This is a genomic window from Fictibacillus nanhaiensis (genome assembly GCF_023715445.1).
GTDB lineage: Bacteria > Bacillota > Bacilli > Bacillales > Fictibacillaceae > Fictibacillus > Fictibacillus nanhaiensis_D.
This window is the reverse complement of record NZ_JAMBOD010000009.1, coordinates 57672-114315: the sequence shown is the minus strand read 5'-3', so window position 1 is coordinate 114315 and position 56644 is coordinate 57672. Positions and strand designations below refer to the sequence as shown.

Below are 56644 nucleotides of genomic sequence, written 5' to 3'. Positions count from 1 at the left end.
AGGCAGAATTCAGTAAAAACACCCTGCTTTCTGCTCTTGATATAGACGTAATTAATTCTAGTCCTCTACTCCACTATTCAGAATCACAAAAAGTACTCTTTTGGCCAATACATCGTATTGAAACTTAAGCTTTAATTATGTATCCCATTGACCCAGTTAAACTCCTCTGCACTTCTTTCGTGAAATAATGGCCAGTTACGTTCTTTGTTTTTTGGACTTAAAAGCTGAATGTCTTTGATGATTGGCATAAAAGAATCTTCTTTTTTACCTACACTGCTTTCCTTTAATTCAATTAAAAAGAGCACTTCTCCTTCTTTGAGAAATGCGTCCTTTTCTGTAACAAAAGTTCGATTTTGCCGAGCCATCAATTTTCCCCATTTTCTTTACATAAAAAATCGGATCGCAGTTAAACACTAGTAAAGGCCACAATAATATGTTATGAGGTGATTGAATGAAAGTATGGTCTAAGTTTCTAATCTGTATATGTTTGTTTTTTACGTTTCATCTAACTGTTCAGGCGGATAATAATGTGATTCCAAAACAGACCGTAAATATAAAGCGTCTCGCAAATATTAAAGGTTTAGTAAACGGTTCAACATTAGTTGGTTATGGTTGGTTCGATACTTCTCATCAGAAACTGCCGTTAGAAAAATCTGTACAAGGCGGGAAACTCGTTAATTTTGTACAAAGCTTTCATGTTGAACAATATTTAAAGGGAACGAATGAACAGATCGTCTCCGTATTATCAACGGGAATTGAACCTCTTCCTGAACCCTCAAATCCTTTCAATAAAGTTTACCCGGGACCGATGGCTGAAGGCCGGTATGTTTGCTTTCTAAAACCCTTTCCCGGAACAAAACTTTATACGATTGTCGGGGGATGGCAAGGAGTCTATCCCATCTATGAAGGAAAAACGATTGCCCTGGAAGATGAAGGGTTTCCGGAGTTAGATCAATTAACGATCAAACAACTCGAAACAAAAATCAAATCGCACTAAATAATGTGCAGAAAAGCAATAAATCACAAAAAGCGGTGGAATTCACATACGAATTCGCACCGTTTTTTGTTTTACTCGAGATTAATTATGCAGTAACCCGCTAACCATTTTATCTCCATTAATCAGGTCTCTTTACATTTCTTTAAGATAGTTTTAACGCCAAGTTAATAATTAAGTTTTACAGTTAAAAAGCTTGATAAATTCACTTGGGGGTTAAAAAATATGTTGAAGAGAAAACTATTACCTATTGCTGTAATAACTACTATGGGGATTACTAGTTTAGCAAATCTCCATGAAGTAAGAGCGGAAGATAAAGATCAAAAGCAAATCAAAAGTAAAACTGAAGAGTTCGACTTGCAAGCACATCGTGGAGGACTCGGACTCACTGTCGAGTCCACAATCGCTTCGTTCTCACGGGCCCTTGAAATCGGAGTGAGAACACTTGAGCTCGACGTACAGATCACGGAAGATCACCAAGCTGTAGTCACACACGATCGAAAAATCTCAGGTGCCAAATGTCAGGACACGGGCGCTGCTTTCGAGAATGATCCTGAGTATCCTTACGTCGGCAAGTACATAAAGGATCTCACTCTTGCTCAGGTGCGCACGCTGGACTGTGGTTCGCAGACATTACCACAGTACCCAGAACAGCAAAAGAGCCCGGGCGCCAAGATGCCACTGCTGAGCGAGGTATTTGATCTCGTTAAACATTACCAAGCAGATAAGGTATGGATGAACATCGAGACAAAAGTGGAAGCCGGGGCACCTGAACAGACAGCTCCACGGGAAGAGTTCGTACAAATCGTCGCTCATGAAGTTCGAGAGGCGGGGATGCTTGACCGAGTGTCGGTCCAAAGCTTCGATTGGAGCGCCCTCATGCGCATGCGCGAGGTCGAACCACGCTTGCCCATTGTTGCTTTGACTAACGGTCCGCAGTTCCTTCAGCCTGGCCAGCCTGGGGCATCCCCGTGGCTAGGCGGGATCGATATCGACGACTTCGGAGGCGATCTTGTGGCTGCGGCAAGCTCGTTCGGTGCCGACGCCATTTCTCCTGTGCACGGTTTCCCGCAGAACGGAAAAATCACAGAGGAGAACTATGAGCCTTATGTGACAAAAAATATGGTTCGAGACGCTCACAAGGCTGGCATGAAGGTCATCCCGTGGACGGTCAATGACCAGCCTACCATGAACAAGCTCATGGATGATGGGGTTGACGGACTGATCACTGACTTCCCGGATCAGCTGCGTCAGGTTATGGAACAGCGTGGTCTCGAACTCCCTAGGAAGTACCCGGCTCCTGTCCAGTGAGAAACTAAAATAGGTATCCTTTCAATACATCCTTTAAGTAAAAAATATAGAAGAACCCTTTTTCACCTAACAGGTGCATTTCTGTAATTAGAAATGCACCCTTCTTTATTAATTGGCCAGATAGTGGAACAGCTACAAACATTTAATCATAAAGAAACGTGGAAAAACGATCATCATTTATTCTTGTTGTTTGTAATAAAATGATTGTAGCCCTTTAATTACTAATAGAGTAGAAGAGTAGAAGATTCATTTTTATTGAATAGATTGTAAATTTATCATCTAAAAGTACGCCCACATTAACCTATTTGTCCTAGAATGAACAACATTCATGTTAGTGGGAGGAAGAAGGATGTACAATAACGATCGGAAAAGAAAATGGAATAATACTTCCAAGTCGATTCCGTATTCTCTTTTAGATGTCAAACATGAATTAAAGAAAAAAAGTAAAGGCAAACAAGCCTCCATAACATTATTGGATTTAAAGAAAGATGAGGCAAAACTGATTCATGATATAAAAGAACATACAAGACAAAAAAACAGAAATAATGTAACACGGACAAATGCCTATTATCAGTTTTACCTTCGATACCCAGAAATCCACTGGGCACTGCTTGGACATATGGTATCGCGTAATGGTGGTTGGAACATGGCGGATTTAAAAGGGGAGTTATATACAAGACTATTGTCGGAAAAAGATCAGCTCACCTACTTTTCTTTTTTGGAGCGAGGAAACTGGTTAATCTTCCAGGATATATATCCACAATTTTTGTTGTATGAACAAAGTGTCAAAAGAACAAAAAAACTTTTTCATCTCCTACCTTTTTTCAATGTGTCAACGTTTATGGAAACGATGTGGAACCATTTTTGGAAAACCGGCGACCGCTATACGTTAGCCATTGCCACTGTTATCAATGAACAAAGCCATTTAGAAAAAAGTGTCATTCAAAATGTAGATTTTAAAAAGACTGTACTAAATAGCATTGGATTTAAACTTTATGATTTCTTTTCCTTAAATCATATTCTTTTCCCATTTTATAAAGATGAGACTAAACGAGAAACATTGTTAATCGGTGATACAATGAAGCACTTCACCTCGCTTCATGAACGGATATTGCTGGGCAAACGATTATATTCACTGTTGTTTTGTCGGGAGAACATTTTATCAGGAGTAGTCGATTGGGCACATGATAGTCCTCATACCGGTTCCAGAAAAGACTACTGGCCGCATTTGTTTTCGGATATAAACGAGTTGTTCTCCCGTGCCTTTTATAAACGGCGGACAAAAAAAGGCCAATTAAGAAAAGGCGCACATCGTTTATATAGTCCTCAATTAATATATGCATGGAAAGATGTTAATCACGAGGATCCAGAAAGCGAAGACTGGTTTAAGGACTGGTATATCATGGACTACTTAATCGATAAGGGAGAGCCTTCAGATGGGGAAATTTATGATGAATACTGCAAAACACTTGAAAAAATTGAACTTGCTATTCTGGCCAAAAAAAATGTGCTCCTCCGCGAAGATGCAGAAGAAATGTAACAATCAAAGAGCTGTTATAGCTACCATTATTTTCTCTTCTTTTATTGGAACATATTTGGACTTAATATTTGTCGGAAATCAAATGTATGCCTTTCCTGCAAGACAATTCCCGGATGTGTTTACCATCAATATCGCTTTTACATTAATCATATTACCCATCTTTACAGTTCTTTTTTTAAGGATCACAAAAACCTTGCCTCCACTTTTAAGAATTCTGTTATTTATTTTAATTGGGCTTTGTATAGGTATTTCCGAACAGTTTTTTGAGAAATTAGGATGGTTTACTCATAGCGAAGCATGGTATCATTCTTATTCCTTTTTCGGATACATCATCTTTATGTTCCTTATATGGAAATTTTATCGATGGTTGGCTAAATAAACACACTTTCCCTTGAATCCTCTTTCAAATATTTCTATAAGATGCTCATGCTCATTTTAACTGAAGATCTGAATTATTCAACGATCGGGTGCTTTAATGGAATAAGGGTATTAGAAAACGACCAGACATATCTGGTCGTTTTTGATGTTATTTACACATCCAATTAAGATGCGAATTCACCTGCTAAAAGGATTTCGAATTACGATTTTCTCTTCCAAATGAGAACCCGTTATTTTTCAACAGAGTTCTTTTTTATTGCTTTGGCAAAACATACTAGCGTTACTTTTCGTAATCATTTGTAATGTAGATGTTTTTAACAACGTATCCTTTTTTCGTAATTGCAGTTAATAGCATCTCTTCTGTTTCCTCTTTAATATTATTGTCATACCAGATGACAACTTCTATTTCTTTTCTGGCCATATCGATTATTTCCGCTCTAGCGTGTTGGTTGTCTGGTAAAAGTTTATTCGCGATTGATTTTATATCAGACGTAGCCGTTGCTCCATAAGATTCATATTCATATGCATCCGTGATCTCTTTGTTCTCTCCGCTTTGACCCACATGGAATACAACTTTAGGCTTTTCTTCGAAATAAGCATAACCATGGTACTCGTTATGGAACATTTCAAAACTAACATCTTTGATAATAACAGGCATATCGTACTTATATTCAAGGTAATCTTGAAATTCTTGTTTAATATACAGATAGTTCCAAAAAAGACCGTATCGAACATACCCGGCTGTCAGTAAAAAAATTATGAATACAGAAACCAGTAAAATCACTGGACGGTTTTTCAAGTTCTCCCTCCTGTTTTAAGGGGTACAAGTTAGTTTAATCTGGTTGTTTAATCAGTTAGACGCAATTCACATAAAATCTAGTATTCTTATATCAACCGAATCCATATCCCCCAGCTCTTCTTTCAAATCCCATAGCTTAATCTCCGTTGTTTCTTCGTTCTCCCTAAAGGGCTGTAGGATAGTAAGCCACATTATTAAGTTGCTGCACCTGTGCCTGCACTCGAATTCCTGCGTTTTTCAATCGCATTGACACCCATAACAACCGCGATCAGTTCTTCAGTAAGAAGAGTATCCGAAAGATTTTTTAACTCGAAAGCAGCTGATTCAAAAAAACCGTTCACTTTTTTGAATGTCGCTACTTCCGTATTATTTTCATCAAGTATGGTGTATTCTTTTGAAAAAGCCGGTGACTCAATTTCATATGTGGCATGAGTGGTGAGATAGTGATATCGCTTTGAGAAGAAAGCAAATGACGCCTTTACCTCGCCTAATTCGGTTCCGTCCGCCTGTTTAATACTCCATCTTCCAGACAAAAAAGGAAAACTGCCTTCGACCACGACCTCGCCTTTTTCATTCTCCACATTCAGACTTGAACCAAAAGCACTTTTTAAATCGAGATTTCCTAGCTTTTCTTGCGATACATTATAAATATCCGTTCTTCCCGACGAGAAAAAATTATCATTAAAATATACGCATTTTTCCATGTTCAACACTCCTTAGCCTTATTTCTAATACTCCATAGATTCGGCAGCCTCTAAGAGATCATCTATCATGAATTCGGAACCCATCAGCATCATGGCATAATAAAGGTCATCTTTTTTCCACCGGATTCCCTTTGTATTTTTTGTATCCACTTCTATGGTCACTTTTGTCCCATCTTTAAGCTTTGTGGTTTTAGGCTTGCCCTCATCATGAAAATTAGATTTTTTGTTATGAAACATGGTGACTTGGAAAAGCGTGCCTTCACCTTTTCCATAGATAAATTCCGTATGTTGAATGTCGCCATTTGGATCGCCAGGCGGGTCTCCCGCATAAATCAGTTCCACGTTTTTAGGTTTGAAAGGGAGTTTTTTAGGAACAGCTAAGTTTTCCTGCACACTTTCCGGCAGTTCTTCTGCTACTTTCTTTACATGTGGGTGGTCTTCTTTTAATTGTTCAACTGTGGCGTTATTGTTTTCGCTGCATGCGGTTAACAAAATAAGTAAAGTTACTACGATTATTTTTTTCATAGCTGCACCTCCTCCTCTCTATATTCTATCAACTGGAAGGATATTCCTTTCAATAATTAGCCAAGTATGATGTGAATGCATGTTTACAGGAGTAAAAGGTAATAACTTGGGATAATAAATAAGCGTATGGTAGCATGATCGTTATTGTTAATTAGGAGAATCGGGGTGATTTCGATGAGGCAATTAGATAGAATGCGTCACTGGCTTGGAAGATTGTTGGCTTCGGATCCCGGTCAAATCCGTTTTTATAAAGCTGGCCGTGCGACGATCAGCTTAATTGCATCAGTTTTTACAACGCTTTTGATTATGCGTGCAGCCGGAAATTCGGTGATTTCACCCGCCATTGTTTCTGGTATGGTCGGATTGTTGGGAATCATGGCCGTTATGGATGATGCCAAAGAAAAGATGAAGATCACCACCTTGCTGCTAGCTCCCTCTGCCATGTTCGGAATAACGGCTGGTTCCCTATCCGGTAATGCTTATTACATTGATGTGCTGATGATCGTCATTATTTTTTGCTCTTTCTATTTGACTCGCTTTGGGACACGGTATTTTTCTCTTTCTATGCTTGCGTTTATGACTATATATATTTCATCTGTGTTAAAGCTTCACAGCCATCAGCTGCCTTGGTTTTTTGCAGGTATCACGATCGGTGTTATCTATGCGTATGTAGTGAATTTTATTCTTTTTCAAGACACGGCTAAAAATCTGAGAAGAAGTATCCGTTCCTTTCATATTCAGAGCAATCTTACCTTTAATCTATTAATTAACGCGATGCATGATCCCGAAATCAGCCTTAAGCGTAAAAAAGAAATTCAGAAGAATGTACTTAAGCTTAAAGAGTACGCGGTGATCGTATCCGGATACATAAAAGCTGAAGATATAGAAGAGATGTGGCCAGGTCTAACCCAAGCGCAGCTGCGGCTGTATGTCTTTGATACCGGGATGCTCGTTGAAACATTGGCTGACTCGATCCGAAGCTTAAAAAATGCGGATGCTTTAGAGATTGAAGATATCAGGCTGCTGCTTATCCAGGCGACCAAGGCTCTTCGTGATGCAGAAGTGCTCGCAAAACTTCCTGAAGAACAGAATCTTGAGGAAGCAGAACGTGCGGTTCAAAGGCTCCGGCTTACGATTCTAGACCTGCTTAATCGAGAGCAGCCGCCAAAAGGATGGGTATTTTTGATTCGACGTATTGAATCAATCGCCAATCACGTAATTGAAGGTGCGACGACGATCCAGCAGTCTTTGCTTGCTAATACACGTGTACAAGCTGAACCAGAAGAAAATAGGAAAGATTCTAAGGAAGACGATACTCCAAAAGAAGAAACCGGTTTGAAAACTTCTACGAAAAAAGCGTATCAGGCATTAGTGGCGGGCGTTCTTTCGATCATTATCGGTCAGCTAATCTCACCTACCCAGCCGTACTGGGTGCTCCTTACCGCTTTTATCGTGCTGCTTGGAACGGAATCGATCGGTCGTATTTACACAAAAGGTTTTCAGCGGTCACTTGGTACTATTATTGGAGCAGTGATCGGCTTTTTAATGGCAAAACTGCTGTCTGGCCAGCCTGTCATTGAAGTTATCCTGCTATTTGCGGTCATCTTTTTAGCTTTTTATTTACTTACCGTTTCCTACACGATCATGAGTATGTTCATCACGATGCTGATCGCATTCATGTATGACATCTTGCTTGGCGGAATTACATTTGAGCTCATAAGGGCACGTGTAACCGACACGATTGCCGGCGCTTTGATTGCTCTTGTTGTATCCACTTTTGTTTTTCCGAAGAAAACGAAACAGAAAGTGGCCGAGTCCATCAATGAATTTTTTATAGAACTGAAACCTTATGTAACTGAGTACGTGAGGAGTTTTCATGAGGATGTGAACGTTAAAGAGCTTTCTGAAAAAGCCTTTACGCTTGATCAAAAGCTTCAAACAATTAAAGATGAAGCCAAATCGCTTCTTCAGCGGCCTGGATCTCCAACGTATACCGATATGACTCGGTGGTTTACAGCTTTGTCGGCAATCAACTATTATGCGAAACATCTTGTTGCTTCTTCTTACCGAAAAGGGTTTGACTACCCCGAGGAATTAGTGGAAGTGTTTGAAAAGACTGAGGAAAAGCTGAGTCACAATATAGTTACCTTGAATGCAATGCTGAAGGAATCTGAAATGGATGAAAAAGTAATGTACAGACTGGAAAATGAGCGTGAGCAAATTGAACGTCTCGCTCCTAGCAGAAAACAGACTCAGCGTGACCTGATCCATCATCTTTATTATGTATGGCGAATTAATCATTCCCTCGTGGAGCTTGGCACAGAGTTAGGTGCAAGGGAGAAGTAAAGTACTTCTTCCTTTTTTTATTGCATAAAAAACTGACATTTTCATGCAAAATAAGCACTTTCCTCCTTCTAGGAAGCGTCATTTTATTTTTTATTATCAAAAACCCCAACTCTTCGCATTGATTTTGGTTCCTTCGTCTTACATTTCCAGATTTTTCGAACAATAAAAGACTATTTTTCTATAAAAATAGGTCTCTAGCCCTTCATAAAAACCCCCTTTGTCAATCCAAACAAGTCACTATACAATTCATTGTAAATTAGTACTCCTCATCTAGAATCCTGTCACAGTTAATGTACCGCTTATTTATTCTTCATGAATAAGATCATTTCTTAATTCGGGGGTGTTTCATGAATAGATCCTAGTAAACTTATAATCTACATAGTTACCTTCGATATGTAACCTTATTTACTATTCTAAATACACTAGGAGGATATACCGTGAAAAAATGGAATATGAAGAGCATTTTTGCAGCCACGTTATCCACAGTTATGCTGGCATCACCATTAACAAGCGTAACCGCGTTTGATCATGCAGCAAAGGATGCGACTATTGAAAATGCGGCAAGTTCAGGTGAACAAACCATCACCCTGATCACAGGGGATATCGTGAAAATAACAACGATTGAAGGCGGAAAACAAATCATCAACGTGGAACCGGCCGACCGCAATAGTTCTGGTGCTCAAGTACTGACCATTGGAGATGAAACCTATGTTATTCCAACTTCCGCTATGCCTTATGTAGCAGCTGACAAATTGGACAAGGATCTTTTCAATGTCACGGAACTGATCAAAAATGGCTATGATGACAAAAAAATGTCTTCACTGCCCGTTATCGTGGAGTATGAAGAGACAAAAGCCAGATCTGTTCAACAGAATAAACCTGCACCTAAAGGGGCTAAGACCGTTCGCGTGTTAGAGAGCATCAATGGTGCTGCTCTTTCCACTTCTAAAAAGGAAGCGGATACATTCTGGGAAGATATTACACCTGAAGATGCTCCATCACAAAAAGAAGCGCCGAATTCTTTATTCGACCATGGCATCGAAAAAATTTGGCTGGATGGACGTGTAGAAGCGAGTTTAGAACAGAGTATACCTCAAATTGGTGCCAACACTGTATGGGATTCCGGTTTTACCGGCAAGGGAATTAAAGTAGCAGTACTTGACTCTGGAATTGATCCTAATCACCCTGATCTTTCCGGTCAAATTGAAGAATCGAAAAGTTTTGTACCTGGCGAAACAGTAGATGACAAGCACGGACATGGTACACATGTAGCATCAACTGTACTAGGGACAGGTGCAGCTTCTGAAGGAAAAAATAAAGGGGTTGCCCCTGAAGCGCGTTTGATCGTTGGTAAAGTGTTAAATGACGCAGGCAGCGGTTTAGATTCATGGATCATCGACGGTATGGAATGGGCTTCAGACAACGCCAAGATTGTAAGCATGAGTTTGGGAAGCAGCGAGCCTAGTGACGAAACGGATCCTATGGCTCAGGCCGTAAATAGACTGAGTGAAGAAAAAGGTGCGCTATTTGTTATTGCTGCCGGAAATTCAGGTTATGAAGGAGCCATCGGTTCACCTGGTGCTGCAGATGCTGCTTTAACGATCGGTGCAGTTGATAAGGCAGACAAAATTGCTTATTTTACATCAAAAGGACCTCGTTATGGAGATAAGGGATTGAAACCTGACCTATCTGCACCGGGAGTTGATATCGTTGCAGCCCGTTCTGGTCTTTCATCAGGAAGTGGTTCTTATAGAAGCATGAGTGGAACATCAATGGCTACTCCACACGTAGCAGGAGCAGCGGCACTTTTACTCCAGAAGAATCCAGACTGGACAGGCGCTCAACTAAAAGAAGCATTGATGAGTACGTCTAAAAAGTTAAATTATTCACCTTATCATATTGGTACTGGCCGACTGGATGTCCCAGCAGCTGCAAACAGCACAGTCCGAGCAACGGGTTCTCTATCGTTCGGTTTCTTCAAGTGGCCACACGATAATGCTCAGCCTGTACAAAAAACAGTCACGTACACGAACACAAGCGATTCTGCAGTATCGCTGAACCTCCAAGCTGATTTTAAAAATGCAGATGGTGAGGCTTCACCAAACGGGATGCTGAACGTATCTGACAGCCAGATCACTGTTCCGGCTAATGGAACGAAGAACGTAACGCTAACCTTAGATCCAAAGCTTGGTGAACTGGGTGCACGTTATGAAGGCCACCTGACAGCGACGGATGCTGACGGAAAACAAGTGGCTCATACGTCAATGGGTATGGTGAAGGAAGAAGAGAAGTATACACTGACGCTTAAGGCTACTGACCGTAACGGAAACCCTACACTTGCGTATGCAGCGCTTTTTAGCAAAGACATGGATCCTGAGATCGTAGCTGTAAATGGCACAACAGAACTACGTTTACGCCCTGGTACGTATTCCGCAATGGCTATGATGGAAGTGGATACAAATACAGATCACCGCGGTATCGCATTAGTCGGTAATCCAGAGATTATATTAGACGGACAGCAAACCGTAGAACTTGATGCACGAAAAGCAAAAGAAATTAAAGTCGAAGTGCCAAAGAACACGGAACCAAGCTATCAGCGTATGGAGTACTACCGTTCTATTGAGGGCAAAACGATGAGCCATATCAATTTATTGCCGGTATGGATCGATAAGATGTATGCTGCTCCAACGAATGAAGTGGAAGACGGAGAGTTCGAATATTTAACTCGCTGGCGTTTAATCAAACCTTACCTTGAGATCAATTTTAAAGGGAAAGTATTGGATGATATTCCTTTAGCAGGCAGCACACCTCTTGATGGCAAATACAACTTATCAACTGTATACGCCGGAAACGGAACGGCGGCTGATTATGAAAGACTAAATGCAAAAGGTAAAGCAGTTATTGTTGATCGAAACAGTGAAGTTACACCTTCTGAGCAATCTGTTGCCGCACATGCAGCGGGCGCGAAGCTGTTGATCATCGTCAATAATGAAGATAAGGAATTCAGTGTTTTTGCAGGAAATCCAGATTATACAGACATCCCTCTTGCTGTAGCTGGAATCAGTAAAAGCGAAGGCGATCAAGTGATTAAAGCAGCACGCTCTGGCAGCCTAAAGCTGTTTGTTGAAGGTGAAGTGAACACGCCATATGTTTATGATCTGATGGATGTTCACCAAGATCAGATTCCAAAAGATTTAAAATATGCACCATCCAACGATGAACTCGTCAAGATCGATACGCGCTATAAATCAGACCGTGAAGCGCCTGGCGGAGAGTTCCGTTACGATCTGCGTCCTCATACAAGAGGAGCGGTTGGGTTCTTATACAAATTGCAGCTGCCTTCTGTTCGAACAGAGTGGGTTTCTGCAGTAAAAGATACACGCTGGTATCACCATGCAGAAGTACTAGACAGCCAATGGGAAGTCCGCCAGCCGTCTGTCACATATGAAAAAGGCGGAAAATTGGATGAAGACTGGTTCTCCCCAGTAGTTCGTCCACGCTTAGGTGAAGGCTATTGGACGCCTAACCGCCAAGGGAACTCGTTCCAGTTCAACATTCCGGCTTGGGCAGATTCAACAAAAGGCTCTACAGGCGGTACCGGTTATGATGAATCGGTGAAAAATCAGACACATAAGCTATACCAGGGAGATACGCTTATTAAAGAAGGAAAAAGCCAAGCCCTCAATGTATTCAGCGGTATTTCTGAAGAGAGGAAACAATATCGCCTAGTAACGGATGCAAAACGTGATCAAAATCGCTGGTCAACTTCTGTAAGCACTCATACAGAATGGACATTCTGGTCTGGAAAAGGGGAGGATTTCCGTACGCTGCTTCCGTTCTATTCTCTTGATTACAAAGTAGATACAGACATGGAAGGAAATGCACTCGCAGCTCCATCTACTACACTCGTGCTATCTGCTGCTAAGTTGGATGGTGTTGCCGGATACGGTAATCTGGAAGGAGCAACGCTGGACGTTTCCTTTAATGAAGGCGAGTCCTGGAAATCTGTAAAGCTTGAGCGAACAGCAGATGATCGATGGGTTGCTAAAATCAATAACCCTAAGAAAAGTAAGTCTGTTTCCCTCCTAGCATCAGCTTGGGATGATGAAGGGAATAAAATTTCTCAAGAAATCATCAAGGCATACGGTTTAAAGTAATTCTAATGAATAAGCTGTTTAAAAACAGCCTGTTAAAACACTTCGTTTTAGCAGGCTGTTCTTTTTAACTATTTTCATAAAAAATACGATAACTTCACAACCTATAGGAGAACGATAATTTTCATGAGAGGAAGTTATGTAGCATGAGACACCACCATCATAAGGGAAACAAAGATAAGAATCTCACTTCCCTGCCGCAAGTTCCAAAGAATCAAATCTCGGATTCAAACAGCGAGGAATACGAATTTGCAAAAGAATTAAATGTTGAATATGAATTCGAACAGAAGCCTGGTTTCGATACAACAGGCGTAAAACGGAAAGACGAAGAAGAATAACGACAAGGGAGAAGCGATCTGCTTCTTCTTTTTTATTTTACGGTACGTGTTCTTAAATTTATTACACGTTCGCTCAACATCTTGCTCTGTTCGCCCCAACTGCTCTGCCTTTCGCCCAATATCCCTCAAGTTTCGCTCCAATCCCCCTTCGTTTCACTCCGAACTCCTCTCGTTTTGCTCAGAACGCTCCTAACTAAGTTACGTGATAGCTTTAAAAGGCCTTTAGTGGTAATATATTTCTTTGTTGCGATGAACTTTTTTATGGTTTTATTAAGTGTTTAGATGTTTTGCCTTGTTTTAAGGAGGATTCTAATGAAAAAACAAATTATGACTGCGTTGCTGCTCGTGACTGTCCTTGCTGCGATGGAAGGCACAATAGTCAGTACAGCCGTCCCCCGGATCACGAGTGATCTTTCCGGGATTGAGCTCGTCAGCTGGGTGTATGCGGTCTACATGCTAGCTACCGCGGTATCCACTCCGATCTACGGGAAACTCGCTGATCTTTTCGGACGGAAGAAAGTGATACTGTCAGGGATCGTTCTCTTCTTGGTCGGATCAGCGCTTTGCGGGATTGCTATGTCGATGGAACAGCTGATTTTTTATCGTGCTATTCAAGGTCTTGGTGCCGGGGCTGTTATGCCGATTACGATGACGATTATTGGCGACCTCTATTCCGAGGCAAAGGACAGAGCGAAAGCACAAGGTTGGATCTCTGCTGTTTGGGGTGTAGCTGGCGTTATAGGTCCATTAATGGGAGGCTTCTTAGTGGACACTCTCTCATGGCGCTATATCTTTTTCTTAAACATTCCGTTCGGTCTTTTCGCATTCTTCATGCTCGTCGTGAATTATAAGGAAAATCTCACAAAAGGAAAACCGTATATTGATTACAAGGGTGCCGTTACGTTCTCACTTGGGACGATCGCCTTCCTTTATGCCCTTCTAACAGGAAGCCAGACACAGGAATGGGCGAGCCCGATGATTATCGGACTTTTCATCTTTGCATTTATCACGTTTATCGCTTTTGTTCGGATTGAATTAAAGTCACCTGAACCGCTTATTCCGCTTAATCTGTTTAAGAACCGCAGTGTATTGATCGTAAATAGTTTAACGTTGATCGTTGGAGCTATTGTGATCTGTATCACGATTTATCTGCCGATCTGGAGTCAAGGTGTGATGGGAAAAACGGCGACACAAGCTGGTCTCGTGCTTATGCCTCTTCCTGTGTGCTGGACGCTTGGATCACTTGTTGCAGGCCATCTCGTTGGGCGCTTAAGAGATAATTGGATCATTACGTCAGGATTGGCTATTGTGAGTGGGGCTTCGTTCATATTTTTCGCCCTTACTGCTCATTCTTCAACGTTTCTTATCTATGTTGCTTCCGGCACATTGGGACTTGGAATGGGGCTCATGATGCCGATTTTCATGCTGATCATCCAGTCCTCTGTACCCACAAGTAAAAGAGGTGTTGCAGTAGCATCGAACACGTTCACGAATACGTTCAGCCAGACGCTTGGATCTGCTGTATTCGGAACGATTTTTAACATTATCACCCTCTCGAAAGCAAAAAAAGCCGGTCAAGACGATCTCGATTTGAATGCTTCCTTTGAGCACGGAAATCTGCCGACTGAAAAACTTGTTCAGCTTCAAGAAATCTTGGCTTCTGGCGTTCATGTGATCTATGGTGTAATGTTGTTGCTGGTAATCATTGGCTTTGGAATCTCTTTATTACTTATCAAGGAAAGAGAACGATCTGTTGAGGAGAGCTCAGTTTGATCATTCATTAAAACGTTTGGGGGATTGAACAGATCCTCAAGTTCTCATTATTTTTAGTCTTATATTTAATGAATTAACCCTATTAGGAGACAATACGAACTAGGAAGGTGAGATTATGGGATACGAATTGGATGAAATTTTAATAACCGGAGAACAATTGAAGCAAAAAGTAAAAGAAATCGGTGCACAGATTAAACAGGATTTCCAAGATGAACCCCTTGTGTTTATAATTGTTTTAAAAGGTGCATTTGTCTTTGCGTCAGATTTGATCCGCGAGCTAGACGGAAAAGTTAATGTTGATTTTGTAGTAGCTTCAAGTTACGGCAATCAAACTGTAACTACTGGAAAAGTCCGACTGTTAAAGGATATCGATGTAAACATAACAGGTAAAAATGTCGTGGTTGTGGAAGATATCATTGACTCAGGTTTAACGCTCAGCTTTTTAAGAGAGCATTTCCAGCTTCATAAACCAAAATCCATGAAGATCTGTACCTTGCTGGATAAACCAGAGCGCCGAAAAGTAGATTTAAAAGCAGATTATGCAGGATTTGTTATTCCAGATAAGTTCATTATTGGTTATGGGATCGATTATGCAGAGATGTACCGAAACCTGCCATACATAGCTACATTAAAGGAAGTCTAAAACCGCCTTAACATATTTTCCCGCTTTGTATTGAATTCATTATAATTACATAGAGGGTATGAATAATCTATTCACTCAAAAATGAATAAATGGCTCATGAGGCACATACTTATGATAAAAGCTTGGGGACAAACTAATCCCCCAAGCTTTTTATGATTATGAAATGCCCTCTGATCTTAAAGAATTTTTCTTAAGAAGGTGAGTACATTCATGAAATGTATAGAAAAAACAATAATCCTTATTCTCTTTTAAAATTGTAACTTAGGCTATATTTATGAATACACGTCTATACCTGCCCTTGTACTCTCTCATATACTATTACATCTAGTATTCTGACGGGAGTGGTGCTAATGAGTAAAGACAAAAAAGTCTATGGTTATGATGGCCATCTGGCTATGTTTTTGGCCGTCATGTGTTATCAGGCTTATCAAATGAGTGAAGACAAAACTTTCACACTCCCAAAGGGATATTCCCTAAAGTCTCCAATCCCTTCCGTCTCAGGTGAGATTTTCGGATTTATCGCAGAGTCTGCCGAGCACGTTGTGGTCGTTTTTCGCGGTACAGCAACACTTAAAAATGTAACCTCTTATCTGGACATCCCCCAAATTACGTACCCCTTCGTAAAGAACAGCGGCAAGACACATCGTGGGATCACTCGCATTTATTCGGCAGCCCGGGGCATCATTTTAACCGTACTAAAACGGATTTCTTCTGAAAAAAAACTGCTCGTGACCGGTCATAGCCTGGGTGCTTGTCTGGCAACACTTTTCACACTGGATGCAGCCGCAAACACTAAATTCCGAAACCCTATTCTCTATACGTTTGCTACCTTGCCGATCGGCAACACAGAGTTCGTTCGCCGATTTTTTAAAGAAGTAAAAAACAGCGTACGCATTGTAAATGTCTACGATTCTGTTACGAACCATGTAACGCCTCTATTATTTCGAAAGGAACCTCTAATGAACATGCCAGCTGGAAAAGAAGTCCAATTGAAATTTGAAAATTGCAGCGTCAGGCTGAATCATAAAATCACTTGCTACTTCTATCAATTAAGCAAGCTTTATCCGAAGTTCGCGAAAGAAATGTGCAAAAAGAATCCGGCATTCTGCCCGGATCCGTCGATTTGTTTCTAAAACTTCCGGAAAAATAAAAAACCACAATGAGATATTCCACTGTGGTTGATACATATTGTGTATTCACTTATTTGTAGTGTGCTTCTTATTGGGCAGTTTTTGGTGAGGATTACCTTTTCCCTGCTTCTTATTCTTTTCAGCTTTCTCCTGATCGTCATGCAATTTTTCTACAAAATCACTCGTATTTTCCATCATTCTGCCTCCTAAGGATTATTCATTGTTACTATATCCTTTCGGAAGCAAATTACTCATATTATATAAAAATTGTTATTTTGCAGACTTCAGCCAATGTTCTGGAATGTATAATCTAGCCGGTATATGGTTTTGCTGTTTCCTCTGGCTGCATTTACTTGTGCTTGAGTGAGAAAGATACTGTCTCTGAGATCTGCTCCGCTCAGATCAGCGTCTCTAAGATCTGCACCAATCAGGTCCCTATATGTAATCTCCCGAAAGAATAAATTCCTAATTTACCCTATGTTTTCTAAACGAAACGCTAATTATGAAAAGTTGGTAGGATAGTATAGGAATTTGTCATAACTTCCTACTTTTTGGTGAGTTTTTCAATAATAAAAAATAGAACAACCGCTTCATGTCCTTGCTTTTATTAACTGATAAAATATAGAAAAAAGTGGAGAAAGGAGCCAATAATGAAAAATTTTATAAGTAAATGTATCCTCTTATTAATTACTGCAGCGGTGCTTTTTGTACCTTCAAAAGCAGAGGCGCACAGTCTTTTAAAGATGGGGAGTCAAGGATATGAGGTTTCAGAGCTTCAGAGAGATTTAAAAGAAATGGGTTTCTTCTATGGTCCTGTAACAGGATATTATGGTCCGATTACAGAGAAAGCTGTCATGGATTTTCAGTATAAGACCAACCTGTCTTCTGATGGAATTGTGGGTCCTTCCACCATTATGATGCTTAACGAAGTTGAAAAAATGGCCAGAGTGGTCCATGGAGAAGCAAGAGGCGAGTCATACATAGGAAAAGTTGCGGTTGCAGCCGTCATTTTGAACCGTTTAGACGATCCTTCATTCCCGGACAGTGTGGAAGATGTCATCCTTCAAACCAATGCTTTTACAGCTGTTCATGATGGACAGTATCATTTAAAACCTAACAGCTATGCTTATCGTGCCGTGATCGATGCTATCCTGGGCTGGGATCCTACATACGGTTCAGTTTATTATTATAATCCTGACCTTGCAACGAATACCTGGATCTTCTCCCGTCAGTCCGTAACCAAAATCGGCAATCATCTTTTCGCTCAATAATGACGAAACCTCCTTCCAGAATTGTGAAGGAGGTTTTATTGTTTTTATTGCGGTACAAGCCTTTGTTCGAGCTCATTCTTCTGTCTGAGGTGATGACGAAAATGCATACCCACCAGGTCGTACCATTCCTGTGCGTTCAGCCAGCCAAAGCCGCCATGTTCTATTTTGCAGTTCGGGTTGATCGCATCAAGCTTCCCTTCCCACTCACTCAATCTCTCTAGCAGTTGATCAAGCCTGTTGATGAGTTGTCCATTATTTTCCGTATTGTTAGGCGGAGCATTAAGTTCATCGGGTAATTTAATTTTAATCGGCGGGAACCCTCCATTTTTAAATAAACGCTCGCCAAATTCTGTCTTTCCACACTCTTTTTCCTCTGTTTCTGCCGCACAGGATTCAACACAATCAAGGTATTCTTGAGCTACAAGGATACAATGGTCATACATTTGACAAAGGGACCATACTCCCGGCTCAGGGATATGCCTTAACTGCTCCAGAGAATAGTTCTTTAAATCGTCTTTATATGTCTCGATTAATTGAAACTCATCCATTCTAAACACCGCCTTTAACGTATTGTGATACGTCCCATTTCGCCAAAAACTAAGAAACCTCCTCTAATATTTAGGAGGAGGTTTGATTCATTTATTGAAATGTCTTACTTACTTGAATGAATTCACGATAGCCTGAACGGGTTAAATGATAATGTTCATCGAGGTATCCGTCTCGTACTAATGAATCGAGCGTCTCATTCGGAATGAGATCAATGACTTGATCTAATCGTTTGTTCAGTTCCTCAAGCGTAGCATTTTTCAGCGTTACTGGATTGAGCATTCGAACGATCCCTTCGATTCTGGAATCTCTTTTCTGGAACAGCTGTGGAGTTCTTTTGAACACATTTTGGATTCGTTCTTTAAATTGGTTCAGTTCTTGTTTTGTGTTAAAGGATTCTGTTTCTTTTTCTCTGATTCTTTCGTTAAAATATTTCATTTCTTCATCGTTCAGTTGAGCTCTGGTGAATAGCTCGTTGTAGATCTGTGTTTTATCCATTTCGATTTTTGCAAGCTCTTCTTCTTTGAGGCGTTTTGTTTCAAAAATTTCTTCAGAGATTGCCTCCTCTTCAGGATCTTCTTCTGTTTCCTCGACTGGTACTTCTTCTTCAAAAAGGTCTAGCTGCTCTTGCCCGGGTTCTTCAACTTGAATGTCATCTATTGGGTCAGAGACACTGACAGGCTTTCCTTTCGTCGTATAAGCTTCAATCATCTTCTCGAGCTTATTGATTTTATTAAAGTAAATCAAAGAAATCGAGATGGCAAATAAGGAACAAAATACAGAAATGAAGTCTGAAAAACGGAACACAAATGGTGCCGTGGCGATTTTGTAAAATATCACTAATGCGAACGCACCAATGATAATAATCTTTAACCAGCTTTCACGGTTCTTGATTTCATCTGATTTCGGTTCTTGATTTTTATTTTTGTTTGATAGCATTTGAATTCTTTTCATAAGTCTACCTCTTTCATAGAGATTGTCGTGCAGCTTTTTATTTTAAACGATAAATTCAGAAGTGGAAAGCAAAAGCACTATATCATCATATATTTATCATCTGTTTAACAGAACTAAATTATCTCATTTTGGGACATATGTCCTTTCCAACATATATAAATGTGTTCTTTAATTAGGAAAGAATTTAAGTTGGGAAGTGAGAACATGAGAGGTTTCATCTTTGCATTTTTGGCAGGTGGCTTCATCACCTTGCAAGGTGTTGCAAATTCCCGGATCAGCCAAGATATCGGTGCTTGGCAGGCAGCGACCGTTACCCAGTTGACTGGCTTCTTAATGGCATTATTGATTTTGATGTTCGTTCGAGACGGAAAATGGAAAAGATTCAAAGATGTAAGACCTTTGTATCTGACTGGCGGTTCCTTTGCAGCTGTCGTGATTTACGGAAATATATTCGCGATACAGGAGATCGGCGTAACCCTTACGATCGCAGTAATCCTCATCGCACAGCTTGCTATCACTTTCTTAATTGATGGCAAAGGCTGGTTCGATGTAGTGAAACAAAAGATAAGACTTCCACAGTTCATCGGCATAGGCATGATGATTGCCGGCGTGGTGATTTTAAAGTTTTAATGATATGATTTTTGAAAATAAGTGCGGATAAGTCTGGGGTGATTAGCGGAAATGAAAGAGATACAGGATCTTGGGTTGTTAGAACACTATTTGAATATACATGAGATCGAAAACATCTTTAACGAGGAAGTTAAGCCATATTTATCTTTATACAGCTTCGATCATGGTGAATTGATCTGTTCTCAGGGTGATCCTGCCGACTGTTTATATGTTCTCGTAAAAGGCAAGGTTAAGATTTTCACCACTTCACCAGAGGGCAAAACACTCATTCTTTCATTTAAAAAACCGCTGGATTCCATTGGAGATATTGAGTACGTACAGCATGGTACAGAATTTATCAACACGGTTGAGGCTGTTTCGTCTGTTCATATGATCGGGATTCATCACCGCTGGTTGAGGAAATACGCAAGCGACCATACTCCACTTCTGCAGTTTTTACTAAAAGTCATTACGCAAAAGTTTTACATCAAATCGAGTTCGTTGAGCTTTAATCTGCTTTATCCGGTAGAAGTGCGGTTTGCGAGTTATCTTCTATCCGTTTGCTTTGAAGAGAATAATTCTCTAACGACTGGCCGTTTGAGCACTGGACATTTGATGGATGCAGCGAATCTGATCGGAACGACCTACAGACATCTGAACCGGGTCATTCAACAGCTTTCAAAAGACGGACTCGTTGAACGTCATAAAGGATATATTTTGGTTAAGGACAAGGACGGATTAAGTGCACTCGCCAGTCACAATAACATCTATGAATAGAAAGGAGCGATTTATATGTTCTTAGGATTATTTTTCGCGGTACTTGCGGGTGTCCTTGTGGGTCTGCAAAATATCTTTAATACCAAAGTTAATGAACATGCCGGTACTTGGGCAACAACAGCCTTGGTGCTGGGACTTGGATTCCTGGCTTCCATGACGCTTGGACTCGTTTTTGAAGGCACAGGTCTATTTATATTGGATAACATGAAAACATGGCACTGGTTCAGCGGTTTGATCGGAGTTGGGGTTGTTGTTTGCCTGGTGCAAGGAACGCGGTTGTTAGGTCCGACCTACGCTATTGCCATCGTGCTTACCTCACAGCTCGGGTTCGCTTTATTGTGGGATTCTCTCGGTTGGTTCGGATTAGAAAAGATTCCTTTTACGTTTCAGCAGCTGATTGGGGTAATCGTTATCGTTGGCGGTGTACTCGTGTTTAAGTTTGGCGGCAGTCGAGAGAAGCAAAATGTGAAACAGGTGCAAAAGCAGTTGAAGCACCATACCGTGGGGAGATAATACAATCTCCTCTTTTTTAAACAAAAAAAACATCCTACTTATTACCTTGCTGATCTCTGCTTTTTCACAAAACTATATCCCTATGTAATATGGAAAAAATGGGTAGTCCTTTCTATTAAAATGAATCCATTAGTACGTTACACTTTAAAAGAAGAACCTTTTTGAAAATTCAAAATATGGAGGTATATTCTAATGAAAGTGCAAAAGAAAGTATTATCCGTTACATTATCTGGTTTAATGGCTTTTGGAGCTTTAACTGCAGTCTCTTTCCCAGCACACGCTGTCGGAAATGGTCCCGGCACAGGTAATGGATCCATCCAAACTTCTATTCTACATACTTATGTTGAAATGGTAGATTACTTAAAAACTCAAGAAGCAAAGCAACCAGCGATGGACCTTGAAGTGATCGGTCAAACCGTAAAAGAACGCGACATCTATATGGCCAAATACATTTCAAATCCTGAAAACCCTACCATTCTCTTTTTGACACAGCAGCACGGAAACGAACAACTCACCACTGAAGGAGCTTTGGAGTTCATCAAACACCTGGGCACAAATAAATCGAAGGATATCCTCAATAACGTCAATATACTAGTGATTCCTATGTTAAATGCAGATGGTGCAATGGGGGATGTGAACTTCTCGCTTGAAGATTACTTAGCAGACGGCGACCGCCACCTTACTCGCTATAATGCCAATGAAGTGGACTTAAACCGTGAACATGATAAAGCGACTTCTGACATGGAGCCAGAAGCACGTGCACTTCATGAAAATGTGTTCTCGAAATACAAAATCGATTATATGATTGACTTGCACCACCAAGGAACATTGAGTGAAACGGAAGGAGAACTTGTTTCTGGTTCTATGCTTTATCCGACAAATCCTAACGTAAACCCTGAGGTACTGGAGAAATCAAAACGACTTGGCGCTGTTGTTTTTAATGCCATTCAAGATACTGGCTGGGGTCACATTGGTAAATATGTCGGCGGATCTGGTGAGAACATCGGACGCAACGGTGCAGCTGTTCGATACGACATCTCTACTCTTTTATTTGAAATGCGCGGTATGTCGGACCATTATAGAGAAGACTATGCTCTTGGCCAAAAGAGTAACGGTTATTTAATCAAGCAGACAATCGTAACTTTGGAAGCTACAGTTCGTGCGATAGCGGATGACTCCATTGAAACTGTTGATGCAAGCTTCTGGGATACATTGCCCGAGCAAAAGAATCGTTCTGGTGAGGAAGCCGACGAATAAAATAAAATTGCAAGAAACAGTTCTTTAATAGGACTGTTTTTTTCTATGTACAAAAAACACACGAGATAATAACCTCGTGTGTTTAAATCGTTCTTATTATTCGTAACTTTTCGCTCCGATATATTTGTCGCTCCAGTACGAACTATTGAGTTCATCTGCTGTTACGCCTTTAGATGATGAGGCGTGCATGAACTGATCGTTACCGATGTATACGCCTGCGTGGCTCGGACCGTCTCCTTCTAAATTAAAGAACACGATGTCGCCTACTGCAGGTGAATCTACTGCTGTTCCTTCTGCGTAGATTTCATCCACTGTTCGAGGAAGGTCAATGTTTTCTGCTTCATCAAATACATAGTTTAAGTATCCGCTGCAATCAAAGCCGTCTGGTGACTCTCCGCCCCACTTATAAGGAGTGCCTTCGTATTTTTTTGCCACTTCGACGATATTGGAGTCGCTGTTTTCGCTGCTTTCCCCATCAACACCCAATGCTTTAAATGTTTCATCTCCAGCGATGCCGTCTACCGTGATTCCTTTTGCTTCCTGGAACTGTTTCACGGCGTCCGTGGTATAGTCACCATAGTAAGTCGTGGTTTTACTATATGAAAAATATCCTTTTTGGTCTAATGTTTGCTGTAATTCTTGTACGTCTGAATGCTGCATACCGGGTTCTAGCGTTTGATCTCCCATTTCGGCATGACCTACCGCCGGATTAAACGCTACAACACCTGCTACTGCTAATCCTGCTGCTATTCGTTTCAAACTACCATCCCCTTTTCTTTATTTAATCTGACCTGTCCCATACTAACAGGTAGAGATGACAGCGAGATTTAAATGCAGTTACAGGGGAATAACAATTTTTGGGCAAATGTATGATAAATCACATATTGTAATATTGGAGGAAATTAGGATACAGATCAAGATGATGAATGAAGTTGATCGTATAGGAGATTGAAAGAATGAGTAAACCCTTTCCGAAGATGAATCAGTTGATTGCCGCTAAGGTTGAGGACATGTAGGATAATAGTAGGAAAGATTAGATCTAAATTGTATAGAGTATAGTAAAGGGTCAAAAAATGAAGGAGGCATCTATTTGGAGTTCCCATTCATCCACACTAACTTTTGGGATGCTTTAATCGCTGTACCTGCCATAATCGTCCTCATTGAAGTTCTTAAGATTTTCCTCCCTTCCCTATCTGCCGGAATTCCTGCGATTGCGAATGGCTTAGGGCTCATGATTTCCATATTTATCGCCCACCCTCATAGCCTTTGGACAGGAATCGTGATGGGAGTCATCTATGGAGTAACAGCTGTGGGAGCTTATGCGGTATTCGTGGCAGCCATCCATTCTTATCGGGATAAAAAGGCCATCGAATCCTTATAAATAGAAAAAGAAAGATTAGGAGAAACCGATGAAAAGAAAACGCGCCATTGTGACCGGTACTTCGAGCGGATTCGGCATGCTATGTGCTTTGGAACTCGCGAAGGCCGGTTTTGAAGTGATCAGTACGGTAAGAAATATCGATAAGGCAGAAAATCTGCTTCGATTGGCGGAAGAACAGAAGGTAACTGACTTGATCCTGCTGCAGACACTCGATGTGACCTCAGAGGAATCCGTCCGATCTTTTGCAGAATATGTTTCAAAGTTTCCTAGTGTAGATGTGCTCGTAAACAACGCGGGGTTTGCACTTGGCGGATTTTGTGAAGAGCTTGCGGTGAAAGAATACCGTTTGCAGTTTGAGACAAACATCTTTGGTGTGATCTCCGTAACGCAAGCCGTGCTTCCCGTTATGAGGAAAAATCGGACAGGCCGGATCATTAACATGAGCAGCATCTCTGGAAAGTTTGGTTTTCCGGGATTGTCTCCTTACACGGCATCTAAGCATGCGCTTGAAGGTTTTAGCGAGAGCCTCCGTCTGGAAGTTAAACCATTTGGCATTGATGTTGTTCTCGTTGAACCAGGGTCTTACCAGACAAACATCTGGTCATCCATCGACAATACCACTATCAAGTCGGACTCTCCCTACCACTTTTATATGGAGAGGCTGCTAAGTGAGATTGAGTCTAGCAAAGCGAGTCACGGAAACCCGCATGAAGTGGCAAGACTAGTAGCGAAGATCGCTTCACAAAAAAAGACACCGAAACTACGGTACCCAATTGGCAAAGGGATTAAGCTAAGGCTTTTTATGAAGTCGATCTTTCCTTGGAAGCTTTTAGAGCGTGTAATCTTGAAAAAGTTGCTTGGAACGAAAAAAAGGTAGTCATTCGACTGCCTTTTTACACGTTAAGAAGGATAAACGAAGTAAGTCAAACAAGTTTAGGAATAAAGTATACGTGCAACTAAGGCTGACGAATAAGGCTTGGCGTCAGCCAAGTTTTTCTTTACATCAGTTTGTTGTTTTTAAAATGGGCATTGAACTGACCGCGTAGCATCTCTTTAAGCATCTTCTTTTCGATTGGCTTTGTTTCTTTTTTCATCTCCTTCCTAATCTCCTGTGTTTGTACCCCCTCTTCCCTTTTATTCGCAATTTCAATGAGCTTTTCAATGTCAGAAAACGAAAATCTTCGCGTTCCTTTCTCATTGCGGTCAGGGAATATCAATTTTCGCTCTTCATAATATCGGATCTGTCTAAGAGATAATCCTGTAAGTTCCCTCACAATTCCTATTGAAATGACCTTTTTATCCTTGTACGGCATACTTTCAAAAGACATTTCAGCCACTCCTTCTCTAATAAAAAGAGCCCCCTTGCTTTCCACTTTATCTTAATGAAACATCTAATCAACAAAACTGTGAGATTATCTGACATTAATTTTCTGAAAATTTAAAAACATTGGTATATTTTCTGACAAGTTTGTAGATGGTTTCATTTCTGTTCTTTACACTTAAGGAAATAAATGCGAGGTGGTTCTGATGCCCAAGGTATTTTGGCAGTTTACGCTGATCTTCTCTTCTCTAGCCTTTGGAAATGCCATTGTATCTTTCTTCCGACTGCCGCTTTCCGGAAGTATTGTAGGGATGCTCTTACTGTTTTTATCACTATTGACCGGTATCATCCAGATCGAATGGGTAGAAAAAGCAGCAAACGTTCATCTGCAGCATATGACTTTGCTATTCATCCCGCCAGTTATCGGAGCTCTTGTTTACTTTCATCATATCCATATGAAAATCTGGAAGCTCGGTGTCGTAATAGCCGGAAGCAGTTTATGTATCATCATCATTACAGGTTATTCCGTAGAGCTTTACGAAAAATTGAAAAGGAGACTAAAACGATGATTGAAAATATGTTGATTAGTACAGGGATCACCGTGTTCGCTTATCTTATCGGTTTAAAGATATTTCAAGCCTTTAACCGCAATGTTTGGCTGAACCCGCTCTATACCGTCACTCTGTTTCTGTTCATATTTCTTCCATTCCTTCACCTGGATTATCAATCGTATGAAAACGGAAGCGGAGTGTTCTCCATACTCATGCAAACTGCGATTGTTTCACTGGCGATCCCGCTTTTTAAGCAATGGCCGCTCATCAAAAAGAATTTCAAGAAGATCGGCATGGGTATTTTTGTTGGAGGAGCAGCAGGTGTTGGGTCAACTTTTTCACTTGCCAGTCTTTTCGGCATCAAAAAGGACATTATGGCATCACTGTTGCCTAAGGCAGCTACATTGCCTGTCGCACTTTCAGCATCTGGAACCCTTGGAGGCGTACCGGCGCTCACTGTATTATTCGTTCTAACATCTGCCCTGTTTTCTTTTATCTGTGGTCCTAAAGTATTGGAATGGTTAAACATAAAAAGCAAAGCGGCTAGGGGGCTCGCAATGGGGGCTTCTGCACAGGCACTTGGTGCGAGCAAATGCTTGCAATGGGGAGAAGAAGAAGGTGCGATGAGTGCGATCGCCATGACGACAACCGCCATTATCGTTTCATCCTTCATACCGTTCTATATGATTTTTTCATAAAAAAATAAGCAAAGGCCTGGAAGACTTCTCTCCCAGGCATTTTTTCTGTCTTTTAATCCTATTGTGAAATAAGGTAATCCTCTAATGCTTGCTGAAGTGTAGCTTTTGTTTGTGCTTTATTATCGAATGTTAATCCGATGCTCGTTACTTTTCGTACAATTTCTGGACGCAACCCTGTGATTACACATTCGCATCCCATCATGTTCGCCCCCTCAATGACCTTCATCATATGCTCGATTACTTCTGTTTCCATTTGTGCGATACCTGAGAGATCGATCACCAGCGTTCCAATTCGAAGTCTGCTGATTTCCATAAGAACTTTCTCTTCAATTGTATCTGAACGATAAGTATCAATGTTTCCGATTAAAGGCAGTACACACACTGTCGAAGTGATCGGAATGATTGGGACAGAGAGATTTTCAACAAGCGCACGCTGTGATTCGATCAGCTGATCCTTGTATTCTGAATAACTCAAGAATAATTCGTTTAAAAACTTGTCAATGCGGTCGTTAACTTGCCTTTCGAGATTGAAAAATCTGTTACTGTCTAAATCAATCCCATTTGATTTATCAAATTCTTGAAGGTACATCCATATGGTTCTGCGGATAGCTTGTACCCATTCTAGTTTGAACGCTAGCGTTAGGCTATGGGAAGCCCAGGATACGCCTTCTACTTTTGCAAATGATTCTAATTCACTATCATTGCCTCGGATCGTATACATCACTAGCTTATGAGCATTGGATAATAGATCAATATTCCCGATCAACAGAATTTCTTCAATTTTCCCACGAACATTTTTTGCTTCATTTAATAGGGATTCTTGGAACTCTTGTCTGTTATTGGTGAAAAAGTCGATATAATCTTTCTCCAAGGTTAAACCCATATTGTTCACTCCTATTACAGTATTTTGAATTTTCTACCTAATATATTGTAACATTTGATTAGGATAAACAAAATGATTAGAATTTGGTAAATGAAATTGTTTAAGAGATTAAGCAGTTAACAAATTTTTTTGAAACCAATCTTAACCTTCGTCCGTAATTTACTTAAATGCCTTGGAAGGAGGCTGTTTTGAAAAACAAAAACCTTTTCCCATTGCTAATCCTTATTCTCTTAGTGAGCTGCAGTTTTGGTGTCTTACATAATAAAAAACTGGAACAGTCTATACACTCCGCTATGAAAGAAAACGGCAAAGTTGATCTAGACAAAGTGGCAGATTTCAACTGGGACACCGCCCACCTGTTCCACCCTTACACGACACAATCTGAAATTAATGAAGAACTGGGATTTACGTTTAAAGATCCGAGCGGCATTAAAAGCCGTGACGATATCCATCTGCTCGTCTTTGTGCACGATCACAAGGTGATTCAGTATGTGGAGGTTTCAAGGGAGTACGGTGACCCTATCTTAGAAGATGGTGCGACTCTTACTCCTTCAAATGCTGTATTTGAAGTGAAAAGAATAAATTAAAGCTAGAATAATAGACTATTGGAGGAAAAAGAACATGAATAACCACGAGATCGATTATAAAATTTACGGTGACGACATGCAGTTTGTAGAGGTAGAGCTTGATCCGAAAGAAACAGTGATCGCAGAAGCCGGTGCCCTGATGATGATGGAAGACGGCATCGCAATGGAAACAATATTTGGTGACGGATCCTCCGGCGGCGGCAGCGGTTTGATGGGTAAACTGTTCAGTGCCGGGAAGCGTGTACTCACAGGTGAAAGCTTGTTCATGACAACATTCACGAACGAAGATAACGGGAAGAAACACGTATCTTTTGCCTCTCCTTATCCGGGTAAAATCATTCCGATGGATTTGAGTGAGCTTGGCGGAAAAGTGATCTGTCAAAAGGATGCATTTCTGGCTGCAGCTAAAGGCGTTTCTGTCGGAATCGAGTTTCAGCGCAAGATCGGAGCAGGGTTCTTCGGTGGTGAAGGTTTTATCATGCAAAAGCTTGAAGGCGATGGTATGGCCTTCGTTCATGCTGGCGGAACGATACACAAGAAAGAACTTGCACCAGGAGAAGTGCTGCGTGTGGATACCGGATGCTTAGTGGCGATGACTAGCGGCGTTAATTACAACATCGAGATGGTAAAAGGCGTAAAAACCGCTTTATTCGGAGGCGAAGGGTTATTCTTCGCAACATTAAGAGGGCCAGGAACCGTTTGGATTCAATCCCTTCCGTTCAGCCGATTGGCGAGCCGTGTGTTCGCGGCTGCACCGCACCGAGGCGGCTCCAGTGACGAAGGCAGTTTAGCTAAAGGCGTGTTCGGCATGTTGAATGGTGATTGATCGGAAGATAGGGTGAGAGCTGACTCTGGTGTAGAGTCAGCTTTTTTTGATAATCTGCCCACTTTTAGTGATAATCTGTCCGTTTCCGAAAGAAATCTGTCCGTTTTCAGCATTCATCTGTCGACTTTAAAAAATAACCGGTCCAATTCCTGCACTAAGGTCTAAAATGCTGCAATACTGTCCCCTTGCCTTCTTCAACTTCCATTTCAGCATATGCTCCATTTATAAACGTATTCTGTGGCGGCTGGTGACCACAATCAATATCATAGATAATCGGGACTCCCAGCTCTTCCGACAAATCCAGATAAACGTCTTCTGCTGTATAATCTTCCACCGGATCGTTTGCTGCACTTCTGCCAAACAGAATACCTGAACATCCCTCGAACCATCCAGCCAGCTTCATGTGCACCAACGTTCTCCTTAAATCTGTTGTGGTCATCTCGCAATTTTCAAAGTACCAAAGAATCGGTTCGTCACTGATGTAATGTTTTTTGAAGTGCTTCACATCTCCAAACGGCGTCCCGACCAAATGTCTGATGATATCAATACACCCTCCGATCAACCGGCCTTGCACTTTTTCTTTTTTACGCGAGATTGTCTTCCAGCTCGTTTCTTCTGTCAAATGAAACACACATGGTGTTGGATTATCGTGCTGCCATTTCTCTTGATAATAAGTGGAAGAATGCTGAAGTACCGACTCACCCTCTTTCGTCGACAACACCTGTTCCCACATCGCCGTCGTTCTATCCGAGTATTCCCCTCTTATATCTACGAAGTTCGTTCCGTGCGCTGTCGCGATTCCTGTTTTCAACGTAATCGCAAGCATTAATCCACTCGTATCCGAATATCCCAGAATCCACTTCTTCTTAATAGCAGAAAAATCTATATACTCAATCATCTCGATCAGCAGTTCTCCGCCCCATGGAGGGATAAGGATGTCTACAGAGCCGTCTGCCATCATCTGGTTAAACTCTTCGCCCCGTACTTTTGCTGGTGCGGACTTTGCCTTCGCTTGGGTCCAGACGGTCTCCCCCACCCTTATTTGATAGCCCCTCTTCTCCATTCGTTCGCAAGCCTGCTTGAACATATCGTGCAAAAAGGAAGGCACTCCTGAAGATGGAGCTGTAACGCCGATCGATGCATTATTTTTTAAAATGGGATACTTAATCATGTTTGTCCATCTCTCGTTTCATATTCATTTCCTCACACTAACTTGTCACTTCACTAAAAATTAGGCTGCTGTACAAGCTACTCAATCAAAGTGTACAACATATCCATATCATAGAGTGATCAGACAAGGAGGTGAATTGTTCATGTACAATCATCCTTATAACCATCATCACCATGACTCTTATGATGAACCCTTATATGTCGATCGTCCTAACGGAGAAGATGAAGAAGATGGACCTTTTGGACCGCCGCCGCAGCAATTGATCCAGCAGTCCCAAATTCCTCAGCCCTTCTTCACTTCATCCTTTCAGCCACCTCAACTCCGTGCACGTTTGTGTGCTTGTTTAGGAAACTGGGGATTGTTAGGGTTAAGACGTCAGGGTCAGTTTGGCAGAGATTTCTGGTTCTTCCCAACAGTGATCCGCAGAAACAGCGTAACAGGGTTTATCTGGATTCGTGGACGCCGCCAGCGAGTTCGCTACGAATATTCCCAAATTAGGAACTTTATTTGTTTTGGATAAAGAAAGCAGGCGCAATTCCTGCTTTTTTATTTTTGAGGAAGACTCAACTGCCACGAAACGCCGAACTGATCCTGCACCCAGCCAAATTTTTCACTGCCTGGAATTTCTCCTAACGGCATGAGGACGGACCCGCCATGTGACAATTTTTCATAGAGTCCGCTTATCTCTTCCAATGAATCGCACTCAACAAAAAGTGATATCAATGGAGTGAACGTAAATTCGTGTTTTATGGAGCTGTCGATACACATGAACGTCTGATCTTTTAATTTAAAGATCCCATGCAGCACTTTCCCATCTTGCTGATGAAGGACGTTCGAAATTTCTGAGTCATCGAATAAAGATATGTAGAAATTCATCGCCTGTTCAGCTTGTCCTGTGAACATTAGGAATGTAGTGATCTTTTGGGTGTTTGCTGCCATATGTACCTCTCTCCTTAAAAATTTCTTCTTTTAGTTAGGATTCTATTTCCTTTATAAGAAGTCCTTCACTTATTTTGTTTACTGTTGGTTCGAGTTTTTACGGTACGTGTTCTTTAATTGATTACACGTTCGCCCGATAATTACATGTTTTCACCCCAACATCACTAACTTTCACCAGGATACACCATGCTTTTTGCCCGATTCGCTTTTCGCCCCATACGACTCGCATTTCACCCCTTCCCTTTTTAATAAACAAAAAACCGCCTCTAAAGAACACCAAAAGTGTATTAAAAAGGCAGTATCATTAGTTAATTTTATGTTTTTTCTGGATCACTACTGCTATTACCCCTATTAAAGCCATAATGCCTAAGCTAACATACAGCCCGGGACGAATGGTATGATCAAACCAGGTTCCTGTTACAGCAATCAGAATGAACAAAATCCCTATTACTGATATTATTTTGCTCCACATTTTCTGCTTTAAAATTCTCATAGCTGAAATAACGATGAAGAGCCAGTTGAAAAGAAGAAGGATTCCTGCAGCAGTCGTGATATATTCGTATATTCTTCCTGGCAGAAGGAGCGCCGTGATAATGCTTGCCAGCAGTCCTGCCGCACCGAGTCCCATTGCCGGCAGAGGCAGTTCTTTAAACTTAACCTTTTTGGCGAAAAGTTTTGGAGCATCGCCATCTTCCGCTAACGTCAATAACAGGTTCGTTACCCCGAACAAAGCAGCTGCCATCGTAGAAAAACCAGCCATAATTATCGCTCCATTAAAAACATGCGGGAAAAAGGCAAGATGATACCTTTCCATTGCCGTTACAAACGGACTCTCTTTATGGTCAAATATATGTAACTCGACCGTTGTAACAGCCAGCCCAATCGAAAGTACATAGATGCTCGCTAGCAACAGAAGCATGATACTGCCTGCTTTTGTTGCATCTTCTTTCTTTTTTAACTGCATGGCCATCATTCCAATTACTTCAATCCCGCCAAACGCGTAAAATGCGTAAATGAGTGAAGACCATAATCCTGTTAAACCGCCTGTAAAATAACCATCGAATGTATCTGGAATAGAGAGATTATAAGACCGACCATCAACCAAACCGATAAGACCCGCTATTGCTAAAATGATAAACATTACGATGGCTGCAACTTTAATAACCGCTAAAATATTTTCAACTTGGTCAAACTTCTTTGTTCCTGCTAATACAACAATGATTGCAAGGACCGCATAAAAAGCGGCGAATATCCAAAGCGGAATGTGAGGAAACCAGAACTGCGAAAGAATAGACAGTGCTGTCAGCTGACTTCCCATGATAAGAATATTGGAAACCCAATAGTTCCACCCGCAGCTAAACCCCGCCCACTTGCCGTATGCTTGTGAAGCATAATAACAAAATGAACCTTTTTGCGGATCGGCTGCCGTCATCTTCGCAAGAAGCTGAAACACAATATATGTACCGATTGCGGCAAATAAAAAAGAGAATACAATCGATGGACCTGTCAGCTTAATCCCAATGGTGGATCCGAGAAAGTACCCCGTCCCGATCGTACAGCCCACTCCGATTAGAGAAAGCTGCCACCAGGCCATTGTTTTTTCTTCTGATTTATCCATTCCTGGCTGAACCGCCCCGTTGCAATTAGAATCCTTCACAATAATACCCTCCTGTTTCACAGATATTATTGTTCAACTTATAGCCCCAAAAAATTCACGCGTAAATGAAAAACAGCTCGAAAACGATCCTGAGCTGTTTTAAAAAAATAAAAACGTTATTCCTTGATATCCGAAATAAACACCAAATCCAATTAGCGATAATCCTGAAACCTTAGAAATTACACCTAAAATTCGGTCTGCCAGAAGCTTACGGAATAAGCTCGATACTAAAGCCATTGTAAAATCCCATACTAAAATTCCTGCAAAAATTGCTCCGCTATAAAGCATTAAATTTTCCAAACTATATTTTGATGCAGTTTCTGCAAGTATAGAACCATAAATACCTAACCAAAATAAGATAGTAAGCGGATTTGTAAGGGACATCAAAAAGCCTGCGGAAAAGCTTTTACCGAAATGTACCGTATAGTTTTTTTCACCTCTGATCTCACCGGACGCCTTTTTAAAGGTCTCTATCCCTGTATAAAGAAGAACAAAACAGCCGAAAAGCCACAAAAACGATTTCATAAATGCTGTGTTGATAAAACTTACGAGTCCCATGTAAACCATAAGCATGTATAATCCATCCGCAACTGTTGCTCCGAGACCGACCATCCAAGCTTGCCAGAACCCGTATTTGATTCCGCGATCCATCTGTGCGGCATTGACAGGACCGATTGGTGCAGCAAGTGAAATCCCTAACAAAACGTATTTTAGGATAAGAACCATATGAGACCTCCACGAAAAAAGATGGACAACTCTGCATGTCTACATCTTATTCGTGAAAAGTTTCAATAAGACCTAAAATTAATTTAAAGAAGAGGAGCTGTATCTAATGGAACAAAACCTGCCTCCAAAGATTCAGGAAGCTTTAGATCATGTAAAACGGGCGGACGAAGCGATGATTGAAGCACAGGCAAACGCAACACCAACTTGTTTTCAAATCGCAAAAATATGGCTCGAGACTGCTCAGCAATCGGTTCATTCTGCTGGAGAAGGGACGACAGAGGAAGAGAAAAAACAGCTTCTGCACGCTAAGGAATATTTAAGACACCTTCACGAAACTCAAGCTGCTCTACAAGAAACGAGATATGAATGAATGTACAAATCCCTCATGAAGGAATCACGAGGGATTTTTTATGTTAATCTACATATTTACCGTGGTCAGGTACTGCAAGCTCATTAAAGTTTTGTGCAAGATGAGGCAGGCCTTCTTTCAGCTTAGAACCGTTCATTGGGATCCCGTGTCCTGTTGCCGCTACAGATGGCTCTAGTGCAGCTAATGTTTGAACTGATTTTTCAGCGAGTTTCCAATCAGTCGTGAAATATTTAGGTGGTCCGTTCAGTTCTTGTTTTTGAGTCATAACCTGATATAATGACTCTTGTTTTACCGTAATAAAAGCATCCCCAGCAATCAGCACTCTGTCATTTTCTCTAAAGAAGGAAACATGACCTGGGGTATGGCCCGGTGTATGGATCCATTTCCACCCGGCTAGTCCTGGAACGGTTCCATCCTCAGGAAGAGGCTGAATGCGGCTGCCTAAATCAATCCCATGGTTCGGAAACATAGGTGAAAGCTTTGTAACCAAACCTCCATTTACAGAAGGGTCTGGTTTTGGATAATCTTTTTGCCCGTTTAAATAAGGAATCTCTTCATGATGTGCAAAGACCGGCACCTGCCACTTTTCAGCTAAATCGTTTACTGCTCCAACATGATCAAAATGCCCATGAGTGAGGAGAATAGCTTTTGGAGGGTGGTTAAACCATTTTTCAGCCCATTCACAAATCATATCCCCCGATTTAGGCATACCTGCGTCCACTAAATAATACGTACTCGGATCTTCGCTGCATTGAATAAAATAAACGTTCACAATCTTAGTCGTAAGGACGAAAACCCCCGGCGCAACCTGGTCGCCTGTATTATTTGCTACACTCGTCATCGGCAAAAATTCATGATTCATGTCTTTATTTTCAGATTGGTGTTCCATTCGTTCAACCCCTTCTTGTTCATATATACTCTTTTGCGTTTTGTTTCATTGTTCCACTTCTCAGTTCCAAATATGTGATGGATGAAAAACAAGACCGCCCATAGGACAGTCTTGTCTATTGTCAAGCTATGAAAATAACTTTCTTATCGATTGAGATTGATTGATGGTTTCACTTTTCACATCTACGTTTAGTTTTCGAATATTATCACAATAAATATGAAGTCTTTGTGCTTTGTCAGCGTTGAGATAAGAGGCGTAGTTATCCAGCTTATCTACTTCGCGTAGTACGTCTTCTTTTGTGTCTGCTTTCTCAATCCTGCTGCAGCATGAGCTGATTTGATCATAAACAGACATGTTATCCACCTCCTTTAGGAATTTATATCAATATTCCCTTCTCCATTTTTTTAAAACTGAGACCAATGGACTGCTATTCGAATATCATCCTTGGAATTTGGAAACTTTATGTTTATATTTTCTGAATGAAAGAAGGGATTATTGTGCGGTTTGGCTGCCATGTCAGTATCAGGAACGGTTATCTCGGAGCTGCTAAACATGCTCTTTCATTAGGTGGCCGCGCGTATCAATTTTTTCCGAAGAATCCGCGCAGTCTGTCTGTAAAGGATTTTAATAGAGGGGATGCGGCAAGCTGTAAAGCATTTTGTGAAGAGAACAATCTGATTTCCGTGGCGCATACTCCTTATCCAACGAGTCTTACTCCATCTGATGATAAAAGAGAAATAACGATTAAGTCTTTAAAAAATGACCTTGAGATTGCTAACGCCTGCGGTTCTGCGGGTGTTGTCGTGCATTTCGGAAATCCGATTCCAGGAGAAGATCCTCTTGCAAGCTATCAGCTGATGATTCATATGCTGAATGCCGTTCTTAATGATTGGGATGGATACTGTAAAATTTTATTGGAGAATAATGCTGGTCGGCCGGGTTCAATGGGAACGACGATAGAGGAGCTGGTCCAAGTGAGGAACCTGTGTGAACATCCCGAAAAAATAGGCTTCTGCCTTGATACGTGCCACGCTTTTGCAAGCGGTATGTGGACGGGAAAGAATTGGGATGAGCTTGAGGAAAAAGGTACTGAATTAGGTTACTTTCAGCATTTGACGGCTGTCCATTTAAACAATTCCCGATATGCATCTGGTGAAGGAAAAGACCGCCATGCCAACATCTTTCATAACGGTCATATAACTGAAGAGCAATTTACGAAACTGGTCCTTTCCCCGGTTATGAAGAATGTTCCTTTTGTTTTGGAGACTCCATCTGAATATGGGATCACGCATGGTGAAGAAATAAAGGAATTGTATGAGAAATGGGGTACTTAATTGTTGATGGATTTATTAATTACCATCAAAAATTTCTTAATATCTAACAAAAACAGTGAAAATAATGAACTTTAACAATAAAAAACGGCCTATAATCTATTAGAAATAGAGTAAGCCGTTTATTTTCAGATTCATGTCCTTATCGAAAATACATCTCTCGTATTTGTGTGAATGGAAAGGACGATTTCATTACAAAAATATTAATTACTACGTTAATTACAGAAATCCCACGTTATTTTCATTTTTCCCACGAAACTCGACCATAATCCCACGTTAATTTCAATAAACACGATTTTCGACAATAATTTACAATTTATGAAAAAAATTTACAAACTCACTGCCGGCAGTGTCTTGCCTGTTTCAAGGAATGTTTTCAGGTTGCTCAAAATCGCTGGCCAGCCGTTGTTTGCCCCTTCGAACGTGCCCTCTTTTTCAACAAAGTCGTTCTTCACCAGGTTTTCATGAATCACTGTGAGTTTCACCGTCGAGTCCATGTGCTGCAGCTTAAATGTTACGACAGTCGGACTTTCTCGCGGTGTATCATCATCTTTGTGCGTCCAAGTAAACGAAAGCTCGTGGACCGGGTCATACTTTAGGACATTTCCCTCATCAGTAACTTCCCCGTTACGGGAATAGGTAACACCTGATCCTTCTTCCCAATCTGACTCGATTCTGCTCCCGAAAAAGTACTTTTCCGAAATATCACCTTCTGTTAAGGCTTCCCACACTTTTTCTGGTGAAGCCGCAATGTAAGTTACATATACGAATGTTGATTCCATTTATAATCCTCCTCTTTAATGAACACCCTTCTTCGGATCCCAGTTACCATTGGTTTTACGAACCTCAACGATCTGACCAATATGATAGGCGTTATGGATGTTGATATTCCCGAGAACCGAATACCACGGATCATGACGGTCTTGATGCGCTGAACGCTCGAACACTGCATCATCCGCTCCCTTTACTGCACTTGCCCACTCTGTCAGCACACTAAAAAGCTGCTTTTTTGCCTCTTCCCAGTCCTGCTTGTTTTCACTTTGAAACGTCTCGTCATTGCTTTCTATTTTTTTCGAAGATGAATCTCCCTTAAACCTGCCCAAATAACGCTCGTTCCAAAAGATTAGGTGATTCACGATCTCCCGGATCGAGTTGCTGTCGCCTGACTTTTCGTTCGCCTGCTCTGCCGTTAACCCATCCAGTGCCCGTTCGACCGGAACAAACCAATTTGGCTCATTATGATTGGCAGCCATCTGTCTTAACAGAATTGTTTTTTGGTCCATGTAAAAAACCTCCTGAACTTGTATAATCACGAGTAAACAATTCTGCAAAAACAGAGAAACTCCTTTAATTCGACTTCATTCCCTTCCTTTCCTCTCGTAAACATAAGAATATTTCAGCGCACTCCAGGTAAAAATATCAAAAAACCTGTACGGGAGTTTTGCTGATGGTATTTAAGAGAAGACCGATCAAGAAGCTTCTAAAAGACAAAGGCAAAGAATAAGAACAGCCGCAACAAGACAATCACAAAAAGGAAGAGTCACCAGAGGATGCCTTGTCCATTGAACTCAACCAAAACATACAGTATCTGCAGCAAACGTTCAGTAACATTTCTGATCTCTCATTTTCAGATTTTGAACTAGATAATAAAAAGGCTGTGCTGATTTATATAGACGGTCTGGCAGACAAGATGATCATCAATCATTTTTTCGAAAACATCAGTCGTTCTAATAGTCTTATCAAACACTCTGAGTACTTGTCAGAGACAATAGAACCTTTTGATTTTATGAAACATTTTTTTGCACCTGTGAGCAAAGTAAAGGAAGTTTATCTTTATAAAGAAGTCACATCAGCCATACTCGCGGGAAACGCTGTTCTGCTAGTAAACTCAGTTTCAAATGCTCTTGTGATTAACGCAAAAGGCTGGAGAGATCGTGATGTTTCCGAATCAGCAACCGAAAATGTCGTACGTGGGCCGAAAGAGGCTTTTACAGAAAACATCCTGACCAATACGACCTTAGTCAGGAGAAAAATAAAAGATCCAAGACTATGGGTTGAGAAAAAAGAGATCGAGAACATTACTCAAACAAGTGTATCTCTCATGTACATCCATAGCATCGCAAACGACAAAATCGTTTCCTATGGGGACTCTTGCCGGTGACAGTTTGGCTTGTTTCCATGATCAGGGGAAAACCTGCTTAAAAGGAAAAAAGAGCTTTTGTATCAGCTCTTTTTTTGTGGTATCAGATTCCTTGTTTGATTCCAAGTTCAGAAAGAAGTACACGGCGGCCTTCGCTGTTAGAGGTTGCGGCTGCTTCATTAATCGCCGTCAAATTTAAAATATCTTCTTTTGTAATAGAAGGTTTATTCCCTGTCTGAATCGCTTGTACCCATTGCTCCATCGCCGAATAGATCGGTTCCGGAAGCTCTTCTGGTGTCACCCACTCATCCGTATTAAAGTGCTTGCTCTTAATTCGGATGTTTTCCCCTTCAATCATGAGTGTTCCTTCCGTTCCATATAGTTCAAGCTGCTGTGGACTTCCATACGATAAGAATCCGGTTTCGATCATCCCCATCGCACCTGACTCAAACTCGACCATCACTACCGCGTTGTCGTCCACTCCGAGATGATAAAGTTCGTTCAACTTACCAGTGACCGCTTTTACTTTTCCTCCCAAACGGTTTGTTAAGTAGATCGGATGCGCGCCGAGATCAATCAACGCCCCTCCGCCGCACTCTTCTTTATGATAGAAATGTTCAGGCAGCCATCCTTTTGGATTTTCTTTCGTTGGCACAGACCCATTGTGCGCAACCCGGCATCTGATGTATGTAATGTCACCAAGAAGACCTTTGTCCACCACTTCCTGCGCGTACAGATAAAAAGTCTCTGTCAGCCGCGGAAGATTGACCATAAGCTGAACGTTGTTTTTCTCCACTGCATAAAAGATTTCCTCGCACTCTTGAACTGTAAAGGCCAGCACTTTTTCCGTAAAAATATGTTTCCCGTGGTTCGCAGCCGTTATAATAATATCCTTATGACGGTTCGTCGCTGTCGTTACGATAACACCGTCAATCTCAGAACTCTCAAAGACCTTTTTTAAGTCCGGCTGAAAAGAAACCCCTAATTCTTCTGCCCATTCTCTTCCCCGCTCTGGATTTTCATCCCAAACCATTTTGATAGAGATCGATTCATTTTCTTGCGCTTCACGGGCGTAATCAACCGCGTGTACATGCCATTTGCTTAGTAGAGCTACATTCATTTAAATCACCTCTCCTTAAACGTTAATACGCTTATTATGACATATGTTCATGTTTCGGACTTCTAAAAATGCTTCATCTATGGTTAAAACTAATGGGCTGGGGTGTGGTTCGGGTGTGCGGTGTCGAGAGGTGTCGAAAATCGTGTTTCTGAAAAATAACGTGGGATTTAAGGGTGTTAACGTGGGATTTTTTGAAATAACGTGGGATTTTTCTCCCCTACCGTGGGATTCCATTTTTCATAAAAGAAAGTGTCCTTTCTAAAAGGACACTCACCTTATTTGTTTCTCCTAAAAATACTCCCTATAAAAAATGGCCCCTAGAGGATACGTTCTTCCTCATTAAGGGGTATTTTTTATTCCTATTAACTTAAATTCCTATTAAATTCCTTCGCTTTAAACGTATCTCCGCCCTTGATTGTACCGTTTTTAAATCCTTTATGAAACCAGCGCTTACGCTGTTCAGATGTACCATGTGTAAAGCTTTCCGGGACTACGTATCCCTGATGTTTCTTTTGAAGGGTATCATCACCGACCGCGCTCGCTGCGGTCAATGCTTCTTCCAGATCACCTTCTTCAAGTACATTCATATCCTTCGCATGATTTGCCCACACACCTGCGTAATAATCAGCCTGTAATTCAAATCTTACCTGGTACTTGTTATATTCGGTCTTGCTGAGTTTTGAACGCATCGCATGCAGCTCTTCGGATTTTCCTAAAAGGGTTTGAACATGATGACCTACTTCATGAGCAATAACATAAGCCATCGCAAAATCTCCTGGTGCATCATACTTATTTTGAAGTTCTTGATAAAAACTAAGATCTATGTAGAGCTTCTGGTCACCAGGACAATAGAAGGGACCGACTGATGAACCAGCTGCTCCGCAAGCGGACTGAACACTGCCAGAATATAATACAAGCTTTGGTTCTTTATAGGTTAAGCCCTCTTCACGAAAAACCTCAGTCCACACATCTTCAGTATCCGCCAAAACAACGGAAACGAACTGAGCATCTTCCTTTTCCTTTTCGGTTTCTTCATAAGGAACGGACTGCTCTGTCCCACCGTCTATTCCACCAAGAAGGTCACCGGGATTCCCGCCTAAAAGCGTAATAATCAAGACGATGATAAGACCACCGACTCCACCCCCTACAGCTAGCCCTTTACCACCCATTCCTCTTCGGTCTTCAACATTCGTGCTTCCGCGTCTGCCTCTCCATTTCATCTTGTGTCCTCCTCGAGTCAAATCAAACTTATTTTAATAGTTTGTATACCCCAAGTTTTATAAAACTAGACGAGTCTATTTAAAACTTAAATAATGCTTCCTAAGTCCTTCAGCAAAAAGTCTTCTTGAGTTATCACTTAGTTAAAGAGGGTGCAGCGCATTCGAATGGTTAATAAAAACAAAAGCATCATACCGGTTTGAAAGACTAGTTGGAACATAGTTGCCAAGATGCTCATACCGGGGATTGTACACAACACCGATTGCTCTGTGACCTCTTACTTCTTGCAGTTTTTCGTGATGCTGTCTTAGCATTACGATCTGGTCATGTGCACCTGCTGCATGAAAGATTCCTTCCCAGGTGTCAGGAGGTGCTGGCGGTACCATGATTTTTTTATAAGGAGTCCCCCATTCATCCCCTGCAATTACGGTACCTCTATGAGTACCAAAACCTACTGCGAACACATCTTCTTGCCTATGGTTTTCACGGATCAATTGACCTACGTTCACCATGCCTTCTTCTGCCATATCTGTAGCTCGTGCATCACCAATATGTGTGTTATGTTCCCAAATGATTACTTTTGCGTCACCACCATGAAAATCCATCAGCCGTTCCACAGCTTCAGCCATGTGCCGATCTCTAATGTTCCATGTTTCTGCATCTCCTTTCACCATAGAACGGTAATAATTTTCAGCGTGCGCAGCAACCAGTGCATTGAGCTCCAAACTAAGACCGCCTTCAGGATCCTCCTCATATGAATCCCGATTCGACTGAATTTCTACAAGCAGCTTGATCACTTCATCCTCACAGCTTTCAGAAAGATACCCCGCCGACATTGCATATGTTTGTTCATCCTTTTCAAACGGCTGAAAACAAGAAAAAGCTTTTTTGGCAGACTCCACTCGTTCAGAGTCGTGCTTTTCCAGATATCGAATAATCTCTTCCATCGATTCAAAAAGGCTATACATATCGATGCCGTAAAAACCGACCTTTTTTTGTCTCGTCTGTTGATCGTTATAATTTTTCAGCCATGATGTAAAATCGAGAATTTCTTTGTTAGCCCACATCCAAGACGGCCATCGTGTAAAACTGTGTTTTAAAAGAAAATCCAACTGAGGCTGATTGGCGTAGTAGCCCTTTATGTAACGATTTATCCGATAACAGGAGGGCCAGTCTCCTTCCACAGCAATAAAAGAAAATCCTTTTTCTTGAATCAGCTTTTTAGAAAGTTCAGCACGAATGGTGTAAAATTCAGACGTTCCATGCGATGCTTCTCCTAGCAGAACATATCTGGCGTCACCAATTTCACTTACAATGGCATCTAAATCTATGTTGGTATTTAACCGGACCGTATGATTTCTTAGATAATCGGACAACGTTTTCTCCATCTTTCCCACCTGCTTTCTACCTGTACTATAACCAGCTTAGTTTCTTCTTAAACGGAACAAAAAAAACAGAGTGCTGATTGCACTCTGTTTAAGCTATTCCGTCTTTCCTTCATAGGCGTCCATGCCGCCACCATGCAACAAAAAAGAAGAGGGATCCTCTCCTTTTCTTGGTTTAAATGTTTTTATAATAGAGAACCGTGGTATCCAGTTCTCCTGTTTCTGATCGGGCAAAATTAGGTATACGGCCAGCTTCTAGGTAACCCATCGATTGATAGAGCAGGTTTGACGGATCTCCCTCTCTTGTATCCAAGACCAGTAACGATCTACCTTCCAGGTGTGCTCGCTTTTCAATCTCATGCATTAATTGCCGTGCAATTCCTTTTTTTCGATAGTCGGGATGCGTCATTAGCTTCGCGACCTCTGCCCGGTGCGTTCCGTTCGGCTTCGTACAAAGGTGCAGCTGAACGGTTCCTGCAATCTTACCATCCACTTTTGCCGCTAAGAAAATAATTTCAGGTGTCTCACAGCTTTTCCAAAATGCATCAGCATCCGCTATTTTGAGAGGAGGCAGAAATCCGATGGAAGCTCCATCATCCACTACTTTTATTAACAGCTTAGAAAGCTCCTCTAAATGCTCATCTACATTATGCACGTGTAATATCTCCACACCTATTTTCCCCTTTTTTCTTTTTCATACAGTTTAATGGTTTAAAAGTGTTTTTACTATCTTTTTGTAAGATTTTCTGACAAAGAGTTTAAAAGGACGGAATAAGTATGGTAAGTATTTTTCATGCTTATTTAAATAGCCTTCTCTATTTGAAAAGTACTTTTAAGAGCGGTTTTTAATTTAGGCACTACAGAAAAGGATACCACTGTCACCGCAACATCTAACGGCAGATAAGCCCCCATCCACCCCCAGGCAACCAAATAACTGAAACCATCAGGTGTTTCAGCCCAAAATCGAAATGCAGCATACATAAAGTTTGTACCAATAACGTAATTCAAAAGCAAACTTAGAAACGCAGCTAATATGTAAGATGTTTTTGACGCTTGCAGCTTGTCTCCTACCAGTTTCCCGGTAACATAGGCAACTGCTATAAATGAAACGATAAAGCCGAACGTAGGACTCAATAGTTGCGCAGGTCCTCCTTTTAATTGAGCAAATACAGGCGCCCCCATCAGACCAATCAACATATAGGTTACCATGGAGATCGCCCCTAACCTGCTTCCCAATACGCCACCTGCCAAAATGGCAAACATGAGCTGCAATGTAACAGGAACGCCTCCGATCATTAAAAACGGAGACACGTTTGCTCCAACCGCCATCAGTGCTGCAAAAAGTGCACAAACGACCATATTACGTGTTTTCATATCTTTCCTCCTTATGAAATTGATGAAAAATACCGTTGCCTAACATTCTCTCATATGTTAACCTCATTGTAAATTTAGTTGACAATTAATTTGGAGGTTAACAATGGCTGGTTATTTTATTACCGGAACAGACACAGATGTGGGAAAAACTGTAGTAACGAGTCTACTTCTGTCCCATTTTAAAAATGCTGGTGGGAGCGTCTTCCCTTATAAACCTATTCAAAGCGGGGCAATCTTGGACGACGGCAAACTTCAAGCCCCTGATGTGCAGATGTACCAACGGGTTCTTCCGCAATTACACACAGAGAAAGCTTGTACATATCTATTAACAAAAGCGAGCTCCCCTCACCTCGCAGCAAGAGAAGAAAATGTGACGTTTGATATTGACGGCATCTTAAAAAACACGGCAAACCTAGAGGCCCAACATGACCTGGTATTGGTCGAAGGTGCTGGAGGCGTGGTCGTTCCCATTCAGGATGATTATTGCATGATTGATTTAATGAACGACCTGAAACTTCCTGTCATTCTTGTAGGTCGTGCGGGGCTCGGGACGATCAATCATACCGTTTTATCCGTTATGGCATTAAAGTCAGCATACATACCGATTGAAGGCATTATTTTAAACGCCACACAAACGCGAGACGAGAGCATTGAAAAAGATAACATTGAAGTGATCGAACAACTTACCGGTATCCCTGTTCTAGGGATTATTCCTCGTCTTGAAAATCTGGATGAAGCTCTTCAAAACCCTCAGCACTTTCAATCCATTTTTCAACAATTGAATCAAACAAAGGAGGACATGATGCGATGAATCAGCAAACCCTTTTGGAAGACAGCAAAAATTATTTATGGCTTCCGTTTACCCAGATGACAGACTACGAACGTGATCCACTTATCATTGAAAGCGGTGAAGGAATTAAGTTAAAAGATATTTACGGAAAAGAATACTTAGACGGATACTCTTCTCTTTGGCTAAACGTTCACGGACACCGCAAAAAAGAAATGGATGAAGCTATTAAGAAGCAGCTGGATTCTATTGCCCACTCTACACTTTTAGGCGCATCCAATATCCCTGCTATTAATCTTGCTAAAAAGCTCGCAGAAATTACTCCAAAAAACTTAAAGCGTACTTTCTACTCGGACAGCGGAGCAGAATCGGTTGAGATCGCGATTAAGATGGCCTATCAATATTGGCAGAACAAAGGCTATAAAGATAAAAGAAAGTTCGTTACCCTATCAAACGGCTATCATGGTGATACAGTCGGCGCGATCAGTGTCGGTGCGGTGGATATTTATCACCGTGTCTATGGCTCTCTTATGTTTGAATCGATCAAAGCACCATTTCCTCTCGTCTATCGGAACAAAGAAGAAACACCTGATCAAATCCGGGATGCAGCATTAGCTCAATTGCGAAACATCTTTGAAGAGCATCACAGGGAGATCGCGGGTATTACGGTGGAAGCTCTTATTCAAGGCGCAGGCGGTATGAACATTATGCCTTCTGGTTATTTAAAAGGGGTGGAGAAGCTTTGCCGCGCGTTTAACATCCTTCTCATAGTGGACGAGGTCGCAACAGGATTTGGACGTACCGGAAAGATGTTTGCCGTTGAACATGAGGAAGTTGAGCCTGATTTGATGACCATTGCAAAAGGCATTACAGGGGGATACCTTCCAATCGCAGCGACGATGACAACAGAAGAAATCTATGAAGCTTTTTATGGAGAATATGAGGAATTCAAAACATTCTTTCATGGACATTCATACACTGGTAATCAATTGGGATGCGCAGCCGCACTTGCAAATCTGGAAATCTATGAGAGAGAAAATATCATCGAACAGGTGCAAGAAAAAATGGCCTATGTCTCTTTTGAACTGCAAAAGTTAAAGAAGCTGGAGCACGTTGGAGATATACGTCAACTAGGCTTAATGTGCGGGATCGAACTCGTGCTGGATAAAGAAACGGATGAGCCATTTCCGTGGAAAGAGCGTATTGGCTATAAATCTACTTTACGCATGCGTGAGCTCGGCATGCTGACACGTCCTCTTGGTGATGTTGTGGTGTTCATGCCGCCGCTTGCCAGTTCGAAAGACGAACTGCGCAAGATGATCTCCATTATGAAACAAGCGATTCATGAAACGACTGAGGCATTTGTAAAAGTTATATAATTGAAAGAAAACCTGTCAATATCTTTCTTTGACAGGTTCCTTCTATTTTTACTTTCTATCCAAGCTTGTTAACCCACACGTGTTTATCGTAACCCCTTTTTTTCCAGCACCAGAGAAATGAAGTCACTATGAAAGACTTGATTATTAAAGGAAATCTAATACAAAATACAAAAACATGAAACATATGATACATTTGTTTCTTGTTCAACTAACTCGCAGGTTAATTGAATACATAATTTTTTAAAAATGATAAGATTATTATCAGTCGATAATATTTTGTAAAGTGGTGGATTTATGAATATTTTAGAAAAGTTTGCTGATGTACCTAAAATAGAAACGGAACGTCTCATCCTTAGAAAAATCACATTAGATGATGCAGAAGATATGTATTTATATGCTTCGAATGAAGAAGTAACGAGATATGTAACTTGGGATACTCATTCTTCATTATCAGATACAATTGAATTTATTAATACGTTTTTACCTCAATATGATGCTCTATGGGGGATTGAGCTTAAAGAAAATGGTAAATTTATTGGAACCGTTCACTTTGTTTGGTGGCAGCCAGAACACAATAGTGCTGAAATTGGATATGTTCTATCTAAAGAATACTGGGGCAAAGGGTTAATTACCGAAGCAGCAAGGGCAATCACCTCTTTTGGTTTCATAAGTATGAACTTAGTTCGTATTCAGGCGAGATGCTTTTTAGAAAACAAGGGTTCAGAGCGTGTTATGAAAAAGTTAGGTATGTCTTTCGAAGGTATAAGTAGAAAGGTAATGTATGTTAAAGGGGAACATAAGGACTTAAAGGTGTACTCCATATTAAAGTTTTAGATGTATTTTTTATGCTTTTTTAATAAGCAAATAGTTAAAAATAGAACTTCCATTAAATCGGAAGTTCTATTTTTACGCTTATATCAACATTGAACTTTAATAGAGCCTAATTAAAAAAACCAAGAAGACTTTCTCCTTGGTTAATGATTAATAATGGGCAACACATAACATGTTTCGCCCTACTTCTAATCCAAAAACTAACATTAATCCCAAATTAATTATTACATTTTTTCTTTCACAAATCCTTTAAACATCTAAAAGACCAACCATTCGCGATTAAAGAGAAAAGTCTATATGATGTTAATATGAAAAAACAATAACAGGAGTGTGCTAATTGACTAAAATCTTATTAATTGGCAGTGGTTATGCCCACTTATCCATTCTTCGCCGTCTATTAAACGAGAAATCCAAAGATTACGAAGTTACCTTTATCTCATCTTCTAAAGATGATGTCCCGATAGATTTTGAATCCTTAATTGAAAAGGCATCTTTTTCTTTTATAGAAGATACTATTATTTCGTTTGACCCACTGCAAAAAATGCTGCTGAGCTTTTCAGGCGAGATCTACCGTTTTGATGTGATCTCATTTGATTTTGATATGAAGTTCTCCCTATTTAAGCAGGCACTGGTTCCGGTTGCTGAAGATGGGACGATGCTTGTGGAAGACACCCTGCAAAATAAGGAGTTTCCTTTTCTTTTTGGTGCCGGAGATTGTGTTTCAATCGGTGGGCTTCCTAGTGGAAGTAAATTCAATGACAAACAAGGTGATGTTCTGTGGAACAATATAAAAAGGTATATTTCTGGTCAGAAATTACATACTTTAAACAATAAATCTATGTCTGATCCGTTAAATAAGTGGCTCACCCGTATTTTTAAAAGATTTTAATGACTTTTTCCAATAAGTCTATAGCCTATTGAGCGAAACGGTAGGGTGTTTGAGCGAAACTCGGTTATCTTGAGCGAAACGGGACCGATTTTGAGCGAAACTCAACGATCCTGAGCGAAACCTCGATGGTTTTGAGCGAACGTGTAATAAATTAAAGAACACGTACCGTAAAACGAAAAAGAGCTAGCTAACACATCAAGTTGCCCTCTTTCTTATGTTTACTTCCTAATTAAAAGTCCCGACACAAGTTACCATCTGTCTTTAGCATACCTTGATCCAGCAAATTTGCCAGCAGGACAGCAGCTTCAACTTTTATTTTTATTGTTGCGAAAGTGAAAAAAACACCTCCTAAACTTAATAGAAGGTGTTGAATAAAATTATCTTTGAGAAGAAAGCTGGCCTTGAGTCGCCATAAACTCTTCAATCACTTCTGGTTCACGCATGATATCTTTTGAAAGATTCTCGTATCCATCTTCCGTTACTAAAATGTCATCCTCGATGCGAATTCCGATTGACTCTTCTTCAATGTACAATCCAGGCTCGATCGTAATGACCATTCCTGGCTCTAGGACACGGTCTTTATAGGAACCGACATCGTGCGTATCCAAGCCAAGGAAGTGTCCAACACTATGATAATAGTATTTGGAGATCTCGGAGTCTTCTTGAATCAAGCCGATCTTTCTGCATTCTTCTGATAAAACCTTTTTTGCATGCTTATCAAGTTCCTCATAAGGAAGACCTGGCTTAATTAGAGCTGTGGTTTCTTTCAAAGCCTTTAAGACGATGTTATACAGCTCTTTCTGACGATCTGAAAATTTGCCGTTTACCGGGAACGTATAGCTGATGTCAGCGTTGTAATAATCCTTTTGTGCTCCAAGATCCAGCAGAACGAGATCGCCATCATTGGTTTGCGCATTATTGTGCTCATAGTGCAGCACCGTTGCGTTTTTACCGCTCGCCGTAATCGTATTAAACGCATAATTGCGGATGCCATTTGATTTTAATGTGAAATCAAAATGCGCTTCGAGTTGATATTCCATCATTCCCGCTTTAGCGTTCTTCAGGATATTGTAGATTCCCTCTTTGGTGATTGCGATCGCTTCTTTAATCTTCTGGATTTCTTCTGATGTTTTATAAACACGAAGTTCACAAATCTCAGGATAGATGTTGTGGATAGCAACATGCGGGTAATGCTCTCTGATGTGTTTAGCAAAAAGAGAAGTGCTTGTTGGTGCTCCTGACCAGCCTCGACGCTCTAAATCTAAACACACCTGTTTCGCTTGATTCGTGAAGAAGTTTCCTGCGACAAACGACTCAAAGCTATCCACATGCTTAATGTCTTTAATTCCGGATATGTTCTCTGCTTCTTCCTTAGAAACGGTTTTGCCCACCCATTTTTCCATTACCGGGTCCGCTTTTTCAATAAAAAGTGTTTCCTCAAATGTTTGGCCATTCTTCTTCATCACCAAAATCACATTAGGCTCGTTAATACCTGTTAAGTAATAAAAGTTACGATTCGGTACGAACGGATAATGCTCATCCGCTGACTTTTGAGGTGCTTTCCCTGCAAAAAGAATCGTTAATGATTCATCAGGCAGCCATTCTTTTAATCTGCTTCGATTTCGTTCAAAGAAATAAGACTCCATAAAGATCCTCCTAATTTGTAATCGTTAAAACCGACTGAATAGTTTATTTATGTACTTATATTATAAATAGTTTGCCGTTTTAATGACAGTTATTTTTTGAATATTCGTTTGATTTTGAAATTGCATCCATTAACTAAATCGTTTGCTGAGAAAATAAACCAAGAATGTAAATACTGCTAGTTCAACAAAAAGAAAATAAAAGAGCTTTGGAAATCTCTCCTTGTACTTTTCTCGCTCAAAAAAGAACTTTATCAGAACGATGGATGAAGCTGTCAGGAACAAGTAAAATGGGCATACCCATAACTCCATTACCATTTAATAAAAGCTAACCACTGGATAAATTGGTTAGCTTCTGACTTCTATGATTCCTGCTCAAACAACTGAACAAGCTCAATGATGACTTGGGTAGCTTTGATCATGTTATCGACTGAGATATATTCGTGGCGGCCATGATAGTTTTCCCCGCCTGTAAAGATGTTCGGTGTCGGCAGTCCCATGTACGAAAGCTGAGAACCATCTGTTCCGCCTCGGATCGGCTTAATGATCGGCTCAATCTCCAGTTTTTTCATGGCTTTGTAAGCGAGATCTACGATTTCTTTAACAGGTTCGATCTTCTCTTTCATGTTGTAATACGTATCTTCCATCTCCAGCAGAATATTATCTTTACCATACTTTTCTCTTAGTTCATCGATAATAGCTTGCATCGTAGATTTTCTCTTCGCAAAAATGTTTTTGTCATGATCTCTGATGATGTAACGCATGTCTGTTTGCTCTACATCACCCTTCAACCCGATCAGATGATAAAAGCCTTCATAACCTTCTGTGTATTCAGGGGCTTCGTCTGCTGGCAGCTTACTTTGGAGTTCCATCGCGATTTTAGCGGAGTTGATCATCTTTCCTTTTGCAGACCCAGGATGAATGTTCTTGCCCAGGATTCTAATCTTGGCATCAGCTGCATTAAAGCTTTCATACTCCAGCTCACCTAGAGGTCCGCCGTCCATCGTGTAGGCAAACTTCGCGCCAAACGCTGCCACATCAAATTTATGAGGGCCTCTTCCGATCTCTTCATCCGGTGTGAATGCGACTCTGATCTTGCCGTGCTTGATTTCTGGCTGTTCGATTAAATACTTCATCGCTGTCATGATTTCCGCAATGCCGGCTTTGTTGTCTGCTCCAAGCAGTGTTGTACCGTCAGTTGTGATCAGCGTGTGACCTTTGTAGTCTTTTAAACTAGGAAAATCTTTCGGTGATAATTCAATATGTAGGTCTTTGTTCAAAATGATAGTATCCCCATCATAGTTTTCAACGATCTGCGGCTTCACGTTCGTTCCTGTAAAATCAGTCGCTGTATCGACGTGAGCCAAAAATCCGATAACCGGCACATCTTTTTCCGTATTAGATGGGAGACTTGCCATCACATAGCCGTTATCATCAATCGTTACTTCTTCCATGCCGATCTGTTTTAATTCTTCAACTAACATATTCGCAAGGGTCAGCTGTCCAGGCGTCGAAGGTGTAGATTCACTGCTCGCATCAGATTGGGTATCAACTTTTACATAGGAAGTAAATCTATCAATGATTTCTTGTTTCAATTTTCACTCAACTCCTCGTATTTTGTTTTATCATAGCATGTTTGGTTATACGGTACCTATTCTTAGATTCTTTAACCAAAATTAAACGATTGAAATAAAGTTCATATTTATTCCAGTTAATTTACTTACATCTTATGCATAAGATTATTGTTGAGGGGAGGCACAGATATGTATAATACATTATTGTTTTGCGATCCCGGGATTGATGATTCACTTGCGATCATGTACGCCCTGCTTAATCCAAATATAAATGTAGTGGGTATTGTTTCAAGCTACGGAAATGTGCCTCAGCAGCAGGCAACTCAAAATATCGCTTATCTTGTTCATCTTGCGAACCGACCTGACATTCCCATTATCGCCGGAGCGAGGAGTCCCTTTAGTGGTGAAATAGCTGTTTACTATCCTGAGATCCATGGTGAAGAAGGTTTGGGACCTATTAGACCCCCAGAGACGATTCAACGGGAGATTCTTAATTTCGATGAGATCTTTAAAATTATTAAACGCTATGAAAATAACCTGTGTATCGTCGATGTTGGAAGGTCCACATCATTAGCAACTGCATTTATTCTTGGCGGGGATGAGCAGATGAGTAAAATTTCTGCCTATTATATCATGGGCGGTGCATTTCTGGTTCCTGGAAATGTAACACCTTTAGCTGAAGCAAACTTTCATGGCGATTCGATCGCATCCAATCTTGTTTTAAATAAAGCGCGAAACGTCTACATTCTGCCATTAAACGTAACGAACTATGCGCTCATCAAAACGGAAACCATTAATCAGATCACAGCTGCCAATTATAATGCGTTCACCCCTTTAATTAAACCGATTTTTGATTTTTATAACGCTGCCTATAAAAAGTTAATACCTGGCATTGAAGGCAGTCCACTTCATGATGTACTAGCATTATTCGCTCTCGTTCATCACAATCAAGTTCGTTATATCGATCGTAAAGCGCAAGTTTCTACGAATATGGATCAGACAAAGGGACTCAGCTCTGCAGACTTCAGACCCCTCGTTCCTCCAGAACCTCAGGCTGTGGCTGTTGATCATATTGCAATATGGTTTAATTACGACGCTTTTGTCCAGGATTTTATAAAAATTATGACGACTAGAGGCAACAGTTGATTTATTTAGAATCCCTTCACTTGCCTGAACAACTTGTCCTCTGCTTGCATATGATGTAGTATCCAGCACAAGCAAAAAAGTGCTGTGATAATAGCGGGGTGATTTTTTATGGGTTGTTTCAGAAAACACGACAGATGCGAGTCTTCTTCCTCTTCTTCTAGCTGGATTCACTTCAAGTGTAAGAGATGCAAGAAAAAGAAGAGAAAGTGCGGCTGCAAAAAACACTGGTAATAATTAAAAAGGAGGAGTCCGGATGGGCTCCTTCTTCGCTATTTCTTTTTGTTTTGACTGCTTGATATCGCTAGACTAAATACAATACCAATTCCGATTCCAATAGCAATATTATCAAGAGCGAGTCCGATCGCAACCCCTATTGCAATACCGATTGCTAACCCGCTATTTGAAAAGTTAAATGTTTTCTTTTTCTTCAAGTGCCCTCCTCTTCATACATTATTCTTTTCTTGTGGATACGTCTTTTGTAAAAATGCTACAGATTGCTTTATTAATTTTTTTAATATCTCGACATCTATATCAGCTACTTTATTTATGTATACACAAGCCGCTCCAGTAGTATGTTTACCAAACTTACTCAACAATTCATCACGATTTGGGTCTCCTGGTGCAAAGTAAAGACTAATCTTTGCTTTCCGCGGCGAAAAGCCGACAATGGGAGCATCTCCTTCATGACCCGTTTTGTATTTATAATGATACGATCCGAAACCAATGATGCTCGGTCCCCACATCTTTGCCTCAAAATCAGTAGTTTCTGTAAAAATATCTAATAGTTTATAAGCATCTTCACGTTTCTTAGGGCTATCCACACTCTCAATAAACTCGATGACGCTGTTATCATTCACTTTAGTTTTAAGTTCGTACATCTTTTGCACTCCTTTTTCATTGTATTGCGCTATATTAGTCTTCTACATGTAATTTTTTTCTCCTTTAACAAGATTCACGCGTATTCAACTTCCCTTCAACGACAAAGAAATCAGGTGGAAACTACCATCCACCTGATCGCAAAATCATTTAGTCTTTCTTACAAACAACGAAATTACTGTACGGGAAAAACAATGCTGGATCTGCCTGTTCAAGCCCTGGTTCTTCAAAATTAAATACACTTCCGCCAATAACCGATATCTCGGCAAGGCCGCAAAGTACTTGGGAGGAATGGGAACAAACATTGAAATCCCCTTTTGCTGTAACCCTATAAACCGCATTACTCTCATCTTTTCCTAATCCCAAATTCCTAGGGATATTCCTTTCAATTCGTGTACACGTATGCGGTTTCAGAGTGAAGTACCCTAACTTAATTTCTTTTTCCTCAATATCTTTATATACATTTATAAACCCGCTTGCTGGCTCTATTGGTTCTAAACAAACACCCAGTGTAACTTTTACCTTAAGCTCTTTACTCGTTGGATTTTTTAAAATGATTATGATTCTATCGTTGTCCCGCCCGCCTTGAAGCTCTGAATCAAGCTCTTCTGGTACAAGAAATGGACCTGTGGTTATTTTTACTTTGCTGCTTTTATTTTTATCTTTGGATTTATCTTTAGATTCACCCATTTACACACACTCCCTTTTAATCTTTCTCCCACTGTCTCTAAACCTCAACATATTAGATGCAACTTATTTTAAAAGGGAATGGGCACTAGTTAATTTTGGGCTCTTTGTCATGAGTTACTAAAGGACCTGGCACGCTACAATTTTTATAAACATATACATATAGATAATTACCGTTGAGCGAACGAGGGGGATACATATGAGGGTCGGAATCAATTTATTAACTCTTTCACAAGACAGATATGGAGGCGTAGAGCAATATATTAAACACTTAATTTGGCATCTTAAGAAGGCTGATGAAAACGTAAAGTTATTTCTTTTTCTTACAAAGCCAAACAGAGATCTTTTTCCTGACTTTCAAAACCGCTTAAAAAAAGTCATGATTAAAGAATCCAAAATTCAAGCCGAAATTCATAACCGGATCCATGATAACCAAATCGAAATATGGTTTTCACCGTTACACAAATCGTATATTCCTAATATCAAGATCCCATCCGTAGTAACGATCCATGACGTTCTGCATACTCGCTATCCGCAATATGTACCAGGTGAACTGGAAGAAAACAACCATTACTATGAACAGTTTGCTCCATCCTTCGACGCAGTCTTGACTGTTTCTGAGTTCTCGAAAAAAGCTATTTCAAGATTCCTGCTTATCCCAAAAGAAAAAATTACGGCCACTTATCCTGGTGTACCCGAAGCATTTCACCATTATTCAGATCGAAATTATATTGAAAGAATAAAAAACAAATATCAATTAGAGAATGAGTTTGCCATCTATCCTGCCAGCTATAATCCACATAAGAATCACCTAAATCTCTTGAAAGCCATCGTTTTGCTGCGGGATCACTACAAAAAGCGTGTCCCGCTGGTTCTTACCGGTTTTACTTCTAAGGAAAACCGCACACATCAGTCTGTCTTAACATTTTTGAGGAATCATTCACTTGAGGATCAAGTAAAAACTTTGGGATATGTTCCTCCAGAAGATATGCCATATCTGTATGCAAATGCATCTTTTCTCGTATTTCCTTCTCTTTATGAAGGCTTTGGTATTCCTTTAGTGGAGGCGATGAAAACAAATTGTCCCATCGTCTGTTCAGATAGAGGCAGCATTCCGGAAGTTACAGGTGATGCTGCGATATTTTTTAATCCCGAAGATCCTCAAGACATTGCACTAAAAATCTTGAGAATCTTGAATCCTGAAGAGAGGGTTTTTCTCATCGGCAGAGGTAACGTACGCTCAAAGATTTTTTCTTGGGAAATCTGTGCCAAGAAAACGCTAAATGTGTTTCGAAGTGTTTTGAAGAAGGATGAGAAATGATGAAAAAGCTGTTGGTGTTAAATCACTTTCCGACCGTGTATCCTCCTACAAGCGGAGGCACTCTACGATATTTTCATATTTATCAAGAACTCAGCAGTTATTATGATATTACTCTTCTTTCACAAACATTTAACCACAAAGGGGGAATCTTTAATTATTCTCCTACATTTAGGGAATATAAAGTTGAGAAAGATTCTTTTTACAATCAAGTGGTGCAAAAACTGCAGCACAATGAATTATCATATGAATTCGCATTGATCATTCAGACTGAACTGTCCAAATTTCCTTGTCTTTATAAAAGTCTTTTTGAAACTCTCTATAAATCTAGTGATCTGATCGTTCATGAATCTCCTTTTTTGCATAGGTATGATCAGCATTTCGGCAAGGATCATAAACTTAGAGTCTATAACAGCCATAATCACGAATACAAGCTGGCAGAACAAATTTGGAAAAATGAGCAGGCAAGGCATTTCCTTCCTGTGCTTTTTGGGATGGAGAAGAACCTAGTGAACGGGGCAGATCTCGTCTTTTCAACTTCAGAGAACGAAAGAAATAGTTTTATAACGATGTACAAACCAAATCCCTCCAAAATAAAATTAGCACCTAATGGCATACATCCAGCTGCATGGCTTCCTAGGAAAAAGCAATCTAATGAAAAACCAGCCGCTTTCTTTATAGGTGCGGAATACCCGCCAAATATTGAATCCGTGGATTTCATCATTCAACACCTTGCTGATCGTTGCCCGGAGATTAATTTCGTTGTCGGCGGAGGATGCTGTGCACCCTTTGCAAACTCCAGTAAACCTAACGTGAAACTATTAGGAAGAGTGCGACACAAACAAAAATTAAGATTATTGGCAGAAGTAGATTTCGCGATTAATCCCATGTTCACGGGTGCTGGAGTAAATCTGAAGACATTGGAATTTCTATCAGCAGGAATTCCTTTATTCTCAACTGATTGCGGTGTAAGAGGAGTCGAGCTGATCCATATGAAACACTATATTCATGCTGAAAAGAAAGACTTTGCTGATACACTAAACCGATATCATCGTAATCAAAGCCTATTACAAGAAATTTCCTTAAACGGACAAAGCTATATAAATGAGAAATATTCATGGAGTACCATCGCCAAACAGATGAACGGGGAAATCCAAAAATTAATTGCCGATTAATTTTTCGATGGCCTGTTTCATGGCAATTCCTGCTTTTTCCCATGTCATTCTCAGCATATCTTGCCTGCCCTGTTCTCCCTTTTGTTTACAAAGAGCTGGGTTCTTATAGGCATATCTCATCTGCTGCTTTAAGTGCTCCAAATCTGCTTCTGCCCATACCTGGCCTTTTTCAGCAAAGTTGTGGTAAGTGGTTGATATCTTATTTTCGCTGCTCATACTGATTGCGGGATTCTCTAGCTTATACTTTATCAAAAAAGAATTCTGTTCATTTAAAAAATTCATCTGCCCTCCCCACCCTGTTGCAATTACAGGCAGACCGCTAGATAAAGCCTCAATAAACGGCAATCCGACTCCTTCTCCTCTTGTAGGAAGAACAAACGCATCTCCTGCAGTATAAATTCCTTTTAATTGTTTTTCCTCGCATATCCCTGTCTTCAGATACAGAGGTGCTGTATCCTCTCCAAAGCCAAGCCTTCTTTTATAATTCATGATTGCACTTCTGATTTCTTTCCGTGAACTGCCATATGTTTTGATTACGAGCAGCACACAGTCATCTGAAGTGAACTCTTCCCAGTACGCACGCAGGAGAGTTTCTGGATTTTTCCGGTGCTGAAAATCAAAGACAGATACAAAAACAAACTGACGCTCTGCTTCACGCAAAGAAAGTTTTGGATTCTCCGGGTGAAACATTTTTGTATCTGCCCCATGAGGAACCAAAAAAAGCGGTACAGAAACACCGCTGTCTTTCAGTGCTTTTATATTGTGAGTGCACGGTACGCATACCGCATCATATGCCTGGATGATCGGCTTCCAAGATTCTGGGATCTTATTTGTTTCCCAAACCGTATTTAACATGCAGTGGTCAAATCTGTTTCGTTCTTCTTTATCCATGAAGGCTGGGGGAGAATGATAGACAAGGATTTTAGTTTTATCGTTTGAAACCGGTTTTTCAATGAGCTGCTGCAGCCTCGCTTTTTTATCATTGTCCTGCATGTTAAAAGGGAAATTCCACGTATAGGTTTCGATTTTCACATCAACACCTTGCCTGTCGAGAGCCAGTGAATATTCCCTGCTTGCTGTTCCATACCCCGTTGCATCTAAAACAGGTCCTCGCCAAATGACTTGATAGTCTTTCATCATTTTCTCCTTTTTTCTATTCGAGAATAAGAGGCTTATAGTCTTCTGTATGACAAACAATGGATGATTTTCT

63 protein-coding genes and 1 pseudogene (2 of these 64 only partly in view) are annotated in these 56644 nt (G+C 40.7%); 33 read left to right on the top strand and 31 right to left on the bottom strand.

The window, feature by feature from the left end; translation table 11 throughout:
* Nucleotides 1–128, top strand: partial view of a YqjF family protein gene (locus tag M3196_RS18795; RefSeq protein ID WP_251323875.1) — the 3' end only. It extends 622 nt beyond the left edge of the window; the window shows 128 of its 750 coding nt (coding positions 623–750); the start codon falls outside the window, past its left edge; its stop codon occupies nt 126–128.
* Between the two features lie 3 nt (nt 129–131).
* Here the strand turns inward: M3196_RS18795 and M3196_RS18790 are convergent, their stop codons facing one another.
* Nucleotides 132–365 (bottom strand): hypothetical protein, encoded by a 234-nt coding sequence (locus M3196_RS18790; protein ID WP_251323874.1) that lies wholly within the window; start codon nt 363–365, stop codon nt 132–134.
* Nucleotides 366–451: 86 nt separating this feature from the next.
* Between M3196_RS18790 and M3196_RS18785 the strand changes: the two genes are divergently transcribed.
* The 4 genes from M3196_RS18785 (at nt 452) to M3196_RS18770 (ending at nt 4224) form a co-directional block, all read left to right on the top strand.
* Nucleotides 452–997, top strand: coding sequence for a hypothetical protein (locus M3196_RS18785; protein WP_251323873.1), 546 nt, complete (start codon nt 452–454; stop codon nt 995–997).
* A 222-nt stretch (nt 998–1219) separates the two neighbouring features.
* Nucleotides 1220–2305 (top strand): glycerophosphodiester phosphodiesterase, encoded by a 1086-nt coding sequence (locus M3196_RS18780; RefSeq protein WP_251323872.1) that lies wholly within the window; start codon nt 1220–1222, stop codon nt 2303–2305.
* Nucleotides 2306–2654: 349 nt separating this feature from the next.
* Nucleotides 2655–3845, top strand: a complete 1191-nt coding sequence (locus M3196_RS18775; RefSeq protein WP_251323871.1) for a DUF2515 domain-containing protein — start codon at nt 2655–2657, stop codon at nt 3843–3845.
* On the top strand, nt 3742–4224 hold the full coding sequence (locus M3196_RS18770; protein ID WP_425311030.1) for a CBO0543 family protein: 483 nt from the start codon (nt 3742–3744) through the stop codon (nt 4222–4224). The genes M3196_RS18775 and M3196_RS18770 overlap by 104 nt, the downstream gene beginning before the upstream one ends.
* Nucleotides 4225–4503: 279 nt before the next feature.
* On the opposite strand, the gene M3196_RS18765 is transcribed toward M3196_RS18770, so the two are convergent.
* The 3 genes from M3196_RS18765 to M3196_RS18755 form a co-directional block, all read right to left on the bottom strand.
* Nucleotides 4504–5022: a hypothetical protein gene (locus M3196_RS18765; protein WP_251323870.1), complete on the bottom strand. Its 519-nt coding sequence runs from the start codon at nt 5020–5022 to the stop codon at nt 4504–4506.
* A 194-nt stretch (nt 5023–5216) separates the two neighbouring features.
* The gene (locus M3196_RS18760) at nt 5217–5726 is read right to left on the bottom strand and encodes a hypothetical protein (RefSeq protein ID WP_251323869.1); all 510 of its coding nucleotides are present in this window, start codon (nt 5724–5726) and stop codon (nt 5217–5219) included.
* Between the two features lie 24 nt (nt 5727–5750).
* Complete coding sequence (locus M3196_RS18755; protein ID WP_251323868.1) at nt 5751–6251, bottom strand: hypothetical protein; 501 nt, start codon at nt 6249–6251, stop codon at nt 5751–5753.
* Between the two features lie 174 nt (nt 6252–6425).
* Here M3196_RS18755 and M3196_RS18750 point away from each other — a divergent pair, with 174 nt between their 5' ends.
* From M3196_RS18750 to M3196_RS18725, 6 genes are all read left to right on the top strand, one after another.
* Nucleotides 6426–8597, top strand: a complete 2172-nt coding sequence (locus M3196_RS18750; protein WP_251323867.1) for an FUSC family protein — start codon at nt 6426–6428, stop codon at nt 8595–8597.
* 437 nt (nt 8598–9034) lie between these two features.
* Nucleotides 9035–12754, top strand: coding sequence for a S8 family peptidase (locus M3196_RS18745; RefSeq protein WP_338082965.1), 3720 nt, complete (start codon nt 9035–9037; stop codon nt 12752–12754).
* Nucleotides 12755–12897: 143 nt separating this feature from the next.
* A complete protein-coding gene (locus M3196_RS18740) occupies nt 12898–13089 on the top strand; it encodes a YfhD family protein (RefSeq protein ID WP_251323866.1) in 192 nt (63 codons plus the stop codon).
* Nucleotides 13090–13401: 312 nt separating this feature from the next.
* On the top strand, nt 13402–14862 hold the full coding sequence (locus M3196_RS18735) for an MDR family MFS transporter (protein ID WP_251323865.1): 1461 nt from the start codon (nt 13402–13404) through the stop codon (nt 14860–14862).
* Nucleotides 14863–14977: 115 nt separating this feature from the next.
* Nucleotides 14978–15505, top strand: coding sequence for a hypoxanthine phosphoribosyltransferase (gene hpt / locus M3196_RS18730; RefSeq protein ID WP_251323864.1), 528 nt, complete (start codon nt 14978–14980; stop codon nt 15503–15505).
* A 350-nt stretch (nt 15506–15855) separates the two neighbouring features.
* Nucleotides 15856–16638 (top strand): lipase family protein, encoded by a 783-nt coding sequence (locus M3196_RS18725; protein WP_251323863.1) that lies wholly within the window; start codon nt 15856–15858, stop codon nt 16636–16638.
* Between the two features lie 63 nt (nt 16639–16701).
* On the opposite strand, the gene M3196_RS18720 is transcribed toward M3196_RS18725, so the two are convergent.
* Together M3196_RS18720 and M3196_RS18715 are read right to left on the bottom strand one after the other, a co-directional pair.
* A complete protein-coding gene (locus M3196_RS18720; protein ID WP_251323862.1) occupies nt 16702–16830 on the bottom strand; it encodes a DUF4023 domain-containing protein in 129 nt (42 codons plus the stop codon).
* Between the two features lie 75 nt (nt 16831–16905).
* Nucleotides 16906–17069, bottom strand: a pseudogene (locus tag M3196_RS18715) (pentapeptide repeat-containing protein); the annotation flags it as partial.
* Between the two features lie 216 nt (nt 17070–17285).
* Here M3196_RS18715 and M3196_RS18710 point away from each other — a divergent pair.
* Entirely contained in the window at nt 17286–17906 is a 621-nt protein-coding gene (locus tag M3196_RS18710) for a cell wall hydrolase (protein ID WP_251323861.1), read from the top strand.
* A gap of 44 nt (nt 17907–17950) precedes the next feature.
* Here M3196_RS18710 and M3196_RS18705 read toward each other — a convergent pair whose 3' ends face one another.
* Nucleotides 17951–18454, bottom strand: coding sequence for a DinB family protein (locus M3196_RS18705; RefSeq protein WP_251323860.1), 504 nt, complete (start codon nt 18452–18454; stop codon nt 17951–17953).
* A gap of 91 nt (nt 18455–18545) precedes the next feature.
* Complete coding sequence (locus tag M3196_RS18700) at nt 18546–19406, bottom strand: hypothetical protein (protein ID WP_251323859.1); 861 nt, start codon at nt 19404–19406, stop codon at nt 18546–18548.
* Between the two features lie 204 nt (nt 19407–19610).
* On the opposite strand from M3196_RS18700, the gene M3196_RS18695 reads away from it, so the two are divergent.
* The 4 genes from M3196_RS18695 to M3196_RS18680 all read left to right on the top strand — a co-directional run bounded on the left by M3196_RS18695 (nt 19611) and on the right by M3196_RS18680 (nt 22562).
* Nucleotides 19611–20036, top strand: a complete 426-nt coding sequence (locus M3196_RS18695) for a DMT family transporter (protein WP_251323858.1) — start codon at nt 19611–19613, stop codon at nt 20034–20036.
* A 51-nt stretch (nt 20037–20087) separates the two neighbouring features.
* Nucleotides 20088–20792: a Crp/Fnr family transcriptional regulator gene (locus tag M3196_RS18690; protein WP_251323857.1), complete on the top strand. Its 705-nt coding sequence runs from the start codon at nt 20088–20090 to the stop codon at nt 20790–20792.
* Nucleotides 20793–20807: 15 nt separating this feature from the next.
* Complete coding sequence (locus M3196_RS18685) at nt 20808–21305, top strand: DMT family transporter (RefSeq protein ID WP_251323856.1); 498 nt, start codon at nt 20808–20810, stop codon at nt 21303–21305.
* A 192-nt stretch (nt 21306–21497) separates the two neighbouring features.
* Nucleotides 21498–22562, top strand: a complete 1065-nt coding sequence (locus M3196_RS18680) for a M14 family zinc carboxypeptidase (protein ID WP_251323855.1) — start codon at nt 21498–21500, stop codon at nt 22560–22562.
* Nucleotides 22563–22658: 96 nt separating this feature from the next.
* Here M3196_RS18680 and M3196_RS18675 read toward each other — a convergent pair whose 3' ends face one another.
* Entirely contained in the window at nt 22659–23321 is a 663-nt protein-coding gene (locus M3196_RS18675) for a C40 family peptidase (RefSeq protein ID WP_251323854.1), read from the bottom strand.
* A gap of 331 nt (nt 23322–23652) precedes the next feature.
* On the opposite strand from M3196_RS18675, the gene M3196_RS18670 reads away from it, so the two are divergent.
* Entirely contained in the window at nt 23653–23943 is a 291-nt protein-coding gene (locus M3196_RS18670; protein ID WP_251323853.1) for a hypothetical protein, read from the top strand.
* A 28-nt stretch (nt 23944–23971) separates the two neighbouring features.
* Entirely contained in the window at nt 23972–24820 is an 849-nt protein-coding gene (locus M3196_RS18665) for an SDR family oxidoreductase (RefSeq protein WP_251323852.1), read from the top strand.
* A gap of 121 nt (nt 24821–24941) precedes the next feature.
* Here M3196_RS18665 and M3196_RS18660 read toward each other — a convergent pair whose 3' ends face one another.
* Nucleotides 24942–25271: a MerR family transcriptional regulator gene (locus M3196_RS18660; protein WP_251323851.1), complete on the bottom strand. Its 330-nt coding sequence runs from the start codon at nt 25269–25271 to the stop codon at nt 24942–24944.
* A gap of 199 nt (nt 25272–25470) precedes the next feature.
* On the opposite strand from M3196_RS18660, the gene M3196_RS18655 reads away from it, so the two are divergent.
* Both M3196_RS18655 and M3196_RS18650 read left to right on the top strand, forming a co-directional pair.
* Nucleotides 25471–25833, top strand: coding sequence for a CidA/LrgA family protein (locus M3196_RS18655; protein WP_251323850.1), 363 nt, complete (start codon nt 25471–25473; stop codon nt 25831–25833).
* A complete protein-coding gene (locus tag M3196_RS18650; protein WP_251323849.1) occupies nt 25830–26513 on the top strand; it encodes an LrgB family protein in 684 nt (227 codons plus the stop codon). Before M3196_RS18655 ends, M3196_RS18650 begins: the two co-directional genes overlap by 4 nt.
* 58 nt (nt 26514–26571) lie before the next feature.
* Here the strand turns inward: M3196_RS18650 and M3196_RS18645 are convergent, their stop codons facing one another.
* Nucleotides 26572–27396, bottom strand: coding sequence for an STAS domain-containing protein (locus tag M3196_RS18645; RefSeq protein ID WP_251323848.1), 825 nt, complete (start codon nt 27394–27396; stop codon nt 26572–26574).
* A 188-nt stretch (nt 27397–27584) separates the two neighbouring features.
* Here M3196_RS18645 and M3196_RS18640 point away from each other — a divergent pair, with 188 nt between their 5' ends.
* Together M3196_RS18640 and M3196_RS18635 are read left to right on the top strand one after the other, a co-directional pair.
* Nucleotides 27585–27983: a hypothetical protein gene (locus tag M3196_RS18640; protein ID WP_251323847.1), complete on the top strand. Its 399-nt coding sequence runs from the start codon at nt 27585–27587 to the stop codon at nt 27981–27983.
* A 34-nt stretch (nt 27984–28017) separates the two neighbouring features.
* Nucleotides 28018–28809 (top strand): TIGR00266 family protein, encoded by a 792-nt coding sequence (locus tag M3196_RS18635; RefSeq protein WP_251323846.1) that lies wholly within the window; start codon nt 28018–28020, stop codon nt 28807–28809.
* Nucleotides 28810–28963: 154 nt separating this feature from the next.
* Here M3196_RS18635 and M3196_RS18630 read toward each other — a convergent pair whose 3' ends face one another.
* Entirely contained in the window at nt 28964–29980 is a 1017-nt protein-coding gene (locus tag M3196_RS18630; RefSeq protein WP_251323845.1) for a S66 family peptidase, read from the bottom strand.
* A gap of 142 nt (nt 29981–30122) precedes the next feature.
* Here M3196_RS18630 and M3196_RS18625 point away from each other — a divergent pair, with 142 nt between their 5' ends.
* Complete coding sequence (locus tag M3196_RS18625) at nt 30123–30500, top strand: hypothetical protein (protein WP_251323844.1); 378 nt, start codon at nt 30123–30125, stop codon at nt 30498–30500.
* Nucleotides 30501–30526: 26 nt separating this feature from the next.
* Here the strand turns inward: M3196_RS18625 and M3196_RS18620 are convergent, their stop codons facing one another.
* From M3196_RS18620 to M3196_RS18610, 3 genes are all read right to left on the bottom strand, one after another.
* A complete protein-coding gene (locus M3196_RS18620) occupies nt 30527–30919 on the bottom strand; it encodes a VOC family protein (RefSeq protein WP_251323843.1) in 393 nt (130 codons plus the stop codon).
* 304 nt (nt 30920–31223) lie between these two features.
* Nucleotides 31224–32537, bottom strand: coding sequence for an amino acid permease (locus M3196_RS18615; RefSeq protein ID WP_251323917.1), 1314 nt, complete (start codon nt 32535–32537; stop codon nt 31224–31226).
* Nucleotides 32538–32675: 138 nt separating this feature from the next.
* Complete coding sequence (locus M3196_RS18610) at nt 32676–33302, bottom strand: LysE family transporter (protein WP_251323842.1); 627 nt, start codon at nt 33300–33302, stop codon at nt 32676–32678.
* Nucleotides 33303–33408: 106 nt separating this feature from the next.
* On the opposite strand from M3196_RS18610, the gene M3196_RS18605 reads away from it, so the two are divergent.
* Complete coding sequence (locus M3196_RS18605) at nt 33409–33672, top strand: hypothetical protein (RefSeq protein WP_251323841.1); 264 nt, start codon at nt 33409–33411, stop codon at nt 33670–33672.
* A 43-nt stretch (nt 33673–33715) separates the two neighbouring features.
* On the opposite strand, the gene M3196_RS18600 is transcribed toward M3196_RS18605, so the two are convergent.
* Nucleotides 33716–34561 carry an MBL fold metallo-hydrolase gene (locus tag M3196_RS18600; protein ID WP_251323840.1) on the bottom strand — a complete coding sequence of 282 codons (846 nt, stop codon included), beginning with the start codon at nt 34559–34561 and terminating at the stop codon, nt 33716–33718.
* 126 nt (nt 34562–34687) lie between these two features.
* On the bottom strand, nt 34688–34915 hold the full coding sequence (locus M3196_RS18595) for a hypothetical protein (protein ID WP_251323839.1): 228 nt from the start codon (nt 34913–34915) through the stop codon (nt 34688–34690).
* 143 nt (nt 34916–35058) lie between these two features.
* Here M3196_RS18595 and M3196_RS18590 point away from each other — a divergent pair, with 143 nt between their 5' ends.
* Nucleotides 35059–35895 (top strand): deoxyribonuclease IV, encoded by an 837-nt coding sequence (locus M3196_RS18590; RefSeq protein WP_251323838.1) that lies wholly within the window; start codon nt 35059–35061, stop codon nt 35893–35895.
* Between the two features lie 326 nt (nt 35896–36221).
* Here M3196_RS18590 and M3196_RS18585 read toward each other — a convergent pair whose 3' ends face one another.
* Together M3196_RS18585 and M3196_RS18580 are read right to left on the bottom strand one after the other, a co-directional pair.
* Nucleotides 36222–36674, bottom strand: coding sequence for an SRPBCC family protein (locus M3196_RS18585; RefSeq protein WP_251323837.1), 453 nt, complete (start codon nt 36672–36674; stop codon nt 36222–36224).
* A gap of 15 nt (nt 36675–36689) precedes the next feature.
* Nucleotides 36690–37175: a DinB family protein gene (locus M3196_RS18580; protein ID WP_251323836.1), complete on the bottom strand. Its 486-nt coding sequence runs from the start codon at nt 37173–37175 to the stop codon at nt 36690–36692.
* Between the two features lie 272 nt (nt 37176–37447).
* On the opposite strand from M3196_RS18580, the gene M3196_RS18575 reads away from it, so the two are divergent.
* Nucleotides 37448–38053 carry a spore germination protein gene (locus M3196_RS18575; protein WP_251323835.1) on the top strand — a complete coding sequence of 202 codons (606 nt, stop codon included), beginning with the start codon at nt 37448–37450 and terminating at the stop codon, nt 38051–38053.
* 82 nt (nt 38054–38135) lie between these two features.
* On the opposite strand, the gene M3196_RS18570 is transcribed toward M3196_RS18575, so the two are convergent.
* The 5 genes from M3196_RS18570 to M3196_RS18550 form a co-directional block, all read right to left on the bottom strand.
* The gene (locus M3196_RS18570) at nt 38136–39152 is read right to left on the bottom strand and encodes a Gfo/Idh/MocA family protein (protein ID WP_251323834.1); all 1017 of its coding nucleotides are present in this window, start codon (nt 39150–39152) and stop codon (nt 38136–38138) included.
* Between the two features lie 362 nt (nt 39153–39514).
* Nucleotides 39515–40372, bottom strand: a complete 858-nt coding sequence (ypfJ, locus tag M3196_RS18565; RefSeq protein ID WP_251323833.1) for a KPN_02809 family neutral zinc metallopeptidase — start codon at nt 40370–40372, stop codon at nt 39515–39517.
* 141 nt (nt 40373–40513) lie between these two features.
* Nucleotides 40514–41758 (bottom strand): erythromycin esterase family protein, encoded by a 1245-nt coding sequence (locus M3196_RS18560; RefSeq protein WP_251323832.1) that lies wholly within the window; start codon nt 41756–41758, stop codon nt 40514–40516.
* Nucleotides 41759–41930: 172 nt separating this feature from the next.
* Nucleotides 41931–42431: a GNAT family N-acetyltransferase gene (locus tag M3196_RS18555; RefSeq protein WP_251323916.1), complete on the bottom strand. Its 501-nt coding sequence runs from the start codon at nt 42429–42431 to the stop codon at nt 41931–41933.
* Nucleotides 42432–42556: 125 nt separating this feature from the next.
* Nucleotides 42557–43129, bottom strand: coding sequence for a biotin transporter BioY (locus M3196_RS18550; RefSeq protein ID WP_251323831.1), 573 nt, complete (start codon nt 43127–43129; stop codon nt 42557–42559).
* Nucleotides 43130–43232: 103 nt separating this feature from the next.
* Between M3196_RS18550 and bioD the strand changes: the two genes are divergently transcribed.
* The 4 genes from bioD (at nt 43233) to M3196_RS18530 (ending at nt 47015) form a co-directional block, all read left to right on the top strand.
* Nucleotides 43233–43940, top strand: coding sequence for a dethiobiotin synthase (gene bioD, locus M3196_RS18545; protein WP_251323830.1), 708 nt, complete (start codon nt 43233–43235; stop codon nt 43938–43940).
* Nucleotides 43937–45295, top strand: coding sequence for an adenosylmethionine--8-amino-7-oxononanoate transaminase (bioA, locus tag M3196_RS18540; protein ID WP_251323829.1), 1359 nt, complete (start codon nt 43937–43939; stop codon nt 45293–45295). The genes bioD and bioA overlap by 4 nt, the downstream gene beginning before the upstream one ends.
* 294 nt (nt 45296–45589) lie before the next feature.
* Nucleotides 45590–46129 carry a GNAT family N-acetyltransferase gene (locus tag M3196_RS18535; protein WP_251323828.1) on the top strand — a complete coding sequence of 180 codons (540 nt, stop codon included), beginning with the start codon at nt 45590–45592 and terminating at the stop codon, nt 46127–46129.
* A 334-nt stretch (nt 46130–46463) separates the two neighbouring features.
* Nucleotides 46464–47015, top strand: a complete 552-nt coding sequence (locus M3196_RS18530) for a hypothetical protein (RefSeq protein WP_251323827.1) — start codon at nt 46464–46466, stop codon at nt 47013–47015.
* A gap of 377 nt (nt 47016–47392) precedes the next feature.
* Here the strand turns inward: M3196_RS18530 and M3196_RS18525 are convergent, their stop codons facing one another.
* Nucleotides 47393–48661, bottom strand: coding sequence for an aminopeptidase P family protein (locus M3196_RS18525; RefSeq protein ID WP_251323826.1), 1269 nt, complete (start codon nt 48659–48661; stop codon nt 47393–47395).
* A gap of 359 nt (nt 48662–49020) precedes the next feature.
* The gene (gene pepT, locus M3196_RS18520) at nt 49021–50253 is read right to left on the bottom strand and encodes a peptidase T (protein ID WP_251323825.1); all 1233 of its coding nucleotides are present in this window, start codon (nt 50251–50253) and stop codon (nt 49021–49023) included.
* A 168-nt stretch (nt 50254–50421) separates the two neighbouring features.
* On the opposite strand from pepT, the gene M3196_RS18515 reads away from it, so the two are divergent.
* Complete coding sequence (locus tag M3196_RS18515) at nt 50422–51378, top strand: nucleoside hydrolase (protein WP_251323824.1); 957 nt, start codon at nt 50422–50424, stop codon at nt 51376–51378.
* Nucleotides 51379–51647: 269 nt separating this feature from the next.
* Here M3196_RS18515 and M3196_RS18510 read toward each other — a convergent pair whose 3' ends face one another.
* The 3 genes from M3196_RS18510 to M3196_RS18500 form a co-directional block, all read right to left on the bottom strand.
* Entirely contained in the window at nt 51648–51809 is a 162-nt protein-coding gene (locus tag M3196_RS18510) for a hypothetical protein (protein ID WP_251323823.1), read from the bottom strand.
* Nucleotides 51810–51821: 12 nt separating this feature from the next.
* Complete coding sequence (locus tag M3196_RS18505) at nt 51822–52256, bottom strand: DUF1801 domain-containing protein (protein ID WP_251323822.1); 435 nt, start codon at nt 52254–52256, stop codon at nt 51822–51824.
* A 148-nt stretch (nt 52257–52404) separates the two neighbouring features.
* Entirely contained in the window at nt 52405–52944 is a 540-nt protein-coding gene (locus M3196_RS18500) for a hypothetical protein (protein WP_251323821.1), read from the bottom strand.
* A 196-nt stretch (nt 52945–53140) separates the two neighbouring features.
* Between M3196_RS18500 and M3196_RS18495 the strand changes: the two genes are divergently transcribed.
* The gene (locus tag M3196_RS18495) at nt 53141–54262 is read left to right on the top strand and encodes a glycosyltransferase family 4 protein (RefSeq protein ID WP_251323820.1); all 1122 of its coding nucleotides are present in this window, start codon (nt 53141–53143) and stop codon (nt 54260–54262) included.
* On the top strand, nt 54259–55434 hold the full coding sequence (locus M3196_RS18490; RefSeq protein WP_251323819.1) for a glycosyltransferase family 4 protein: 1176 nt from the start codon (nt 54259–54261) through the stop codon (nt 55432–55434). Before M3196_RS18495 ends, M3196_RS18490 begins: the two co-directional genes overlap by 4 nt.
* Here M3196_RS18490 and M3196_RS18485 read toward each other — a convergent pair.
* Both M3196_RS18485 and M3196_RS18480 read right to left on the bottom strand, forming a co-directional pair.
* On the bottom strand, nt 55420–56571 hold the full coding sequence (locus M3196_RS18485) for a glycosyltransferase (protein WP_251323818.1): 1152 nt from the start codon (nt 56569–56571) through the stop codon (nt 55420–55422). The genes M3196_RS18490 and M3196_RS18485 overlap by 15 nt on opposite strands.
* Before the next feature lie 16 nt (nt 56572–56587).
* Nucleotides 56588–56644 carry the final stretch of a glycosyltransferase family 2 protein gene (locus M3196_RS18480; protein WP_251323817.1) on the bottom strand. The gene runs 630 nt beyond the window's last position, so the window shows 57 of its 687 coding nt (coding positions 631–687); the start codon falls outside the window, past its right edge — the gene reads right to left on this strand; its stop codon occupies nt 56588–56590.

What these genes read in the sequence shown, in the direction of transcription:
- M3196_RS18790 (WP_251323874.1), bottom strand. Translation starts at nt 365, where the DNA reads ATGGCTCGGCAAAATCGAACTTTTGTTACAGAAAAGGACGCATTTCTC.
- M3196_RS18785 (WP_251323873.1), top strand. Translation starts at nt 452, where the DNA reads ATGAAAGTATGGTCTAAGTTTCTAATCTGTATATGTTTGTTTTTTACG.
- M3196_RS18780 (WP_251323872.1), top strand. Translation starts at nt 1,220, where the DNA reads ATGTTGAAGAGAAAACTATTACCTATTGCTGTAATAACTACTATGGGG.
- M3196_RS18775 (WP_251323871.1), top strand. Translation starts at nt 2,655, where the DNA reads ATGTACAATAACGATCGGAAAAGAAAATGGAATAATACTTCCAAGTCG.
- M3196_RS18770 (WP_425311030.1), top strand. Translation starts at nt 3,742, where the DNA reads ATGGGGAAATTTATGATGAATACTGCAAAACACTTGAAAAAATTGAAC.
- M3196_RS18760 (WP_251323869.1), bottom strand. Translation starts at nt 5,726, where the DNA reads ATGGAAAAATGCGTATATTTTAATGATAATTTTTTCTCGTCGGGAAGA.
- M3196_RS18755 (WP_251323868.1), bottom strand. Translation starts at nt 6,251, where the DNA reads ATGAAAAAAATAATCGTAGTAACTTTACTTATTTTGTTAACCGCATGC.
- M3196_RS18750 (WP_251323867.1), top strand. Translation starts at nt 6,426, where the DNA reads ATGAGGCAATTAGATAGAATGCGTCACTGGCTTGGAAGATTGTTGGCT.
- M3196_RS18740 (WP_251323866.1), top strand. Translation starts at nt 12,898, where the DNA reads ATGAGACACCACCATCATAAGGGAAACAAAGATAAGAATCTCACTTCC.
- M3196_RS18735 (WP_251323865.1), top strand. Translation starts at nt 13,402, where the DNA reads ATGAAAAAACAAATTATGACTGCGTTGCTGCTCGTGACTGTCCTTGCT.
- hpt (WP_251323864.1), top strand. Translation starts at nt 14,978, where the DNA reads ATGGGATACGAATTGGATGAAATTTTAATAACCGGAGAACAATTGAAG.
- M3196_RS18725 (WP_251323863.1), top strand. Translation starts at nt 15,856, where the DNA reads ATGAGTAAAGACAAAAAAGTCTATGGTTATGATGGCCATCTGGCTATG.
- M3196_RS18720 (WP_251323862.1), bottom strand. Translation starts at nt 16,830, where the DNA reads ATGGAAAATACGAGTGATTTTGTAGAAAAATTGCATGACGATCAGGAG.
- M3196_RS18710 (WP_251323861.1), top strand. Translation starts at nt 17,286, where the DNA reads ATGAAAAATTTTATAAGTAAATGTATCCTCTTATTAATTACTGCAGCG.
- M3196_RS18705 (WP_251323860.1), bottom strand. Translation starts at nt 18,454, where the DNA reads ATGGATGAGTTTCAATTAATCGAGACATATAAAGACGATTTAAAGAAC.
- M3196_RS18700 (WP_251323859.1), bottom strand. Translation starts at nt 19,406, where the DNA reads ATGAAAAGAATTCAAATGCTATCAAACAAAAATAAAAATCAAGAACCG.
- M3196_RS18695 (WP_251323858.1), top strand. Translation starts at nt 19,611, where the DNA reads ATGAGAGGTTTCATCTTTGCATTTTTGGCAGGTGGCTTCATCACCTTG.
- M3196_RS18690 (WP_251323857.1), top strand. Translation starts at nt 20,088, where the DNA reads ATGAAAGAGATACAGGATCTTGGGTTGTTAGAACACTATTTGAATATA.
- M3196_RS18685 (WP_251323856.1), top strand. Translation starts at nt 20,808, where the DNA reads ATGTTCTTAGGATTATTTTTCGCGGTACTTGCGGGTGTCCTTGTGGGT.
- M3196_RS18680 (WP_251323855.1), top strand. Translation starts at nt 21,498, where the DNA reads ATGAAAGTGCAAAAGAAAGTATTATCCGTTACATTATCTGGTTTAATG.
- M3196_RS18665 (WP_251323852.1), top strand. Translation starts at nt 23,972, where the DNA reads ATGAAAAGAAAACGCGCCATTGTGACCGGTACTTCGAGCGGATTCGGC.
- M3196_RS18660 (WP_251323851.1), bottom strand. Translation starts at nt 25,271, where the DNA reads ATGTCTTTTGAAAGTATGCCGTACAAGGATAAAAAGGTCATTTCAATA.
- M3196_RS18655 (WP_251323850.1), top strand. Translation starts at nt 25,471, where the DNA reads ATGCCCAAGGTATTTTGGCAGTTTACGCTGATCTTCTCTTCTCTAGCC.
- M3196_RS18650 (WP_251323849.1), top strand. Translation starts at nt 25,830, where the DNA reads ATGATTGAAAATATGTTGATTAGTACAGGGATCACCGTGTTCGCTTAT.
- M3196_RS18645 (WP_251323848.1), bottom strand. Translation starts at nt 27,396, where the DNA reads ATGGGTTTAACCTTGGAGAAAGATTATATCGACTTTTTCACCAATAAC.
- M3196_RS18635 (WP_251323846.1), top strand. Translation starts at nt 28,018, where the DNA reads ATGAATAACCACGAGATCGATTATAAAATTTACGGTGACGACATGCAG.
- M3196_RS18630 (WP_251323845.1), bottom strand. Translation starts at nt 29,980, where the DNA reads ATGATTAAGTATCCCATTTTAAAAAATAATGCATCGATCGGCGTTACA.
- M3196_RS18625 (WP_251323844.1), top strand. Translation starts at nt 30,123, where the DNA reads ATGTACAATCATCCTTATAACCATCATCACCATGACTCTTATGATGAA.
- M3196_RS18620 (WP_251323843.1), bottom strand. Translation starts at nt 30,919, where the DNA reads ATGGCAGCAAACACCCAAAAGATCACTACATTCCTAATGTTCACAGGA.
- M3196_RS18615 (WP_251323917.1), bottom strand. Translation starts at nt 32,537, where the DNA reads ATGGATAAATCAGAAGAAAAAACAATGGCCTGGTGGCAGCTTTCTCTA.
- M3196_RS18610 (WP_251323842.1), bottom strand. Translation starts at nt 33,302, where the DNA reads ATGGTTCTTATCCTAAAATACGTTTTGTTAGGGATTTCACTTGCTGCA.
- M3196_RS18605 (WP_251323841.1), top strand. Translation starts at nt 33,409, where the DNA reads ATGGAACAAAACCTGCCTCCAAAGATTCAGGAAGCTTTAGATCATGTA.
- M3196_RS18600 (WP_251323840.1), bottom strand. Translation starts at nt 34,561, where the DNA reads ATGGAACACCAATCTGAAAATAAAGACATGAATCATGAATTTTTGCCG.
- M3196_RS18595 (WP_251323839.1), bottom strand. Translation starts at nt 34,915, where the DNA reads ATGTCTGTTTATGATCAAATCAGCTCATGCTGCAGCAGGATTGAGAAA.
- M3196_RS18585 (WP_251323837.1), bottom strand. Translation starts at nt 36,674, where the DNA reads ATGGAATCAACATTCGTATATGTAACTTACATTGCGGCTTCACCAGAA.
- M3196_RS18580 (WP_251323836.1), bottom strand. Translation starts at nt 37,175, where the DNA reads ATGGACCAAAAAACAATTCTGTTAAGACAGATGGCTGCCAATCATAAT.
- M3196_RS18570 (WP_251323834.1), bottom strand. Translation starts at nt 39,152, where the DNA reads ATGAATGTAGCTCTACTAAGCAAATGGCATGTACACGCGGTTGATTAC.
- ypfJ (WP_251323833.1), bottom strand. Translation starts at nt 40,372, where the DNA reads ATGAAATGGAGAGGCAGACGCGGAAGCACGAATGTTGAAGACCGAAGA.
- M3196_RS18560 (WP_251323832.1), bottom strand. Translation starts at nt 41,758, where the DNA reads ATGGAGAAAACGTTGTCCGATTATCTAAGAAATCATACGGTCCGGTTA.
- M3196_RS18550 (WP_251323831.1), bottom strand. Translation starts at nt 43,129, where the DNA reads ATGAAAACACGTAATATGGTCGTTTGTGCACTTTTTGCAGCACTGATG.
- bioD (WP_251323830.1), top strand. Translation starts at nt 43,233, where the DNA reads ATGGCTGGTTATTTTATTACCGGAACAGACACAGATGTGGGAAAAACT.
- bioA (WP_251323829.1), top strand. Translation starts at nt 43,937, where the DNA reads ATGAATCAGCAAACCCTTTTGGAAGACAGCAAAAATTATTTATGGCTT.
- M3196_RS18535 (WP_251323828.1), top strand. Translation starts at nt 45,590, where the DNA reads ATGAATATTTTAGAAAAGTTTGCTGATGTACCTAAAATAGAAACGGAA.
- M3196_RS18525 (WP_251323826.1), bottom strand. Translation starts at nt 48,661, where the DNA reads ATGGAGTCTTATTTCTTTGAACGAAATCGAAGCAGATTAAAAGAATGG.
- M3196_RS18515 (WP_251323824.1), top strand. Translation starts at nt 50,422, where the DNA reads ATGTATAATACATTATTGTTTTGCGATCCCGGGATTGATGATTCACTT.
- M3196_RS18505 (WP_251323822.1), bottom strand. Translation starts at nt 52,256, where the DNA reads ATGTACGAACTTAAAACTAAAGTGAATGATAACAGCGTCATCGAGTTT.
- M3196_RS18500 (WP_251323821.1), bottom strand. Translation starts at nt 52,944, where the DNA reads ATGGGTGAATCTAAAGATAAATCCAAAGATAAAAATAAAAGCAGCAAA.
- M3196_RS18495 (WP_251323820.1), top strand. Translation starts at nt 53,141, where the DNA reads ATGAGGGTCGGAATCAATTTATTAACTCTTTCACAAGACAGATATGGA.
- M3196_RS18490 (WP_251323819.1), top strand. Translation starts at nt 54,259, where the DNA reads ATGATGAAAAAGCTGTTGGTGTTAAATCACTTTCCGACCGTGTATCCT.
- M3196_RS18485 (WP_251323818.1), bottom strand. Translation starts at nt 56,571, where the DNA reads ATGAAAGACTATCAAGTCATTTGGCGAGGACCTGTTTTAGATGCAACG.